Annotated in this window: 49 protein-coding genes and 1 pseudogene (1 of these 50 only partly in view); 33 read left to right on the forward strand and 17 right to left on the reverse strand. The window is 62.7% G+C overall.

Annotated features, from left to right (window positions below; all coding sequences use genetic code 11):
* Positions 1 to 502: the 5' portion of a long-chain-fatty-acid--CoA ligase gene (locus KMZ29_RS08845; RefSeq protein WP_215623339.1), read on the reverse strand. The gene continues 1,055 nt to the left of window position 1, outside the view; 502 of the gene's 1,557 nt are visible here — the first part of the coding sequence; it begins with the start codon at positions 500 to 502; its stop codon lies off the left edge, out of view.
* A 137-nt stretch (positions 503 to 639) separates the two neighbouring features.
* Here KMZ29_RS08845 and KMZ29_RS08850 point away from each other — a divergent pair, with 137 nt between their 5' ends.
* On the forward strand, positions 640 to 1,419 hold the full coding sequence (locus KMZ29_RS08850; RefSeq protein WP_249779863.1) for an enoyl-CoA hydratase/isomerase family protein: 780 nt from the start codon (positions 640 to 642) through the stop codon (positions 1,417 to 1,419).
* Here the strand turns inward: KMZ29_RS08850 and KMZ29_RS08855 are convergent.
* From KMZ29_RS08855 to KMZ29_RS08865, 3 genes are all read right to left on the reverse strand, one after another.
* Positions 1,416 to 3,056: a flavin-containing monooxygenase gene (locus tag KMZ29_RS08855; RefSeq protein ID WP_215623340.1), complete on the reverse strand. Its 1,641-nt coding sequence runs from the start codon at positions 3,054 to 3,056 to the stop codon at positions 1,416 to 1,418. The genes KMZ29_RS08850 and KMZ29_RS08855 overlap by 4 nt on opposite strands.
* Positions 3,057 to 3,192: 136 nt before the next feature.
* Positions 3,193 to 3,993: an SDR family NAD(P)-dependent oxidoreductase gene (locus KMZ29_RS08860; protein WP_215623341.1), complete on the reverse strand. Its 801-nt coding sequence runs from the start codon at positions 3,991 to 3,993 to the stop codon at positions 3,193 to 3,195.
* 6 nt (positions 3,994 to 3,999) lie between these two features.
* Positions 4,000 to 4,548 (reverse strand): carboxymuconolactone decarboxylase family protein, encoded by a 549-nt coding sequence (locus tag KMZ29_RS08865; protein ID WP_215623342.1) that lies wholly within the window; start codon positions 4,546 to 4,548, stop codon positions 4,000 to 4,002.
* Between the two features lie 309 nt (positions 4,549 to 4,857).
* Between KMZ29_RS08865 and KMZ29_RS08870 the strand changes: the two genes are divergently transcribed.
* The 7 genes from KMZ29_RS08870 to KMZ29_RS08900 are packed head-to-tail and all read left to right on the forward strand — an operon-like array spanning position 4,858 to position 16,139.
* Entirely contained in the window at positions 4,858 to 7,302 is a 2,445-nt protein-coding gene (locus KMZ29_RS08870; RefSeq protein ID WP_215623343.1) for a CaiB/BaiF CoA transferase family protein, read from the forward strand.
* Entirely contained in the window at positions 7,302 to 8,378 is a 1,077-nt protein-coding gene (locus KMZ29_RS08875; protein WP_215623344.1) for an ABC transporter ATP-binding protein, read from the forward strand. Before KMZ29_RS08870 ends, KMZ29_RS08875 begins: the two co-directional genes overlap by 1 nt.
* Positions 8,375 to 9,379, forward strand: a complete 1,005-nt coding sequence (locus KMZ29_RS08880; protein WP_215623345.1) for an ABC transporter ATP-binding protein — start codon at positions 8,375 to 8,377, stop codon at positions 9,377 to 9,379. The genes KMZ29_RS08875 and KMZ29_RS08880 overlap by 4 nt, the downstream gene beginning before the upstream one ends.
* A gap of 30 nt (positions 9,380 to 9,409) precedes the next feature.
* Complete coding sequence (locus KMZ29_RS08885) at positions 9,410 to 10,969, forward strand: ABC transporter substrate-binding protein (protein WP_249779865.1); 1,560 nt, start codon at positions 9,410 to 9,412, stop codon at positions 10,967 to 10,969.
* A gap of 4 nt (positions 10,970 to 10,973) precedes the next feature.
* The gene (locus tag KMZ29_RS08890; protein ID WP_215623346.1) at positions 10,974 to 11,930 is read left to right on the forward strand and encodes an ABC transporter permease; all 957 of its coding nucleotides are present in this window, start codon (positions 10,974 to 10,976) and stop codon (positions 11,928 to 11,930) included.
* Positions 11,927 to 12,811: an ABC transporter permease gene (locus tag KMZ29_RS08895; RefSeq protein WP_215623347.1), complete on the forward strand. Its 885-nt coding sequence runs from the start codon at positions 11,927 to 11,929 to the stop codon at positions 12,809 to 12,811. The genes KMZ29_RS08890 and KMZ29_RS08895 overlap by 4 nt, the downstream gene beginning before the upstream one ends.
* A 19-nt stretch (positions 12,812 to 12,830) precedes the next feature.
* Entirely contained in the window at positions 12,831 to 16,139 is a 3,309-nt protein-coding gene (locus KMZ29_RS08900) for a carboxyl transferase domain-containing protein (RefSeq protein ID WP_215623348.1), read from the forward strand.
* A 640-nt stretch (positions 16,140 to 16,779) separates the two neighbouring features.
* Here KMZ29_RS08900 and KMZ29_RS08905 read toward each other — a convergent pair.
* The 3 genes from KMZ29_RS08905 to KMZ29_RS26865 all read right to left on the reverse strand — a co-directional run bounded on the left by KMZ29_RS08905 (position 16,780) and on the right by KMZ29_RS26865 (position 20,487).
* Positions 16,780 to 17,910, reverse strand: a complete 1,131-nt coding sequence (locus KMZ29_RS08905; protein ID WP_215623349.1) for a helix-turn-helix transcriptional regulator — start codon at positions 17,908 to 17,910, stop codon at positions 16,780 to 16,782.
* Positions 17,911 to 18,690: 780 nt separating this feature from the next.
* A complete protein-coding gene (locus KMZ29_RS08910) occupies positions 18,691 to 20,226 on the reverse strand; it encodes a helix-turn-helix domain-containing protein (protein WP_215623350.1) in 1,536 nt (511 codons plus the stop codon).
* A gap of 129 nt (positions 20,227 to 20,355) precedes the next feature.
* Positions 20,356 to 20,487, reverse strand: coding sequence for a hypothetical protein (locus tag KMZ29_RS26865; protein ID WP_256442503.1), 132 nt, complete (start codon positions 20,485 to 20,487; stop codon positions 20,356 to 20,358).
* On the opposite strand from KMZ29_RS26865, the gene KMZ29_RS08915 reads away from it, so the two are divergent.
* Both KMZ29_RS08915 and KMZ29_RS08920 read left to right on the forward strand, forming a co-directional pair.
* Positions 20,486 to 21,328, forward strand: coding sequence for a class I SAM-dependent methyltransferase (locus KMZ29_RS08915; RefSeq protein WP_215623351.1), 843 nt, complete (start codon positions 20,486 to 20,488; stop codon positions 21,326 to 21,328). The two genes, KMZ29_RS26865 and KMZ29_RS08915, sit on opposite strands and share 2 nt — an antisense overlap.
* A 117-nt stretch (positions 21,329 to 21,445) precedes the next feature.
* Positions 21,446 to 22,285, forward strand: coding sequence for an alpha/beta fold hydrolase (locus tag KMZ29_RS08920; RefSeq protein ID WP_215623352.1), 840 nt, complete (start codon positions 21,446 to 21,448; stop codon positions 22,283 to 22,285).
* Positions 22,286 to 22,410: 125 nt separating this feature from the next.
* Here the strand turns inward: KMZ29_RS08920 and KMZ29_RS08925 are convergent.
* A pseudogene (locus KMZ29_RS08925) lies at positions 22,411 to 22,818 on the reverse strand (GFA family protein); the annotation flags it as partial.
* A 273-nt stretch (positions 22,819 to 23,091) separates the two neighbouring features.
* Here KMZ29_RS08925 and paaI point away from each other — a divergent pair.
* Complete coding sequence (gene paaI, locus KMZ29_RS08930) at positions 23,092 to 23,529, forward strand: hydroxyphenylacetyl-CoA thioesterase PaaI (RefSeq protein ID WP_215624201.1); 438 nt, start codon at positions 23,092 to 23,094, stop codon at positions 23,527 to 23,529.
* 3 nt (positions 23,530 to 23,532) lie between these two features.
* On the opposite strand, the gene KMZ29_RS08935 is transcribed toward paaI, so the two are convergent.
* On the reverse strand, positions 23,533 to 25,245 hold the full coding sequence (locus KMZ29_RS08935) for an FAD-dependent oxidoreductase (RefSeq protein ID WP_215624202.1): 1,713 nt from the start codon (positions 25,243 to 25,245) through the stop codon (positions 23,533 to 23,535).
* Positions 25,246 to 25,386: 141 nt separating this feature from the next.
* Here KMZ29_RS08935 and KMZ29_RS08940 point away from each other — a divergent pair, with 141 nt between their 5' ends.
* A complete protein-coding gene (locus tag KMZ29_RS08940; protein WP_215623353.1) occupies positions 25,387 to 26,985 on the forward strand; it encodes a GMC family oxidoreductase in 1,599 nt (532 codons plus the stop codon).
* 11 nt (positions 26,986 to 26,996) lie between these two features.
* Positions 26,997 to 27,443 carry a hypothetical protein gene (locus KMZ29_RS08945; RefSeq protein ID WP_215623354.1) on the forward strand — a complete coding sequence of 149 codons (447 nt, stop codon included), beginning with the start codon at positions 26,997 to 26,999 and terminating at the stop codon, positions 27,441 to 27,443.
* A gap of 98 nt (positions 27,444 to 27,541) precedes the next feature.
* Here KMZ29_RS08945 and KMZ29_RS08950 read toward each other — a convergent pair whose 3' ends face one another.
* Complete coding sequence (locus KMZ29_RS08950) at positions 27,542 to 28,060, reverse strand: winged helix-turn-helix transcriptional regulator (protein ID WP_215623355.1); 519 nt, start codon at positions 28,058 to 28,060, stop codon at positions 27,542 to 27,544.
* Positions 28,061 to 28,282: 222 nt separating this feature from the next.
* Here KMZ29_RS08950 and KMZ29_RS08955 point away from each other — a divergent pair, with 222 nt between their 5' ends.
* The 5 genes from KMZ29_RS08955 to KMZ29_RS08975 all read left to right on the forward strand — a co-directional run bounded on the left by KMZ29_RS08955 (position 28,283) and on the right by KMZ29_RS08975 (position 34,248).
* Complete coding sequence (locus KMZ29_RS08955) at positions 28,283 to 28,939, forward strand: 2-hydroxychromene-2-carboxylate isomerase (RefSeq protein ID WP_215623356.1); 657 nt, start codon at positions 28,283 to 28,285, stop codon at positions 28,937 to 28,939.
* 29 nt (positions 28,940 to 28,968) lie between these two features.
* The gene (locus tag KMZ29_RS08960; RefSeq protein WP_215623357.1) at positions 28,969 to 29,706 is read left to right on the forward strand and encodes an SDR family oxidoreductase; all 738 of its coding nucleotides are present in this window, start codon (positions 28,969 to 28,971) and stop codon (positions 29,704 to 29,706) included.
* A gap of 75 nt (positions 29,707 to 29,781) precedes the next feature.
* The gene (locus KMZ29_RS08965) at positions 29,782 to 30,789 is read left to right on the forward strand and encodes an NAD(P)H-dependent flavin oxidoreductase (RefSeq protein WP_215623358.1); all 1,008 of its coding nucleotides are present in this window, start codon (positions 29,782 to 29,784) and stop codon (positions 30,787 to 30,789) included.
* Positions 30,790 to 30,896: 107 nt separating this feature from the next.
* A complete protein-coding gene (locus KMZ29_RS08970) occupies positions 30,897 to 32,522 on the forward strand; it encodes an IS1182 family transposase (protein WP_215623359.1) in 1,626 nt (541 codons plus the stop codon).
* 175 nt (positions 32,523 to 32,697) lie between these two features.
* Positions 32,698 to 34,248 (forward strand): IS1182 family transposase, encoded by a 1,551-nt coding sequence (locus KMZ29_RS08975; RefSeq protein ID WP_249779866.1) that lies wholly within the window; start codon positions 32,698 to 32,700, stop codon positions 34,246 to 34,248.
* A 639-nt stretch (positions 34,249 to 34,887) separates the two neighbouring features.
* Here KMZ29_RS08975 and KMZ29_RS08980 read toward each other — a convergent pair.
* The gene (locus tag KMZ29_RS08980) at positions 34,888 to 35,790 is read right to left on the reverse strand and encodes an NAD(P)-dependent oxidoreductase (protein WP_215623361.1); all 903 of its coding nucleotides are present in this window, start codon (positions 35,788 to 35,790) and stop codon (positions 34,888 to 34,890) included.
* Between the two features lie 209 nt (positions 35,791 to 35,999).
* Here KMZ29_RS08980 and KMZ29_RS08985 point away from each other — a divergent pair, with 209 nt between their 5' ends.
* From KMZ29_RS08985 to KMZ29_RS08995, 3 genes are read left to right on the forward strand one after another with little or no spacing between them, the layout of a single operon-like run.
* Positions 36,000 to 37,202, forward strand: coding sequence for an acyl-CoA dehydrogenase family protein (locus KMZ29_RS08985; RefSeq protein ID WP_249779867.1), 1,203 nt, complete (start codon positions 36,000 to 36,002; stop codon positions 37,200 to 37,202).
* A 9-nt stretch (positions 37,203 to 37,211) separates the two neighbouring features.
* The gene (locus KMZ29_RS08990; protein ID WP_215623363.1) at positions 37,212 to 37,766 is read left to right on the forward strand and encodes a flavin reductase family protein; all 555 of its coding nucleotides are present in this window, start codon (positions 37,212 to 37,214) and stop codon (positions 37,764 to 37,766) included.
* Positions 37,763 to 38,464, forward strand: a complete 702-nt coding sequence (locus KMZ29_RS08995; protein WP_215623364.1) for a TetR/AcrR family transcriptional regulator — start codon at positions 37,763 to 37,765, stop codon at positions 38,462 to 38,464. Before KMZ29_RS08990 ends, KMZ29_RS08995 begins: the two co-directional genes overlap by 4 nt.
* A 25-nt stretch (positions 38,465 to 38,489) precedes the next feature.
* Here KMZ29_RS08995 and KMZ29_RS09000 read toward each other — a convergent pair whose 3' ends face one another.
* Together KMZ29_RS09000 and KMZ29_RS09005 are read right to left on the reverse strand one after the other, a co-directional pair.
* On the reverse strand, positions 38,490 to 39,365 hold the full coding sequence (locus KMZ29_RS09000) for a polysaccharide deacetylase family protein (protein WP_215623365.1): 876 nt from the start codon (positions 39,363 to 39,365) through the stop codon (positions 38,490 to 38,492).
* A gap of 23 nt (positions 39,366 to 39,388) precedes the next feature.
* Entirely contained in the window at positions 39,389 to 40,495 is a 1,107-nt protein-coding gene (locus KMZ29_RS09005) for an LLM class flavin-dependent oxidoreductase (protein WP_215623366.1), read from the reverse strand.
* A 187-nt stretch (positions 40,496 to 40,682) separates the two neighbouring features.
* Here KMZ29_RS09005 and KMZ29_RS09010 point away from each other — a divergent pair, with 187 nt between their 5' ends.
* The 9 genes from KMZ29_RS09010 to KMZ29_RS09050 all read left to right on the forward strand — a co-directional run bounded on the left by KMZ29_RS09010 (position 40,683) and on the right by KMZ29_RS09050 (position 51,244).
* A complete protein-coding gene (locus tag KMZ29_RS09010; protein ID WP_215623367.1) occupies positions 40,683 to 41,564 on the forward strand; it encodes an FAD binding domain-containing protein in 882 nt (293 codons plus the stop codon).
* Positions 41,561 to 42,046: a (2Fe-2S)-binding protein gene (locus KMZ29_RS09015; protein ID WP_215623368.1), complete on the forward strand. Its 486-nt coding sequence runs from the start codon at positions 41,561 to 41,563 to the stop codon at positions 42,044 to 42,046. The genes KMZ29_RS09010 and KMZ29_RS09015 overlap by 4 nt, the downstream gene beginning before the upstream one ends.
* On the forward strand, positions 42,043 to 44,436 hold the full coding sequence (locus KMZ29_RS09020) for a xanthine dehydrogenase family protein molybdopterin-binding subunit (protein WP_215623369.1): 2,394 nt from the start codon (positions 42,043 to 42,045) through the stop codon (positions 44,434 to 44,436). Before KMZ29_RS09015 ends, KMZ29_RS09020 begins: the two co-directional genes overlap by 4 nt.
* A 215-nt stretch (positions 44,437 to 44,651) precedes the next feature.
* Positions 44,652 to 45,896, forward strand: a complete 1,245-nt coding sequence (locus KMZ29_RS09025; protein WP_215623370.1) for an amino acid ABC transporter substrate-binding protein — start codon at positions 44,652 to 44,654, stop codon at positions 45,894 to 45,896.
* A 137-nt stretch (positions 45,897 to 46,033) separates the two neighbouring features.
* A complete protein-coding gene (locus KMZ29_RS09030; protein WP_215623371.1) occupies positions 46,034 to 46,915 on the forward strand; it encodes a branched-chain amino acid ABC transporter permease in 882 nt (293 codons plus the stop codon).
* On the forward strand, positions 46,912 to 47,871 hold the full coding sequence (locus KMZ29_RS09035; RefSeq protein WP_215623372.1) for a branched-chain amino acid ABC transporter permease: 960 nt from the start codon (positions 46,912 to 46,914) through the stop codon (positions 47,869 to 47,871). Before KMZ29_RS09030 ends, KMZ29_RS09035 begins: the two co-directional genes overlap by 4 nt.
* Positions 47,868 to 48,614, forward strand: a complete 747-nt coding sequence (locus KMZ29_RS09040) for an ABC transporter ATP-binding protein (RefSeq protein WP_215623373.1) — start codon at positions 47,868 to 47,870, stop codon at positions 48,612 to 48,614. The genes KMZ29_RS09035 and KMZ29_RS09040 overlap by 4 nt, the downstream gene beginning before the upstream one ends.
* Positions 48,604 to 49,341 carry an ABC transporter ATP-binding protein gene (locus KMZ29_RS09045; RefSeq protein ID WP_215623374.1) on the forward strand — a complete coding sequence of 246 codons (738 nt, stop codon included), beginning with the start codon at positions 48,604 to 48,606 and terminating at the stop codon, positions 49,339 to 49,341. The genes KMZ29_RS09040 and KMZ29_RS09045 overlap by 11 nt, the downstream gene beginning before the upstream one ends.
* A 310-nt stretch (positions 49,342 to 49,651) precedes the next feature.
* Positions 49,652 to 51,244, forward strand: coding sequence for an NAD-dependent malic enzyme (locus KMZ29_RS09050; protein WP_215623375.1), 1,593 nt, complete (start codon positions 49,652 to 49,654; stop codon positions 51,242 to 51,244).
* A 64-nt stretch (positions 51,245 to 51,308) separates the two neighbouring features.
* On the opposite strand, the gene KMZ29_RS09055 is transcribed toward KMZ29_RS09050, so the two are convergent.
* The 4 genes from KMZ29_RS09055 to KMZ29_RS09070 all read right to left on the reverse strand — a co-directional run bounded on the left by KMZ29_RS09055 (position 51,309) and on the right by KMZ29_RS09070 (position 54,431).
* Positions 51,309 to 52,463, reverse strand: a complete 1,155-nt coding sequence (locus KMZ29_RS09055) for a zinc-dependent alcohol dehydrogenase (RefSeq protein WP_215623376.1) — start codon at positions 52,461 to 52,463, stop codon at positions 51,309 to 51,311.
* Positions 52,464 to 52,938: 475 nt separating this feature from the next.
* Positions 52,939 to 53,133: a hypothetical protein gene (locus KMZ29_RS09060; RefSeq protein ID WP_215623377.1), complete on the reverse strand. Its 195-nt coding sequence runs from the start codon at positions 53,131 to 53,133 to the stop codon at positions 52,939 to 52,941.
* Between the two features lie 205 nt (positions 53,134 to 53,338).
* Complete coding sequence (locus KMZ29_RS09065) at positions 53,339 to 53,614, reverse strand: hypothetical protein (RefSeq protein ID WP_215623378.1); 276 nt, start codon at positions 53,612 to 53,614, stop codon at positions 53,339 to 53,341.
* A gap of 178 nt (positions 53,615 to 53,792) precedes the next feature.
* Entirely contained in the window at positions 53,793 to 54,431 is a 639-nt protein-coding gene (locus KMZ29_RS09070; RefSeq protein WP_215623379.1) for a S24 family peptidase, read from the reverse strand.
* Between the two features lie 223 nt (positions 54,432 to 54,654).
* Here KMZ29_RS09070 and KMZ29_RS09075 point away from each other — a divergent pair, with 223 nt between their 5' ends.
* The 3 genes from KMZ29_RS09075 to KMZ29_RS09085 all read left to right on the forward strand — a co-directional run bounded on the left by KMZ29_RS09075 (position 54,655) and on the right by KMZ29_RS09085 (position 57,450).
* A complete protein-coding gene (locus tag KMZ29_RS09075; protein ID WP_249779869.1) occupies positions 54,655 to 55,122 on the forward strand; it encodes a GcrA family cell cycle regulator in 468 nt (155 codons plus the stop codon).
* Between the two features lie 340 nt (positions 55,123 to 55,462).
* Positions 55,463 to 56,014 (forward strand): DUF6456 domain-containing protein, encoded by a 552-nt coding sequence (locus KMZ29_RS09080; RefSeq protein WP_215623381.1) that lies wholly within the window; start codon positions 55,463 to 55,465, stop codon positions 56,012 to 56,014.
* 170 nt (positions 56,015 to 56,184) lie between these two features.
* Positions 56,185 to 57,450, forward strand: coding sequence for a CaiB/BaiF CoA transferase family protein (locus KMZ29_RS09085; RefSeq protein ID WP_215623382.1), 1,266 nt, complete (start codon positions 56,185 to 56,187; stop codon positions 57,448 to 57,450).
* The last annotated feature ends 221 nt before the right edge of the window (positions 57,451 to 57,671 follow it).

Raw genomic sequence — 57,671 nt, forward strand, 5'->3', positions numbered from 1 at the left:
AGAACAGGCATGCAAGGTCGTTCTCCTTGCGCATCGCATCCGCGACTGGCTTCTCGCCGCTGAGAGCGTCCTCATAGCCAATGGACTTGACTGCCCGGTTGACGGCGGTGGCGTTGCCGGCGATCACCAGCGCTGCAATCGACGTTACATTTTTCGCCAGTTCCTCGCCCATTGCGACAAAGGCGTCGTCGACGATGAGCACCACGGGCTCGGCGTCGCGTGCCTGCTCGATCATTTCGGCGAGCGCAAAGCGCGAGTTGATCGGGACGATCACTCCGCCGCTCCACAGAACGCCGAAATAGAATTCGACATAGCGGTGGCCGTTGGCCGCCAGCATGGCCACCCGGTCGCCGTCCCGCATGCCAAGGTGCTGCAGTGCCGCGGCAAGCCGGGCCACGCGATCGACGAATTCGTGGCGGCTCAGCCGCGTTTCCTCGCTGACAAGCGCCTCCGCTCTGCCATCGAGTGCAAGCGACCGTCGCAATCCCATCGTCAAAGTCATCGAGACCAATCCTTTTTGAGTGCACATCTACGTCGAAGCAGGTCGTCTCGCCAGCGAGAAATTCGATTTCAATTCGCGGGGCACGACGATATCCTCGCGGCAAGCCGCGGGATGTACAGACAAGTCGGGAGCTCAATGTGGACGCCGTTATCGTCGAGATCAGGGATGACATTGCCGTGCTGCGGCTCAATCAGCCGCAAACGATGAATGCTCTCAGCGCGGTGATAAAACGCGGCCTTGAGACCGAGGTCCCGCGATTGCTGGCGGACCGCGCCGTCCGATGCATCGTCATCACCGGGACGGACAAGGCTTTCTGTGCCGGCGGCGACATCACCAACATGGCCGATCGCAGCGCACCATCGGTGCGCGAGCGTCTGCATCAAAGCCACGCCTGGGTCAAATTGCTGCTTGCCGGTGAAAAGCCGGTGGTTGCGGCCGTCAACGGCGCCGCTGCGGGGGCGGGCTTTTCCCTCGCCATGATGTGCGATTTCGTGGTGGCCGCCGACAACGCCTATTTCCAGGCCGGTTTCCCCGGACTTGGCGCCGCTCCCGATTTGGGTCTGGCGCTGACGCTGCCCCGCGCCGTTGGAATGCTCCGTGCCAAGGACCTTCTGATGACCAACCGGCGGGTCACCGCCGAGGAGGCGCTGACGTGGGGAATGGCGACGCGCGTCGTTCCCGCGGCGTCCCTGATTCCGGAAGCGCTCGCGCTGGCGCAATCGCTGGCCGCCGGACCCGCGACTTCGCTCGGCTTGACGAAATCCCTGCTCAACCAGGCCTACAATTCGATCCCGGACTTTCTCAACGAGGAGGCGATGACCCAGGCCATCGCCTTCGGCAGCGAGGAGTTCGATGAAGGCGTGGCGGCCTTTCTCGGCAAGCGGAAGCCGCAATTTCGACGCCGCGGTCCGGTCTAGGCAAGTACCAGTTCGTCATACCCTTTCGCCGCCACCTCGTCGCATCTGGCGCGGTAGGCGGGAGCACTGCCGCTATAGCGCGCGACGATGCGCGTCTGCTTGCCTTCCACATTGCTGTTGATTCCGGTCATCCAGGAGTTGACCTCGTTGGAGAGCAGCCCCACCCCGAGCGCCTTGACGTGATCGGTCCAGGTCGCGACGCCCGCTGGCGTGGCCTCGACCCGCGTCAGGCCGGACTGCCGGGCATAACCGATCAGGCCGGTCACCCAGTCGACATTGTATTCGATGCTGCGCGGAATGTTGCCGAGCGCGGTGTGCGGTCCCATCAGCATCATCATGTTGGGGAAGCCGTCGACCATGACGCCGAGAAAGGTCTGCGGGCCGCTCTTCCATTTGTCCTTCAGCCGCACGCCGTCCACGCCGCGCAAGTCGATCCTGTCGAAACTGCCGGTGATGGCGTCGAAGCCGGTCGCATAGATGATGATGTCGAAGTCGTATTCCTTGTCGCTGGTCTTGATACCCTTGGGCGTGATGCGCTCGATCGGCGTCTCCGTGATGTCGACCAATTCGACATTGTCCCGGTTGTAGGCCTCGTAATAGAAGGTCTCCAGCGGCAGCCGCCTGGTGCCGAAGCCGTGATTCCTGGGGATCAGCTTTTCCGCGGCCTTCGGGTCCTTCACCCGCTGGCGGATCTTGCGTGCCACGAAATCGCTGATCGTCGCGTTCGCCTTGCGGTCGATCAGGATGTCGCGGAAATTGCCCTGCCAGATGCCGAAGCCGCGCTCGCTATAGAGTTTCTCGTAGAAGGCTTCGCGCTCTTCGTCGGAAACCTCGAAAGCCGCGCGCGGGTCCGGATTATGCAGGAAGCAGGCAAAGGTCTCCTGGCAGCGCCTGAATATTTCGGGGTAGCCGGCCTTGATCTTCTTCTGCGTCTCGGCATCGATCTTGCCGTTGTGCAGTGGCGCGCACCAGTTCGGTGTGCGCTGGAACACGGTGAGGTGGCCGACACTTCCGGCGATGGTCTGGATGGTCTGCACGCCGGTGGCGCCGGTCCCGATCACCGCCACCCGTTTGCCGGCGAAGTCGACCGCCTCATGCGGCCATCGTGCAGTGTGGAAGGATTGGCCCTGAAAAACGTCCACCCCTTCGATCCGCGGCAAAGTGGGGGAGGAGAGCGGGCCGATCGCGGTGATCAGGAAGCGGGCGCGAAAGCGGCTGCCGTCCTGCAGCATGACGCTCCAGCTGCGCATGTCCTCCGACCAGGTTGCGGCCGCGACCCGGCTGCGGAACTGGATATCGCGGCGCAGGTCGAACTTGTCGGCGACATGATTGAGGTAACGCAGCGTTTCCGGCTGGCCGGCGAAATGCTCGGACCAGTCCCACTCCTCCAGCAGTTCCTGCGAAAAGGAATAGCCGTAGGAGTAGCTTTCGGAATCGAAGCGTGCGCCTGGATAGCGGTTCCAGTACCAGGTGCCGCCGACGCCGGTGCCGGCCTCGAACACGCGCACCCGCATCCCCAGTTCACGCAATCGGTGAAGCTGGTACATGCCCGACATGCCGGCCCCGATGACGATGGCATCGAAGTCGAGAGCCGGCGTCACCTCGGTTGAGGCGCTGGCTTCACGCGAACCGGCCATGTGTCGTTTGCTCCCTGCAGGCGGCGAGATCCGGCTTTCTTGAAGCGAAGCCTATGCCCGGCTGACGTCGGGAGAAGGTAACCAGCGCTTCGGGCGTCGTGCAACGGCCATTGCGCCAACGGGGCTATGCACAAAGCTAACCCCGCCGCACGCTCGCGCCGCCGTCCACCGGCAACGTCACGCCGGTGATGAAGCCGGCCTCATCCGAGGCCAGGAACAGGGCCGCGTTGGCGACGTCCCAGCCGGTGCCCATCTTCCTGCGCAACGGCACTTTTGCATCGCGCTCGGCTTCGACCTCGGCGCGGCTTTTCTTGAACTCGCGGGCGCGGGTATCGACCGCCATCGGCGTGTTCATCAGGCCGGGCAGGATGACGTTGGCGCGGATGCCATACTGGGCATTCTGGTAGGCGAGCTGTTCGGTGAAGGAGATCATCGCCGATTTGGTCGCCTTGTAGGCGACATAGGGATAGGTGGTGATGGCGGCCATCGAGGAAATGTTGATGATCGCGCCGCTCATCTGCTGGCGCATGATCGGGATGACGTGCTTGGCCGCGAAGATGCAGCTTTTGAGGTTGATGGCCACGCAGCGGTCGAGCGCCTCCTCGGTGATATCCAGCAGCTCGGCATCGCCGCCGGCGATGCTGACTCCCACATTGTTGTGCAGGATATCGACACGGCCCCAGCGGGCGACCGCGTCCGATACCATGGACTTGAGCTCGGCATTCCTGGTGACGTCGGCCTTGAAAGCTGCCGCCGTGCCTCCGTCGGCGCCGATCATGTCGACCGTCTCCTGCGCCGATTTGAGATTGTGATCCACGCACAGCACGCGAGCGCCTTCGCGCGCGAAGGTGAGGGCGGTGGCGCGGCCGTTGCCGATGCCTTCGCCGGGGCTCTGGCCGGCACCGACGACGATGGCGACGCGATCTTTCAGGCGCATGTCAGTTCACTCCGGAATCGGGTACTGTTGCAGTACCTCTTTGTAAGTTGGTTCATTATCTATCTTCATGGTAGCGAGCACGCGGACCACGGCGCAGTAGAAGGCGATGGTGAGCACAAGGTCGGTCATTTGCTCATCGCTGAGCTCGTTCTTGATTTCGGCGAAGGTGGCTTCGGACATCGCGAGTTCGCGCACCATCTCGCGGGCGCCTTTCAGGATCGCGCTGGCGAGCGGCTCGAGGGTTGAGGATTTGCCCTCGGTCTCGGCCATCAGGCCGGCGATATCCTGATCGGAAACGCCGAACTCCTTGCCGATCTTTACGTGATGGGTGAATTCATATTCCGATTTCTCCATCCAGCCGACTTGAAGGATCGCGAGTTCGCGCAACCGCGGGTCGAGCTTGCTGTTGAAGCGGATGTAGCCGCCGACTCCGTTGAAGGCGCGCGCCATATCGGGCGAATTGACCAGCAGCTTGTGCAGATTGGTGTTGCGCTTGAGCATGTCGCGATACTCGGGCGCGATCTGGTCGGCCTCGAGATAGGGCAGGCGAGCCATCTTGTTATTCCCAGTTTTATGGCGTGGCCGACATCGGCCCGGGGGGTGAGAAGAGGAATTTGCTCCGCTTCCTGTCGTTGCACAATCGGGATTCGAGAACGAGTTGGACGGCGCCTGCTCTTGCACGTTGTGGAATGCCGGTTCGCAGGTTTCCAGCGCGCGCCCGCACAGCAACGGGGCGTGTCAGCCAATTCCGTAACACGGAACAAAATTCCGCTTGCATCGGAAACCAACCAAGGTTTCATGTTCGGCAACAAGCAGCCGAACTGGACGCCATGCGCGCTGGTCAATCGGCAATGAGGAAGCGTGATGGGGGCGTTGTCGCATCTGCGAATTGTCGAGATTGGAAGTGCGGCGGCGGCGAGCTACTGTGCACGCCTGTTTGCGGACTTCGGCGCGACCGTTCACAAGATCGAACCGCCGCAGGGTGACCCGCTTCGCCGCACCGCGCCATTGACGCCGAAAGGGCAGAGCGCGTGGTTCGCGTTCCTGAACTTCAACAAGTCGAGCGTCGCGCTCGATCCGGCCGATGCGGGCGCCGTGGCGCGGCTGACTGTGCTGATCGAAAACTGCGACATCCTGATCGATGGCCGCGACGTGGACGCGGCGGACTGCCCGGTATTCGATCTTGCCGCGCTCAAGACGCGCAATCCCGGCCTCATTCATGTCGACGTCAGCTGGTTCGGCCCCGACGGTCCCTATGTGAAGTTCGAGGCAACCGACTCGACCATTCGCGCGCTGACGGGCCTGGTCAAGCTGGTCGGTCCGGTCGAGGGGCCGCCGGCGCACGCGCCCGATTTCCAGACCGGTATTTTCGCCGGCCTCTGGGGCTTTATCGCCGCGGCATCGTCCGTGCTCGGCCGCATGCGGGACGGACGCGGCCGCACCAGCGCGCTCAGCATCTTCGAGTCGAGCATCGCCGTCACCGAATACATCATGTTCGAGTCGTTTACGCGCGGCGACATCATGCGCCGCATCGGCGTCAACCGCTTCTGGCCGACTTTTCCCGTCGGCATCTATGAAACCAAACAGGGCTGGCTGGGCGTCACCACGGTGACCCCGGCACAGTGGCGCGCCTTCTGCGAGATGCTCGAACTATATGACCTGCGCGATGACGCAACGCTGTTCATGGGCGTTGACCGATTGCTGCGCATGGAAGAAATCGAAAGCAAGTTCATACCCAAGCTGAAGAGCCGCACCGCGCAGGAATGGTTCGCGGAAGGATTGAAGCGAAAGATTCCGATCGTGCCGGTGCCGGATATCGGCGACCTGATCGGCGACGACGAGAAGAAATCTAGCGGGGCCATCGTCCCGATCGCCATCGGCGACGAGACCGGGTTTACCGCGGGCTCCATGCAGCGGCTGACGGGCACGCCGCCGCGGCGCGGCGGCGCCGTTCCGGCGATCGGCGAGGGGCAGCGAGCCGCATCTCCGTCAAGTGACGGGGCCGTACGCGCTCCGGCGACCAAACCGGGCGATCCAAAGCGCTTGTCGCTCGAGGGCGTGCGCGTGATCGACTTCTCGATGGGCTGGGCGGGACCGATCTGCACGCGGACGCTGGCCGATCTCGGCGCCGACGTGATCAAGATCGAGGCAACTCAGTATCCCGACTGGTGGCGCGGCGTCGACCGGCGGCCAGCCTACGTGCTCGAACAGATGTACGAGAAGTCGGTGCGCTACTGCATCATGAACCGCAACAAGCGCGGCATCACGCTCGATCTGACCCAGCCGCAGGGCCTGCAGCTTGCCAAACGTCTGCTCGCCGACGCCGATCTCGTCGTCGACAATTACTCGGTCGAAGTGCTGCCGAAACTCGGGCTGGGCTACGAAGTGCTCAGCCAGCTCAATCCAAAGATCGTCATGATGTCGATGTCGGCGTTCGGCGCGGGCAGCATCTACCGCGACTGCCGCGCCTATGGCTCGACGCTGGAGCAGGGCTCGGGGCTGCCGAGCGTCGTCGGCGACGCCAATGGACCGCCGGTCATGAGCCACACCGCGTTCGGCGATGCCGTCGGCGGATTGAACGGGTGCGCGGCCGTACTCACGGCTCTGATCCACGCAAGGCTGACCGGCAAAGGCCAATTCATCGATCTCGCGCAGATCGAATGCATGATGCCGTTTGCCGCGCCCTGGATCGTCGCCCATTCGATCGACGGCAGGACACCCGTGAAACACGGCAATCGTCATCCGGACTTTGTGCCGCATGGTTGCTTCCCCTGCGCCGGCAGCGACAACTGGATCGTGGTCGCCGTTTCCAGCGGCGAGATGTGGCCACGGCTGTGCAGGGTGCTGGGCCGCGCCGACTGGGCCGCGGACGAAACGCTGGGCAGCGCTGCCAACCGACGAAGAATCGAGAGCGAGATCGAGGCCGCCATAGCGAACTGGACCTCCACGCGCCTGCCCGACGATGCGATGGGCGCATTGCAGGCCGCCGGCGTCGCAGCGGGCGTGGCGCGGCTGCCGATCGAACTGCTGAAGGACCCGCATCTACATGCGCGCGGATTCATTCAGGAGATTGATCGGGCCTTCATCGGCCGGCATCCGCAACCTTCGATGCCGTTCCGCGAGAACGGTGCGCCGTTCGAGATTCGCTCGGCGCCGCCGACGCTCGGCGAGCACAATCGTGAAATACTCGCCGGCATGCTCGGACTGTCCGACGCCGAGATCGATCAGCTGGCACGCGAGGGCATTATCGGTACCGAAATGCTGATGGAAGAGCAGCTCGTGAAAGAGAAGAAGCGGGCGGCAGGCTGATGGAAACGGGCCGCCCGGCAGAACGTATATCGGCAGCGGCTGCCACGGGCAGCCCGCTGATGTCGGTGCGCGGGCTCGGCATTCGCTTCAAGACCGCGCAGGGCGTGTGGCAGGCGACGCGCAAGATCGACTTCGACATCGCGCCGGGCGAGCGCGTCGGAATCGTCGGCGAAAGCGGTTGCGGCAAGACCATCACCGGCCTTTCGATCCTGCGCCTGCTGCCGAACAATCTCTCCGGCCTGGACGGCTCGATCCTGTTCGATGACGTCGATCTGGCCTCATGCAGCGCAAGGACGATGCGCTCGATTCGAGGGCGCCGGATCGGGATGATCTTTCAGGAGCCGATGAGCGCGCTCGACCCGGTGTTTACCGTCGGGCACCAGATCGCTGAGACCCTGCGTGTTCACACCGATATCGGCAAGGAGGAGGCGCGGGCGCGGACCATCGATATGCTTCGCCGGGTCGGCATCGCGTCGCCGGAACGCCGCATTGACGATTATCCGCATCAGCTTTCCGGTGGAATGCGCCAGCGCGTCATGATCGCGGCCGCGCTGATCTGCTGTCCTCAATTGCTGATCGCCGACGAGCCGACCACCGCCCTCGACGTCACCGTGCAGGCGCAGATCCTGGAACTGCTGCGAAGTCTGAGCGAAACCTCGAATACCGCGCTGATGCTCATCACCCATGATCTCGGCGTGGTCGCCGAAACCTGTACCCGCATGATCACCATGTATGCGGGCGAGGTGATCGAGGATGCCGGGGTCGACGCTGCGCTGGTTCGGCCGCTGCATCCCTATACCTCCGGCCTGTTGCGCTCGCTGCCGCACCTCAGTCCGCGCCTCGGAAAGTTGCCGTCGATTCCGGGCCGTGTTCCCTCGATTGCCGACATGCCTCGGGGGTGCCGATTCAAGGCCCGCTGCCCGCATGCCGCCGCGGGCTGCGAGGCCGAGCAGGAACTGCTCGACGCCGGCGAAGGCCGCAAGGTGCGTTGCTGGCGCTTCCGGGAGCTCGAATTGCCCGGCGCGTTGCAACACGCGGCCTCCGCGCCGATTGCGGCAAGGGTGGCGCGGCAATGATGTCCCCGGGCGCCGAAACCAAAGCGGATCCGATCGTCTCGGTGCGAGACCTCGAGGTGGGCTTTCAGACGATGGATCGCCGCGCGACGGTGAAGGCGGTCGACGGCGTCAGCTTCGACGTCCGCCGTGGCGAGACGTTCGGAATCATCGGCGAGTCAGGATCGGGCAAGACAACGATCGGCCGTGCGCTGGTGTTTCTCCTGAAGCCGACGGCGGGCGCCATTCTGCACAATGGGCGCGACCCGCAAGCGTTGCCGCGGAAGGCGTTCCAGAGCCATCGCCGCGACTACCAGATCATCTTTCAGGATCCGAATGCCGCGCTGAATCCGCGCATGACCATCATCTCGTCGGTGCTGGAGCCGCTCGAGCTGGCGCGTGCAGGCACCAGGACCGAGCGCGTCGCGCGGGCACGGGAGGCGATGGATCGGGTCGGCTTGCCCCAGGAGATTGGCGAGCGGTATCCGCACCAGCTTTCCGGCGGACAAAAACAGCGCGTCATCATTGCACGCGCGCTCACGCTGCGGCCGAAGCTGATCGTCTGCGACGAGGTGGTGGCGGCGCTCGACATGTCGATCCGCGGCGACGTGCTCAATTTGTTTGCCGAGCTGCAGCGCGACCTCGGCTTGACCTATGTGTTCATCACCCATGACCTGTCGGTGGTTTCGCACATCAGCAACCGGATCGCGGTGATGTATCTCGGCCGCTTTGTCGAGCTTGGCCCGGCCGAGAGCGTTTCGGGGCGGCCACTGCATCCCTATACGCAGGCACTGTTGTCGGCGGAGCCGTTGCCGCTGCCGTCGAACCTGCGCAGCGACCGTCGCATTATCCTGCAGGGCGAGATCCCGAGCCCGATCGATCCGCCTTCGGGGTGCCGTTTCCGCACCCGCTGCCAGTATGCGCAAGCGGTTTGCGCCGGGCAGACACCGGCCTGGCGCGAACTGGAGCCGGATCACTGGGTCGCCTGCCATTTCACCGATCGCCCGAATTTTTCGCCGAGCTAACGATCATCACCTTCGATGGAGGACAATGCCATGACCAGAGTAAAGATGTGGACGACACGACGCGAGGCGATGGCGTTGCTATCGGGCGCCGTGGCCGGCATCGCGCTCGGCGGCAACGCCCATGCACAGGGCACGCCGAAGCGCGGTGGCGTCCTGCGCATTTCGGCGCCGACCAACCCCTCGAGCCTCGATCCGGCCACCGGCGGCGCGGGCTCGGATCACGCGTTTCTGTTCACCATGTACGATACCTTGACCGAGTGGGACTTCGAGACCCTGAAGCCGAAGCCGGGTCTCGCCGAGAGCTGGAGCTTCACCGATCCAACCACCTTCGTCATCAACATCCGGCAGGGCGTGACCTTTCATGACGGCACGCCGCTCGATGCGGAGGCCGTCAAGTTCAACCTCGAGCGCAACAAGAGCGATCCCAAATCCAACATCAAGGCGGATCTTGCGACCATGGCGTCGGCGGCCGTCACCGGTCCGATGCAGGTGACCCTGAAACTGAATGCACCCGACGCCGCATTGCCCGGCATCCTCAGCGATCGCGCGGGCATGATGGTGTCGCCGACGGCGCTCAAGGCCAGCGCTGCCGGCAACGTCGCGCGCACGCCGGTCGGCGCCGGCGCCTACACCTTTGTCAGCTGGGCGGACGGCGAGCGCATCGTCGTCAAGCGCAATGAAAAATACTGGAAGGCGAACCGGCCTTATCCCGATGGCATCGAATTCGCGATCATTCCCGAGCTGACCACGGGCGTGCGCTCGGTCACCGCCGGACAGAACGATCTGATCTATCAACTGCCGCCGCGGCAGAAGGTGGTCGTGGAACGCTCGAACAACCTCAAGATATTCAACGGCCCGACGCTCTACGTCTTCCAGATCTTCCTGAACTGGGCAAAGCCGCCGTTCGACGACATCAGGGTGCGCAAGGCGTTCAATCTGGCCATCGATCGCGAATCCTTCGTCAAGGCGGCGCTCGCGGGCCTTGCTGAGCCGGCCTACATGAACCTGCCGAAATCGCATTGGGCCTACGACAAATCGGTCGCCGCGCTCACGCCTTACGATCCCGATCGGGCGCGCAAGCTGCTCGCCGAAGCGGGCTTCAAGGAAGGGACGATGATCGAATTCGTCGGCTATCCGGACCAGGACTCGGTTCAGCGCCAGGAAATCCTGATCGAGCAGTTGCGCAAAGTGGGCATCGGCGTGCGCTTCCTCAATGCACCGATCGCGGAAGCTTCGGCGGCGTTTTTTGGCGCCGAGAAACGGGGCTCCGGGCTGCTCGCGGCCTGGACCGGACGGCCGGATCCGAGCCTGACCTACTCGTTGATGTTCACCAAGGACGCCTATTACAACGGCGGCAGGGGGGCGGTGCCAGCGGAACTGGAAGCCGCAATCAAGGAGTCGCGCGCCTCCGAAGACATCCAGATCCGCAGCAAGGCATTCGCGACCGTGCAGCGGCTCGTGATGGAGAACGCCTTCGTCGTGCCGCTCGCCTTCCAGTTCGAACTGGTCGCGATGAACAAGAAGGTGCAAGGCTACAGGCCGAACCTGCTCGGCAAGCCGAAATACGACGACGTCTGGCTGGAGAGCTAGGAGGATGGCGCGACGAAGTCCGGCAAAGGTGATCGGCAGCCGCCTGTTGCAGGCGCTGCCGGTGATCCTGCTCGCGACTTTCATGGTGTTTTCGCTGCTCAAGCTGGTGCCCGGCGACATCGCGGTGACGCTGGCGGGCGACAACGCTTCCGACGTCCGCATCGCCGAGATCAGAAAGATATACGGTCTCGACCGGCCGTTCATGGTGCAGTACGGCTCGTGGCTCGGAAACGCCGTCCAGGGCGACCTCTCGCAATCGCTGCTGACGGGGGAGAAGGTTGCGGTTTCGATCTCCCGGGCCTTTCCCAACACGCTGCTGATCGTAGCTATCGCGCTATTGCTGGCGCTCCTGACCGGAATCCCGATGGGCATCGTGGCGGCGATCAAGCCCAACGGCTGGGTCGACAAGCTGGTCAGCATGGTCGCTTCGCTCGGTGTGGCGATCCCCGGCTTCTGGCTCGCCATGATCCTGGTTGCCGAAATCTCACTGAGACTGAACTGGCTGCCGGCCACGGGAGCGAAATCCTTCGCGGTATCGCCGTGGGAGGCGATCCGGCATGCACTGCTGCCCGGCATAGCCATCGCAGCTTACGGCATGGCGGAGGTGGCGCGGCAGTTGCGCGGCTCGCTGCTGGAGGTGTTGTCGTCGCAATATGTGCGGACGTTGCACGCCAAGGGACTCTCGATGGCCAGAATTCTCTGGCAGCACGGTCTCAAGAACGTCAGCGTCAATCTGTTCACCATCATCAGCCTGCTGGTCAATCGCATGCTGGCGGCGACCGTGGTCATCGAAGCCGTGTTCGCCATTCCCGGCCTGGGAAGTTTGATCGTCCGCGGCGCCATTCAGCGCGATTTCCCGATCGTGCAGGGCGTGGTGTTCACCATGGTGATCGTCGTCATTCTGGTCAACCTGATCGCCGATCTCCTGTGCGCGGCGGTCGACCCAAGGATCGAGCAATGAGCGACCTTGTGCTCCGAGGCCAGCCCCGCCCGGCGACAGTGACGCCCCTGCGCCGCTTCTTCAGCTGGCTGGCCTCGGATCTGCGGGCGGCGCTGGCGATCGTCGTCCTGCTCGGACTCGTCATCGTCGCGGTCGGCGCGCCGTGGATCGCGCCCTATTCGCCGACCGCGCAGGACATCAACAACATGCTGGCGGCACCCGGTCCAGGCCATCTGCTCGGCACCGACGATCTCGGCCGCGACATCTTCAGCCGGCTGATCTACGGCGCGCCGGCCACCGTGTATGCGAGCCTGCTCGCCGTCAGCGTCGCCGTCGCCATCGGGTTGCCGGTTGGATTGGCCGCTGGTTTCTTCGGCGGCTGGACCGATGATATCATCAGCCGCGTGATCGATACCTTTCTTTCGTTTCCCGCCATCGTGCTGGCGATCGCGGTGACCGGCGCGCTGGGCATCGGGCTCACCAATGGAATGATCGCTGTCGGCATCGTGATGTTTCCGGCGCTGGCGCGGATCGTACGGGCGCGCACGCTGATCGTGCGCCAGGAACTCTATGTCGATGCGTCGCGCTGCTTCGGCGCGCCGGCCTGGCACATCCTGTGGAAGCACGTGTTGCCGAATTCGCTGCAGCCGGTCATCGTCCAGGTGACCCTGCTGTTGGCCGCCGCACTGCTTGCGGAAGCAAGCCTCAGCTTCCTCGGTCTCGGCATCCAGCCGCCGAACCCGAGCTGGGGCGCCATGCTGGCCCGCGCCTATCAATACATGGAGATCGCCCCGGAGCAGATGTATGCGCCCGGATTGGCCATCCTCGTCATTTCGCTGGCGTTCAACGCGCTGGGCGAGTCCTTGCGCATCGTACTCGATCCCACCATGAAGGATCGCTGAGCTTCAACCGGAAACATTCATGCCCTTCCATAGACTTCTGATCGCCAATCGCGGCGAAATCGCCATTCGTATCGCCCGTGCCGCCGGTGAAACCGGCCTTGCCACCGTCGCCATCTACCCATCGGATGACGCGCTGTCGCTGCACGTCCGGGCCGCCGACGAAGCCCACGAAATTCCGGGGCGGGGCGCGCGCGCCTATCTCGATGTCGAAGCGGTGATCGCGGCTGCGAAGGCTGCGAATTGCGACGCGTTGCACCCCGGCTATGGTTTTCTCAGCGAGAATTCGTTGCTGGCGCGCCGTTGCGCAGAGCAGGGGATCGTTTTCGTCGGGCCTTCCCCCGAAGCGCTCGATTTGTTCGGCGACAAGATCGAGGCCAAGCGGCTCGCCAGGCGCTGCGGCCTGCCCGTGATCGAAGGCACCACCGGCCCGACCACGCTGGAGGAGGCCAAGGCTTTCTTCGCCTCGCTCGGGGCCGGTGCGGCGATCATGATCAAGGCGGTGGCCGGCGGCGGCGGCCGCGGCATGCGGTTCGTCGAGGACGCCGCAAAGCTGGAGGAGGCCTATGCGCGTTGCCAATCCGAGGCGAAGGCCGCCTTCGGAAATTCCAACGTCTATGTCGAGCGCCTGATCCGCAAGGCGCGCCACATCGAGGTGCAGATCATCGGCGATCACTACGGGGCGATAAGCCATTTGTGGGAACGTGAGTGCACGGTCCAGCGGCGGAACCAGAAGCTGATCGAGGTCGCACCGAGCCCCTCGCTGAGCGATGGCTTGCGTACCCGCATCATCGATGCGGCAAAGGCGCTTGCAGCCGCAGCGCATTACGACAATCTCGGCACCTTCGAATTCCTGGTTGATGGCGAGACAACCGTCGGCGATCCGGCGTTCGCCTTCATCGAGGCCAATCCGCGGCTCCAGGTCGAGCATACCGTGACCGAAGAGGTGCTGGGTGTCGATCTCGTGAAGTCGCAGCTCGCGGTCGCCGCCGGCGCTACCCTGGCCTCGCTCGGCCTGGCGCAATCGGCCGTTCCGGCGCCACGCGGCTTTGCCATGCAGCTCCGCATCAACATGGAAGTTATGGACGAGAAGGGTGCGACGAAGCCGACCGGCGGTACGCTGGCGGTGTTCGATCCGCCTTCCGGCCCGGGCGTGCGCGTCGATACTTTTGGGTATGCCGGGTACAAGACCAGTGCAGCCTTCGACTCTTTGCTGGCCAAGGTGATCGTTCATTCGCCGGCCGCAAGCTGGCCCGATGTGGTGCAGAAGGCAGCGCGCGCCTTGCGCGAATTCCGCATAGGAGGTGTCGCCACCAACATCCCGTTCATCCAGGCGGTGCTGGCGCATCCGGATTTCGCCGCCAACCGCATTGCCACCGACTTCATCGATACCCATGTCGCCGCGCTGGTCTCCGCCACAACGGAAATCGCACGGCCGCTGTTCTTCGCTGCCGGGGAAGCGGCTCCATCTCGCAAGGTCGAAGAGCCCGCCGCCGGTCCGGCCGGATCGGTGCCGGTGGCGGCGCCCCTGCAAGGCACCATCGTCGCCATCGAGGTCTCGGAAGGGGATCTGGTGCGCCCGGGGCAGCAGATCGCCATCCTCGAATCGATGAAGATGGAGCACCTGGTCGCGGCTCCGCACGGCGGCAAGGTCACGAAGATTGGCGCCGCAAGCGGCGCGACGCTGATGCACGGCGAGACCATCCTGTTTCTCGAGCCGGCCGAGATCGAGGGCGGCGAGGTTGAAGAAGAAGCCGCCATCGATCTCGATCATATCCGCCCCGATCTTGCCGATCTCATCGCCCGCCACGCGATCACGCTCGACGAGAACCGTCCAGCCGCAGTCGAGCGCCGGCGCAAGACCAATCAGCGCACCGCGCGGGAAAATATCTCGCAACTGGTCGATGAGGGCTCGTTCGTCGAATACGGATCGCTGGCGATCGCCGCCCAGCGCCGCCGGCGCAAGCTCGATGACCTCATCAGGAACACGCCGGCCGATGGCCTGATCGCGGGCGTTGCCACCGTGAACGCGGACAAGTTCGGCGTTCAAGGTGCCCGCTGCATGGTGATCTCCTACGACTATACCGTGCTGGCCGGTACCCAGGGCCACATGAACCACAAGAAGATCGACCGCATGCTCGGCCTGGTCGAGCAATGGCGGATGCCGCTGGTATTCTATGGCGAAGGCGGCGGCGGCCGCCCGGGCGACACCGACCGGCTTGGCATGACCGGCCTCGACGGGCCGTCATTCGTTCAGTTTGCGAAGCTCTCCGGCCTGGTGCCGGTCGTGGGCGTGGTGTCCGGCTATTGTTTCGCCGGCAACGCCGCGATGCTGGGCTGCTGCGACGTCATCATTGCGACGAAAAATGCGTCGATCGGCATGGGCGGCCCGGCGATGATCGAAGGTGGCGGTCTCGGCGTCTACCATCCTGCGGAAGTCGGGCCGGTGTCGTTTCAGGCGCCGAACGGCGTCATCGACATTCTCGTCGAGGACGAGGAGGAAGCCACCAGCGCCGCGCAGAAATACCTGTCTTACTTTCAGGGCTCAGTTGCCTCATGGAAGGCGCCGGATCAGCGCCTGCTGCGGCGCGCCATCCCCGAAAATCGCCTGCGGGTCTATGACATCCGTACGGTCATCGATCTCCTCGCGGATGAAGGATCGGTGCTCGAGATTCGCCGGGATTTCGGCGTCGGCATGATCACCGCCTTCATTCGTATCGAAGGCAAGCCGTTCGGACTGATCGCCAACAACCCGAAGCACCTCGGCGGCGCGATCGATGCGCCGGCAGGGGACAAGGCTGCGCGCTTCATGCAGCTCTGCGATGCCTTCGACATTCCGATCGTGTCGCTGTGCGATACGCCGGGCTTCATGGTGGGACCCGAGGCCGAGAAGACGGCGATCGTGCGCCACGTCGCCCGCATGTTCGTGACCGGGGCCAGTCTGACCGTGCCGCTGTTTGCCGTCGTGCTGCGCAAGGGCTATGGCCTGGGCGCGCAATCCATGATCGGCGGCGGTTTCCACGCCTCCTTCTTCACGGTGGCGTGGCCGACCGGCGAGTTCGGCGGCATGGGCCTGGAGGGCTATGTCCGGCTTGGCTTCCGCAAGGAAATGGAAGCGATCCCTGATCCCGTCGAGCGGGAGAAATACTACCAGGCCAAGGTTGCCGAGCTCTACGCCAACGGCAAGGCGACCTCGATCGCGTCCGTCCTCGAGATCGACGAAGTCATCGATCCCGCCGAGACCCGCCGCTGGATCATGGCCGGCCTCAATTCCGTGCCGAAGCCCGAACCGCGCGGCCACCGCAAGCGGCCCTGCATCGACGCCTGGTAGCATAGCGAGCCTCTTCAGGCTTGCTGTGCCGATGAAGTCTGTCGTGAGGGCAGATTTCCGTCAGGACTGCCAGCATCGCTGCAGACGCGTCCGTTCGCGTGCGATCTCGAAAATTGCGTCGTCGATCTGACATCGGCGGATGGTCATTTCGCGCAGTCAGGGGCGGATGTCGTCATTTCAGATGGAACCAGTATCATCGCGACGTTGCAGAACGTCTCGCTTGCCGCCCTTCATGCCAACGACTTCATGTTTTCGTGATCCGTGGCCCGAAAAGGCTTCGCTGCCGCCTCAAGGGGCGGCAGCTTTTTTCTGGGTGCTGAGATTGTTTTGGCTTCACCAGTAGGCCGCCCTGCGGGATTGCGAGGCCATCACCTGATTTGCGTCAGTTGAGCGGACGCCAGTATCAATTTTATACAATACGACGCCATGTGCCAGGGCAATGCCGGCGATGGCGCATATCAGTAAGATTCGATTCAACACGATTCGCTCCTCTGGAATAGCGGAGCCACAGATAGGTTTCGATCGGCTCGTCGTCCTCCCCCATTCGAACGAAATCCGATTACAATATTTTGATCCGCGGGCGAGGTTGACACGGCGGCCGCCTGCCGCCGTGTCAAGCAAGTATCCGGAAGGAGAGGGGTCAGTTCGCCAGCGGCGTGGAGAAGCCTGCAACGAGCTTGACCAGATCGGCCTGGCGGCCGACGCCGGTCTTTTCGAACAACCGGCTGAGGTGGGTCTTGACGGTGGTGGCTGCAACGCCGAAAGACGCGGCCACCTCGGGAACGCCGCCGATGTCGACGATGGCAAGCAGGACGCGCAGCTCGGTAGGCGTCAGCTTGTACATCTCGCCGATGACCTCGGCAGGCGAGGACTCGAGAGCGGCCTTTCGGACGAACAATGCGGCGACCGCATTGTAGGCAAGGCTGGCGCCGCGCCGCGCACCGGAGGTCAGCGGCAACACATGGGCGATGTAGCGTTCGCCATTATGCGCGGTCAACGGCAGCGCTGTCCCCTTGACGCCGAGAACGGTGTCACCCGCGCTCGCGGCGACGAGGATATCGCGCAAGGCTGCGTTGGTCGCCGCGTCGCCGGCGACAAGCTGTCCGCAGGCGGTTTTGCGGAGGAAATCGGTGGCCTCAAGAAGGGCGCCGCCGGCGGAGTTGGCATGGACAATGCGGCCGCTGGCGTCGACCAGGACCATGCCGGCACTCAGCCCATCGAAGATATCCGTAAAGCATATCGCCTCGGCTTCCTTGTGATGGATGGTCTTGCCGATCAGCAGCGCACGACGCACGTGGGGAATGACGAGCGCCATGCGATGGCGCATTTGGTCATCGACCAAGCCGCTCGTCTCCTGCCGCGCAACGCTGAGGAACGTGCAGCTCGTCGCCGACTTATCGATCACCGCGCTCGCAATGTCGCCCCAGCCATGCGGCCGCGCCCACTCGCGATAGAAGCGGCCGCGGCGAAATTCATCATAGGGCACGAGATCTTCCGCGCTTACGATCTGATCGATGCCGGCGGACATCGGATCCGCCGTCGAATCGAGCTTCGGATAGCTCTCCGAATAGGCCTGCAGGGTCTCGGGATCATTCCCGATGTAACAGTAGAGATTCTCGGAATCGTTCAGGGCATGTTTCGATAGGAGGCTGCCCGAATGGCCACCGGTAAAGCCGGCAATTCTGTCGAGAACATCGGTTCGTAGGTCGGGGTCGAATACGGCGTCATAGATATCGCCGATCAGTGCGGAAAGCTGCTTTCTATCATCCATTATTAGTTGTCCCAGGGAAAATGACGTGGAAGGAAATAACGGTCGCGTCCCGTCGCCGAGACATTACGATTCAGTGGCATTTCCGTGGCAGGTCAAGCCGGGCACGTCATTGCGTGGCGCAAAACGGCTAGGCGACGCTTCAAATTAACGTGTCGGTGTGGGAGCTGGATTCTCCAGACGCGACGGCATCCTCCAATCGGAGGAGGCGGAGATCCGTTCAAGAAATCGTAATCGCTTGTCGTCTGACCGAATGACGACCGGGAGCCGGCTGGACTCTATGTTCGAGGGATACGCAACATAGCAAGCGAGGCAGGCCGATGCACGCATACAGCAACGAAGCTACGCGGTCATCCGAGCCGATGGTGGTCGCAACGCGACGGAGCGGGCGGAAGCGGCGAATCCTTTCCCGGCTGCGCAGTTTCGGACGCTTCGCTGGATCACGCATGAGCGGGATATGGACAGGTCTGATCAGGGCGCTTCATGACTCGCGACGCCGGTCGGCGGTGGGCATAATGGCGCAGTACCGGCATCTCATCCAGGACGATAGTTGTGCCGATTGCAAGGGGCCTCAGACCCGGTCGTCCGATTTTGCAGAGCGATAACGCGATGCCGTGGCGACCTTGTTTCGTGCTGGCGGCCCTGATGGTCATCTTCGCATTCGCGCATATACTGACGCTGCAAAGACTAAATGCAATGCAGAATGAGAACCCGACTGCGGTCGGCAGGCTGGCTGACTAAATCCCGCCGGGTGCACACCGCCCGCTGCGCCCGGAATCCTGCCTAGAGGGGCAATCCGACGCTGTGCAGCGCATCGAAAACCCGGTCGCAATAGGATTGCGGCAGCGGTGGCAGACCTTGTTGCACGTCAGTGATGGTCAGCTCCGGGTAGTCCTCCCGCAGCGCAGTTACGCTGCGGCGGGCTTCGGATTCATCCCCGATCAGTACATAAGCGGGACACATGGTGCGGTGGATCCAGGTCGCCGACGGATGCTCGGTTAGCGCGCGTTGCTGCCAATGGGCGGCTTCCGAATAGCGCCCGGACTCGAAATGGGCGCAGCCGATCCCAACCATGCTGTTGAAGGCGAGACTGTCATGGGGCGCGAGGTCGAGCGCTATCTTGAACCGCTCGATCCCCGAGTCCGCGTCGCCGTTGTAAACGTCGATCCATCCGCTGCGGCTCCAGGCCCAGGCGGAACCGCCGTCGATCGAGAGCGCCTTGCGGATGATCAGATTCGCGGCATCGAGGTCGTGCAGGAAGGTGAGGGCGTTGCCCAGCACGGCAAGCACGGTGGCGTCCCCGCCAAGACTTTGCGCCTTCCGTGCCAGTTCAGCGCTTCGCGCGCGGTCTTCGGTCGGAGTCGTGGCGAAGTGATAGACCACGCGCTGCCCATATGCCCATGCCGCGAGCGCGGTCGCCAGTGCATGACCGGGGTCGCGTTTCATCGCCCGTTCGAGCAAGTCCAGCGCGTACGCGTTGCCTTCGGCATTGAGCGAAAGAACGAAGGGCATCGCCCGCAGCGCCAGGTCGTGCGGACTCAGATCGGCGTCCGGCTTGCGGCCGGCGCGATCGATTTCCGCCAGGCGCAGGCATGGTTGCATCGCCGCCACGATTTTGGTGGCGAGATGCTCGTCGAGGGTGGTGTCATCTCCTGGCGGGCCATCGGACCGATGCGCGGTCAGGTGACGGCCGGTTTCGGCATCGATTAGCCGGAGGGTCAGGTGTGTTTGTCGATCCGATCCGTTGATCGTGCCCACGAGATGGTAGCGCGCCGCGCCGGGTTGACGGGTAACGATGGCGCCGGCCCGGTTCAGCGCAGTGGTGAGCTCATCGGCGATACTGCGCGCGATGCCGCCGTGTTCCGGGGCGGCGTCGATCGGGCCGAGCGCGACCATGGGCTGGTCGCGGCTGGAGACGAAAGAGGCAGGCATCGCCGAGAGCGCATCGTTGAAGACGGCCTGCCGCTTCAAGGTCTGCGACGGCGTTTCGCCGAACTGGCGGCGATAGTCGACGGAAAACCGCCCGAAATGCGGGAAGCCGCAACGCAGGGCGACATCCATCACCTTGGCGTCGGGCAGGCCCTGCAGCAGTTCGCGGCGCGCGCTCTCGAACCGGACGTCGCGGAGGGCGGCGCGGGGCGTCTTGCCGAGAAACAGCCGGAATTGCCGCTGCAGCGTACGGCTGGACAAGCCCGCCGCCCCGGCCAGTTCGGTCACGCTCCAGTCGCGCCCGGGATTGCCGCGCATGGCATCAAGCGCGCGGCGGACGCCGCGCGGCAGCGGCGCCGAGTTCGAAGTTCCGTGGGCGCATGCATTCATGGAGACACTCCGGCGATATGACTGTGAACACCGATGGCGGTGAAAAATTTCATATTCGGGATAGCCCTGTCGCGAACTGGATAGAGACGGGATGCCTCTTGGACTAGGTCTGCGGAACCGGGATTAGGTTCAGCTCAGGAGCAATTTTAGCGACAAGGGTCTGATCCCGATCTGCGGAACATTGAGCATTGCGGGCAGCGCCGATTGCGGCGAGCCAAAAGCACCAGCATCACCATCAAACTTGAACGGAGAAACAGTCATGGTTGCATCCACGGCAGTGCAGGACACCCAGCCCAGCCCAGTCGATCTGGGGGCTCTCAAAACACGCCAGCAAGGCGCCTGGTCTTCCGGCGATTATGCGGTGGTCGGAACCACGCTTCAGATCGTCGGCGAGGAACTGTGCGAAGCCCTCGATCTTCACGCCGGGCAGAAGGTTCTCGATGTCGCCGCCGGTAACGGCAACGTCACGCTCGCCGCGGCCCGCCGCTGGTGCGACGTGGTATCGACGGACTATGTGCCGAGCCTGCTCGAACGCGGCCGGCTCCGCGCCACGGCCGACGGTTTGTCGATCGAGTTCAAGGAAGCCGACGCGGAGGCGCTGCCTTTTGCCGATGGCAGCTTCGATGCGGTGGTCTCGACCTTCGGCGTCATGTTCACGCCCGACCAGGACAAGGCGGCGGCGGAATTGCTCAGGGTATGCAGGAGCAAGGGCAAGATCGGCCTCGCCAACTGGACGCCCGAAGGCTTCATCGGGCAGCTGTTCAAGACGCTTGGCAAGTACTTGCCACCGCCGGCCGGTGCGAAGTCGCCCGCGTTGTGGGGGACCCGGGCACGGATTGCGGAAATGTTCGGACCTTCAGCCCTCGTCATCGAGGCCGAGCCACGCAACTTCGTGTTCCGCTACCGGTCGCCGGAGCACTTCATGGAGATCTTCAAGAGCTATTACGGCCCGATACTCAAGGCCTTCGCCGCACTCGATGCCGCCGGCCAGCAGGGGCTGCGAAACGACCTGCTCGCGCTGATCGGGCGGATGAACCGCGCCGAGGACGGCACGATGGTCGTTCCGAGCGAATACCTCGAAATCGTGATCGCCAGGCGCTGATCCGGCTTTCTCCTGGCGAGGAAGTTCGCGCAGGCCGGCCGCCGGGCATCCGGCGGCCTTGCCTCGGCGCAATGCCATCCGCAGAGCTTGTCCGTTCTTGAAGGAATTGCTCGGACCATGATCGAAGATTCGCACGGATGCATCGACTACGACGAATCCGGAGAGGGCCGGACCGTCGTGCTGGTGCCGGGATCATGCAACACCGGCGCCGCCTGGCGGCCGGTGATAGCGCAGTGGGAGAACAGCTATCGCTGCGTCACCACGAGCCTGCTTGGATATGGCGGCACGCTGGAACGGCGCAGCGCTGACGACACCGATATTGCCCATGAGGCGGTAGTGCTGGAAGCGGTGATCCGGCGCGTGGGGTGCCCGGTGCACCTCGTCGGCCACTCCTTTGGCGGCCTGACGGCACTCGCCGTCGCGCTTCGGGCGCGTGTGCCACTGTTAAGCCTGACCATCGCCGAGGCGCCGGCGCTGGAGATCCTGCGGCACATGGGGGAATATCGGCACTATCTGGCGTTCCGGAAGATGTCCGAATCCTACTCCAAGGCCCATCAGGCCGGCGAGACGACGGCGATCGAACAGATGATCGATTTCTATGGCGGTGCGGGGACTTTCGCAGCGTGGCCGCAGCGCGTTCGCGATTACGCATCGCAGACCACCGCGGTCAATCTCCTGGACTGGGCCAGCGCCTACGGTTTCGAGCTGACGTCGGGGTTGCTCGCGACCGTCAAAATTCCGACGCTTGTGTTGTGGGGCGAGGCCAGTCACCCCGCCGCCAAGCGCGCGAACCAGCTTTTGGGCCAGTGCATACCGGACGCCGCCGTCGCCACCATCGCAGGCGCGGCGCATTTCATGATTTTGACCCATGCCAGGGAGGTGGCGGGCATGATCGAGCGACACATGGCACGGGCGGAAGGCAGGGTGGCGGCGGCTGCGGCGGTGCCGGCCAACTGAATTTGAGTTCGTCGTCGGCGACAAAGGGGACCCGAACCGTCGGATCCCCCGGATTGCAGATTGGATATTGGCGATTTCGCCGATCGACCGCGGTCGGATGAAGCGACCGCTATTCCGCGACGGGCCTCGCCCGAGCCGCCAAATTCCTTCGGAAAATCCTTCAGCTTCGGCAGGCCGTCCCGCATCGGCAGCACCGTTTCGGCATAATTGACGTGAACGCCGGGAGCGAAAGCAAGCGTCGGGATCGTCGCGGCGAATACGTCGACGAGTCCCAATGGCGGGTGATTGGTCATCAGATGCCCGCCGCACTTCGCACAGTATTGGCGCTGGCTGAGCGGGGTCTTCTGGAACGTCGCCACATGTCCGGCTCCCGATGTTATGCGCACGGCTTCCGGCTTCCAGAGGCTGAAGGCATTCACGGGTCCACCGGACCACGAACGGCAGGAACTGCAGTGGCAATAACCCATGGCCTCCGGCGAGCCGGTGACCTCCAGTTTGACAGCGCCGCAGAAGCAGCTTCCAACATGAGCCATGGCTCTTCCTTTCGAGTTGGGATGTTGCCTGTCCACCACCAAGCGGCCGGGGACAACTGGCTCTGCGTTAGCAGGCCGGCTGCCGCGCCGCGTCCGTCGATTGGATGATGGAGCGACATCAATTCGTGATCTCTCGTGATCCATTGCAGTTTGCTTGCGCGTCATCGCAAACATCCTCCGACCGCACGACGCAATGCATCGCGTGCAGCGTTACGGTGTGGCCGAATCTCGCTTCATGCGAGATCATCGATCGAGGAGGTTTCAGTGGGAAATATGGTCGCCATTTCGTCGAGCAAGCTGGCGCTGGCCTGTGCGGATTTCCTGTGGCGGCAGGATGCAGCCCTGCGAAGCCTCGGCCTGGAGCGGTTATCGATCGACGCGGGCCAGGCCACGGTCGCCATGACCGTGCTGCCGGGCATGGTCAACGGCATTGGCATCACGCACGGTGGTACGATTTTCAAACTCGCCGACTCGGCATTTTCACTGGCCAGCAACGCCTACAATGAACGGACGGTCTCCGCGCATTGCAGCATTTCGTTCCTGCGGCCGACCAAGCTCGGCGACCGTCTCGTGGCGAGAGCGACGGAGGTCGTGCGTTCCGGGCGCTCCGGAATCTATGACGTTCGCGTGACTTTCGAAGATGAAGTGGTGGCAGAATTCCGCGCACATTCGCGCGTCATCGGCGGCACCCTGCTGTCGACTGCGCTCTGATCTTCACGGTTTCGATGCACCCGCAATATGCCGGCCCGCGATATAGCCGAAGGTCAGCGCGGGCCCGAGCGTGATGCCGGCGCCGGGATAGTTGCCGCCCATGATACTCGCCATGTCATTGCCGGCGGCATAGAGCCCTTCGACGACGCGGCCATTGCCGTCCAGCGCGCGGGCGCTCGCGTCGGTTCTGATCCCGGCATAGGTGCCGAGATCGCCGATCACCATCCTGATCGCGTAGAAAGGTCCGTTTTCGATCGGGGCGACGCAGGGGTTCGGTCCGTGCAGCGCATCGCCCTGAAAGCGGTTATACGCGCGCGATCCCTTGCCGAAGGCCGTATCCTGTCCGCTCGCCGCCGATGCATTGAACTGCGTCACCGTCGCCTCGAGCCCTCGGGCGTCGATGCCGGCGTTGGCCGCCAGTTCCGCGAGCGTAGCGCCGCGCATGAGGTAGCCGGTGCTGAGGTGGCGGCCGATCGGCATCGGAAACGGCGGCACGCATCCCAGGCCATATTTGCGCAGGGTTTTGTGATCGCAGATGAGGAAGGCGGCGATCTCTTCGCCGGGCTTGGCGGCCTTCATCATGTCCTGGACGAAGTCGTGATAGGAGTTGCCCTCGTTCGCAAAGCGCACGCCGTCGCGCATCACAGCGATCACGCCGGGTTTGGCGCGATCGATGAAATGCGGCATCACGCCGCTGGTGCCATCCTTCCGTTTGGTGACCGATACCGGCACCCATGCCGCGGCATTCGGCAGTGTGTCCTCGACGCGTCCACCGACCGCTTCCGCCATGCGCAGGCCGTCGCCGGTGTTGCCGGTTGGGCCGGGTGAATAATGCTGGGTACCATCGGGCGCATGCGGGAACATCGCCTTGCGCCTGGCAACGTCATGCGGGAAGCCGCCGCAGGCCAGCACCACGCCGCGTCTGGCATGGACGCGGACGAGGCGTCCTTCCCGCTCGACCACGGCGCCGCGCACCGCGCCGTTTTCGACGATCAATTCGCGGACGGGGGATGACAGCCACAGGGGTATGTTGAGGTCGAAGGCGGATTTCGCCAGCCGTCCGGCAAGCGCGTTACCGTTGGTGAGCGTCATGCCGCGGCCGTAGCGCATCACGTCCATGAGATGGCGGGACAGCCGTTTGGCGACATAAACCGCCGATGTCAGCGATTTGGTCGCGCGCATGAAGTGGATGATCTCCTTGCCCGACCCCAGCATCATGCCGAACACGGTCAATTCCGGCAGCGGCGCACCGAGATCCTTGACATGCGGGCCGAGCTCGCGTCCGTCGAACGGCCGCGTCACCATCGAGCGGCCGCCCTGCGTTCCGCCGGGTGCTTCGGCATGATAGTCGGGAAACACCAGCGGCATGTCGAAACGAAGTGCGGTTTGCGAGGTGAAGAAATCGACCGCTTCCGGTCCGGCGGTCAGAAAGGCATCGACCCGCGCCGCGTCGAAGCTGTTGCCGGCTTCATGCCGCAGATAGGTTCGTGCTTCATTCGGGCTCTCCTTGATGCCCCAGGCGTGCGCCAGCGACGTTCCGGGAATCCAGAGCCAGCCGCCGGAGCGCGCGGTGGTGCCGCCGAAATGCGGCTCCTTCTCGACAATGAGGACATTGAGGCCGTTGTGACCCGCCGTGACGGCTGCGGACATGCCGGCGGCGCCGGAGCCGACCACGAGTGCGTCGCATTCATAGGTAGTGTCAGCGCCATCGCGCATGCCGTCCGTCACGCCGCCCCTCCCGGTTTTTCGAAGCAAAGCTGCTTTTGCCTGAAACTGCAATAGCATCACCTATGCTGTGGCGCATGCTGACAGGCTGAAACGAACTGGCTATCAATGAATGCTGGGAGGAAAAAATCGATGCTTGAAAAAGTCGATGTCCTGATCGTCGGTTCCGGCGCATCGGGCGCCGCGGTGGCGTGGAGCCTTGCCGACACCAGGATGCGGATCGTCTGCCTCGAGCAGGGTGATTGGGTGAAGCCGGCGGACTATCCCAGCAACGGAAGGGACTGGGAGGCGCGCTTGTTCAGCGATTTCGCCATCAACCCCAACCGCCGCGCGCGGCCGACCGATTACCCGATCAACGATGCCAATTCGCCGATCAAGGTGGTCAACTTCAACGGCGTCGGCGGCAGCACCATCGTGTACACGGCGCATTTTCCGCGTATGCACCCATCCGATTTCAAGGTGCGCACGCTCGACGGGGTCGCCGACGACTGGCCGATCGATTATGCGACGCTGGAGCCGTACTTCGCCGAGAACGACCGCATGATGGGCGTCTCGGGGCTCGCGGGCGATCCCGCCTATCCGCCAAAGCAGCCGCCGATGCCGCCGCTGCCGCTCGGCAAATCCGGCGCCCGGTTCGGCAAGGCGATGAACCAGCTCGGCTGGCACTGGTGGCCGTCCGACTCGACCATCGCCACCACCGACTACGAGGGCCGCGCGCGCTGCATCAATCTCGGCCACTGTACGCCCGGCTGCGCGCAGGGCGCCAAGGCCTCTACCGATATTACCTATTGGCCGCATGCGATCCGCGCCGGCGTCGAATTACGCACCATGTGCCGGGTTCGCGAAGTCACGGTCGATGAGCACGGCATGGCGTCCGGCGTCATCTATTACGACGCCGAGGGCAAAGAGCAATTCCAGCCCGCCGAAGTCGTCATCCTCGCCTGCAACGGCGTCGGTACGCCGCGGCTGATGCTGAATTCGGTGTCGGCGAAATTCCCCAACGGCATTGCCAATTCCTCAGGGCTGGTCGGCAAGAACCTGATGTTTCACCCCTACGCCCTGACCTACGGCTATGTCGACGAACCGCTCGACGGCAACCACGGCCCGCCGCTCTGCCTGTGGAGCCAGGAATTCTACGAGACCGACCCTGGCCGCGATTTCGTGCGCGGCTATACCTTCCAGTTCGGCCGCGGCGTCGGCGCCATCATGGAGGCGATCGTGAGTTCCGCCGCCGGGCGATTGCCCTGGGGCGACGACCATCACGCCGCCTACCGGAAACTGGTGAATCGCCGAATCGGGCTTTCGGCGATCTGCGAGGACCTGCCCGAGGAGCACAATCGGGTGACGCTCGATCCCGTGCTGAAGGATTCCAGCGGCATCCCCGCGCCGAAGCTCGACTACACCATCAGCGCCAACAGCATGAAGATGATGAACCACGGCATCGCGCGGGCGAAAGAGATTCTCACCGCCGCCGGCGCCAGCAATATTGCCGTCGAGAGTCCGATCCTGAACGGCGGCTGGCATCTGCTCGGTACCGCGCGCATGGGCAGCGACCCGGAGCGTTCGGTCGTGAACGAATGGGGCCGCTGCCACGACGTGAGGAACCTGTTCATCGTCGACGGCAGCATCTGGGTAACATCAGGCGGCGTGAACCCGACCTCGACCATCCAGGCGCTGGCGCTCTATATCGCCGACAGCATCAAGCAGCGCCTCGCCAATTTGTTCGACTGAGAATGAAAGCCATGGCAGCCGATAACCTTAGCGCCGAACAAGTCCGCGACCTTCGCGCGCTGGCCGGCACGATTATCCCGCCGAGCGCGGTCTACGACGTGCCGGGAGCCGACGACGAGAAGATCTTCAAGGACATCTTGAGGAGCCTCGAGCGCGACCGCGACGATGTCCGTCGCGCGCTGGCGCAGCTCGCTACGCTTGCAGGGAGCGCCTTTGTGGAGCTCGGACCGGAGCGCCGTGCCGAAGTGGCTAACGCGTTTCGTGAAACCGGCGGCGCACCGCTGGCCGCCCTGGTTCGCGTGGTGCTGCTTTGCTATTACCGCGATGACCGCGTGATGCAATCTCTCGGCCTGGAACCGCGCCCGCCCTTTCCCAAGGGACATGTCGTCGAGCAGGGCGACTGGTCGCTGCTCGACCCGGTCCGCGCGCGACCGCCAATGTACCGCAGGGTGGATTGATCGGGGACCGGCGTCGATACTTGCAGAGGCCGGACAAAGCGCGCCCACCGCGGGATCCGGCCAACTTATCGAGGCTCTAGCGGACGCCCCGCGCGAACTCAGACCGCGCGGCTGCGGGGCCTGGTCTTCACGCTTTTCGGCAGTTCTGCGGCCGCAGCAACCGGCTGCCGCTTGCCTGGTCCGGGATGGACATGGACGCCCTTGGCCGTGACGGGCTCGCCGCATTCCGAGCAGACTAGCACCGGATCGAACATCTTGCCGCAGCTCTTGTGCTCATGGAGCAGGGGCCTGCCGCGCTCGTCGACCATGTGGGTATCGCCCCAATGCACGATCGCCATGATGATCGGGTAAAGGTCGAGGCCCTTCTGGGTCAGGATGTATTCATGCCGTTTCGGCGATTCCTGGTACGGAATCCGGCGCAGGACGCCGAGGCGAACCAGTTTCTTCAGGCGCTCTGCGAGCAGGTGCCGGGTAATGCCCAATGCCGACTGGAAGCCCTCGAACCGCCGGGTCCGCAGAAAGCATTCGCGCAGGATCAGCAGGGTCCAGCGATCGCCGATCACCCCGACCGTCCGGGCCAACGAGCATGGCTCCTCTTCGAGTTCATCCCACTTCATCGCATTCTCCGGCCGGTCCCGTCCAAATCGGTTCAATTTTAGATCGTTCTAATTAGGAACTAAGTTTGGAACAACCATCGAATTATGGCGCATAACATACATCATAGCTGGAAAATTGCATCCGGCTTGACAGTTCAATTATAGAACTTTAGTGCTTGATCCTCGCCCGGCGGCCGGATCGCCGCCGCGGGGCAGAGTGAGTGACTCCAGGAGGAGAGTTCGTTGGCAGGTCCCCTGAAGGTTGAATTTCAGTTCGATTTCGGTAGCCCGAATGCCTATCTGGCGGAGAAGGCGTTGCCCGGCATCGAGCGGCGCACCGGGGTGAAGTTCGAATATGTGCCGGTGCTGCTCGGCGGCATCTTCAAGGCCACCAACAACATGTCGCCGTTCGAGTCGCTCCGCGGCATCAAGAACAAGCCCGAATATAATGCGCTGGAGACCCAGCGCTTCATCCGGCGCCACAACATCACGACATTCAGGCCGAACTCCTTTTTCCCGGTCAACACGCTGATGCTGATGAGGGGCGCCGTCGCCGCCCAGTCCGATGGCATGTTCGAACCCTATTTCCGTGCTGCCTACCATCACATGTGGGAGGAGCCGAAGAAAATGGACGACCTCGAGGTTTTCCGGAATGCGTTCATTTCGTCCGGTATCGATATCGACCGGCTGATTGCCCGCGCGCAGCAGGACGAGGTCAAGAAGAGGCTGATCGAAGCGACGAACGATGCCGTTGCCCGCGGCGCCTTCGGTTCGCCGACCTTCTTCGTCGGAAAGGAAATGTTCTTCGGCAAGGACCAGCTTCGCGACGTCGAGGAATCGATTGTCGAGCAGACCAGCCGCAACGACGGCCCGACACCGTCGACGCAGACTGGAAAGTGACAGAATTATACCTGACCGGGAGAATACCCTTGCAGAAGAGAAACGCGACCGTGGCCGTGATCGGCGCCGGTGATTTCATCGGCAGCGAAATCGCCAGGAAGTTTGCCTCTGAGGGCTTCACGGTATTCGCCGGACGCCGCAACGGCGCCAAGCTCGAACCGCTGGTGAAGGAGATCGAGGCGGCGGGCGGCGAGATCCACGCCCGGTCGCTCGATGCGCGCAACGAAGAGGAAGTCGTCTCCTTCCTGGAGGATGCCGACAAGCACGCGCCGCTCGAGGTCTGCATCTTCAACGTCGGCGCCAACGTCAATTTCCGGATTCTCGATACGACCGAGCGCGTGTTCCGCAAGGTCTGGGAAATGGCCTGCTATTCCGGCTTTCTCGCGGGCCGCGAGGCAGCGCGCCTGATGTTGCCCCGGGGTAAGGGCAATATCTTCTTCACCGGCGCGACCGCGAGCCTGCGCGGTGGATCGGGCTATGCCGCCTTCGCCAGCGCCAAGTTCGGCCTGCGCGCCGTCGCTCAGTCGATGGCGCGCGAACTCGGACCAAAGAATATCCATGTCGCCCACCTCATCATCGATTCCGGCGTCGATACCGAATGGGTGCGCCAGCGGCGGCTCGAGGCGCTGGGAACGGGTGCGCTCGATAACCCCGATCTACTGATGCCGCCATCGTCGGTCGCGGAATCCTATTGGCTGCTTTATCGGCAGCCGCGCAGCGCCTGGACATTCGAGCTGGAAATACGCCCCTTCGGCGAGAAGTGGTGAAGGAAGCGTCGTTTTCGGGCTTCGAAGCATGATATAGCCTTGCCAGGCTACTGCCGTAAAGAACCGGAGGAATTCGTGAAGACAGCAATCACTGAAATGTTCGGCATCGAGCATCCCATCATTCAGGGCGGCATGCATTATGTCGGCTTTGCGGAGCTTGCATCCGCTGTCTCGAACGCCGGCGGCCTCGGCATCATCACCGGTCTGACGCAGCGGACGCCCGAATTGCTGGCCAAGGAGATTGCGCGCTGTCACGACATGACGGACAAGCCGTTCGGCGTAAACCTGACATTCCTGCCGGCATTCACCGCGCCGCCCTATCCGGAATACATCGCCGCCATCAGGGAAGGCGGCATCAAGGTTGTCGAAACCGCAGGACGCAGCCCGGAGCAATACATGCCGGCGCTCAAGGCGGCGGGCATCAAGGTCATCCACAAATGCACTTCGGTCCGCCATTCACTGAAAGCCGAGCAGATCGGCTGCGACGCGGTCAGCGTCGACGGCTTCGAATGCGGCGGGCATCCCGGCGAAGACGACATGCCGAACATGATCCTGCTGCCGCGCGCCGCCGAGGAATTGAAGATTCCGTTCGTGGCGTCGGGAGGAATGGCGGATGCGCGCAGCCTGGTGGCGGCGCTGGCGATGGGCGCGGCCGGCATGAACATGGGCACGCGCTTCATTGCGACCAAGGAAGCGCCGGTGCATGACAACGTCAAGAAGGCACTGGTCGCCGCGTCCGAGCTCGACACCCGGCTTGTGATGCGCGCGCTCAGGAATACCGAGCGGGTGCTGAAGAACAAGGCCGTCGACCGCCTGATGGAAATCGAACGCGAGAAGGGCGCCGGCCTGAAGATCGCCGATATCCATGATCAGGTCGCCGGCGCCTATCCCAAGGTCATGATCGACGGCGATTTGGACGCGGGGGCCTGGAGCTGCGGGATGGTGGTCGGATTGATCAAGGACGTGCCGACCGTGAAGGAACTGATCGACCGCATCATGGCGGACGCCGAGCGCATCATCCGCGAGCGTCTGATCGGATTCCTCGACGGCACCGGTCCTGCACAGCCGGCGAAGGTCGCCTGAAGGCAAACCCAGGTCCCTCTCGACCTCATGGTGCGGCTGCGACAAATCAACCCGACGAGGCTGGGCAAGAACTCGGCATTTTCGAGAGTTGATGTACGATTCGTTTTATGACGAATCGTACATTCAAGAGCGGCGAGAGCCGCGAGCAACCCAGTCTCCTTCCTCCCCGGATTGAGGACTATGTGGGGCCGGACAATCCGGTGCGGGCGATTGAGGGCTTTGTTTGCGCGCTCGATCTTGCAAAGCTCGGTTTCCGCCATGCGGATCGCGGCGTGGAGGTAGGGCAGCCGCCCTATGATCCGGCCGATCTTTTGAAGCTGTACCTGTACGGCTACATCAACCAGGTCAGGTCGTCGCGCCGGCTGGAGCGGGAAGCTGGCCGCAATCTGGAACTGATCTGGCTGTTGAAGAGCCTGCGACCGGGGTACCGGACGATCGCGAACTTTCGCAAGGAGAACTGGAAGGCCTTGAAGGCGGCGAACCGCAGTTTCGTGCTGCTGATTCGTGAGCTTGGCCTTGTCGGCGGAACCATTGTTGCGATCGACGGCTCGTTCTTCCACGGCGACGCCAGCAAGGCGAGCATCTTCACACGCAAGCGGCTCGCCGAGCAGATCGCCGGCCTGGATCGAGAGATCGAGGCTTACGGCAAGTCCCTTGAGGACAATGATGCGGCGGAAGCCAAGGAGCCAAGGAAGGATCGAGCGGCCGGTGATGGCGGCGGAGGAGACAGCGGCGATATTGGCACGAAGGTCGCGACGCTGATGGCCAAGCGCTCACGCGCCCAGGCCGACCTTGCTCGGCTGGAAGAGAGCGGCGAGACGCAGCTATCCCTGACCGATCCGGACGCCCGGCTTCTGGTCAAGAACGGTCAGGGCGTCGCAGGCTACAATGTGCAGACCGCCGTCGACGACAAGCACAAGCTCATTATCGCAAGCGAGGTGGTGAACGACAGCAGCGATGTCGGTCAGCTCCACGCGATGGCAAGGACGGCAAAAGACGCCCTCGAAGCCGAGGCTCTGCAGGCGCTGGCCGATGAGGGCTATTACAGCAGTCTCGAACTGAAGGCGTGCGAAGATGACGGCATCGTCGCCTATGTGCCGGTGCCGGAGGGCAACGGGCAACTCGAGAAGAAGGGCCGCTTCAGCCTCAAGAACTTCCGCTATGACGCCACAGCCGATGCCTACACTTGTCCCGCCGGCGAACTGCTGCGTCCGATGGAAGGGCGCTGGAAGAACACCAGTGGCCGGACCGAGATCCGCTATGCGAGCAGCACGAAGACCTGCAGGACGTGCCTGTTAAGGGCACGTTGTCTGAGCCCGAAGGCATCTCGGCGGACCATCGGTCGCTGGGAGCACGAAGATGTTCTCGACCGTCATCGCGCGCGGATGCAAGGCGCAGGCGAGCTGATGCGCCGTCGTTCCGGGATTGTCGAGCATCCCTTCGGCACCATCAAATGCCGTGCGGGCTATCGGCACTTTCTGGTCCGAGGCTTCAACAAGGTCCGCGGCGAATGGAGCCTGATGGCGCTCTGCTACAACTTCACCCGCGTGCTCAATATCCTCGGTTTCGAAGAATTTGTGGCTCAAATCGCAGCAAAGGTGCAGGCGCTCGCTGTTCTCGAATGCGCTCTCGAACCCCTCCTACGCTGCATTCAGCGCGTCATGGTGCCGTTCTGGACCCATATCACGCTACAATTCAAAATCCGCTGGCTCCTACCCACTCCAGCCGCCTGAACCATATTTCTTGCCCAGCCTCGACGGGCAAATTTCCGCTTAACCCGTCGAGGCTGGGCAAGAACTCGGCATTTTCGAGAGTTGATGTACGATTCGTTTTATGACGAATCGTACATTCAAGAGCGGCGAGAGCCGCGAGCAACCCAGTCTCCTTCCTTCCCGGATTGAGGACTATGTGGGGCCGGACAATCCGGTGCGGGCGATTGAGAGCTTTGTTTGCGCGCTCGATCTTGCAAAGCTCGGTTTCCGCCATGCGGATCGCGGCGTGGAGGTAGGGCAGCCGCCCTATGATCCGGCCGATCTTTTGAAGCTGTACCTGTACGGCTACATCAACCAGGTCAGGTCGTCGCGCCGGCTGGAGCGGGAAGCTGGCCGCAATCTGGAACTGATCTGGCTGTTGAAGAGCCTGCGACCGGGGTACCGGACGATCGCGAACTTTCGCAAGGAGAACTGGAAGGCCTTGAAGGCGGCGAACCGCAGTTTCGTGCTGCTGGTTCGTGAGCTTGGCCTTGTCGGCGGAACCATTGTTGCGATCGACGGCTCGTTCTTCCACGGCGACGCCAGCAAGGCGAGCATCTTCACACGCAAGCGGCTTGCCGAGCAGATCGTCGGCCTGGATCGAGAGATCGAGGCTTACGGCAAGTCCCTTGAGGACAATGATGCGGCGGAAGCCAAGGAGCCAAGGAAGGATCGAGCGGCCGGTGATGGCGGCGGAGGAGACAGCGGCGATATTGGCACGAAGGTCGCGACGCTGATGGCCAAGCGCTCACGCGCCCAGGCCGACCTTGCTCGGCTGGAAGAGAGCGGCGAGACGCAGCTATCCCTGACCGATCCGGACGCCCGGCTTCTGGTCAAGAACGGTCAGGGCGTCGCAGGCTACAATGTGCAGACCGCCGTCGACGACAAGCACAAGCTCATTATCGCAAGCGAGGTGGTGAACGACAGCAGCGATGTCGGTCAGCTCCACGCGATGGCAAGGACGGCAAAAGACGCCCTCGAAGCCGAGGCTCTGCAGGCGCTGGCCGATGAGGGCTATTACAGCAGTCTCGAACTGAAGGCGTGCGAAGATGACGGCATCGTCGCCTATGTGCCGGTGCCGGAGGGCAACGGGCAACTCGAGAAGAAGGGCCGCTTCAGCCTCAAGAACTTCCGCTATGACGCCACAGCCGATGCCTACACTTGTCCCGCCGGCGAACTGCTGCGTCCGATGGAAGGGCGCTGGAAGAACACCAGTGGCCGGACCGAGATCCGCTATGCGAGCAGCACGAAGACCTGCAGGACGTGCCTGTTAAGGGCACGTTGTCTGAGCCCGAAGGCATCTCGGCGGACCATCGGTCGCTGGGAGCACGAAGATGTTCTCGACCGTCATCGCGCGCGGATGCAAGGCGCAGGCGAGCTGATGCGCCGTCGTTCCGGGATTGTCGAGCATCCCTTCGGCACCATCAAATGCCGTGCGGGCTATCGGCACTTTCTGGTCCGAGGCTTCAACAAGGTCCGCGGCGAATGGAGCCTGATGGCGCTCTGCTACAACTTCACCCGCGTGCTCAATATCCTCGGTTTCGAAGAATTTGTGGCTCAAATCGCAGCAAAGGTGCAGGCGCTCGCTGTTCTCGAATGCGCTCTCGAACCCCTCCTACGCTGCATTCAGCGCGTCATGGTGCCGTTCTGGACCCATATCACGCTACAATTCAAAATCCGCTGGCTCCTACCCACTCCAGCCGCCTGAACCATATTTCTTGCCCAGCCTCGACGGGCAAATCACAACTATAGCTCCGCGCGTCTCACCCGATGAGAGGGGCGGATCGCGATCGTCACGAACGTGCGGTGGGATGCGGTGGACGCGGGAGTTGCGACTGACGAGCGTGACTCAAGCGGACGGCGAAGCCGTGTGGTCCTGACGCCTCGAGGTTGGCGTTCAAGTTCGCGGGAAGCAAAACTTCCGCGGACGACGGTGACAAGCAAATCCTGATCGCCGGGGAGAGCTCGGAGTAAGCCGTAACCCACTGCGCAGGGAAGGCCGGATTGCCTCCGCTGAACCTGTATGCTCGTGTGCGTTTCTTGATGCACACCGTTGCACACGAGACCGCGGGTGCAGCGCGCACCCGGCTTTCCCTGCGCCCTTGTTCTTATCGAGGGTGACAATCGACGCAAAGCTCGGGCGCCTCGCGCCGCGAGAATGCGGACGCATATCTGCTGTTTTGAAATTCGAAACAAATTCCCACATCGTCATTGCGAGGAGCGTAAGCGACGAAGCAATCCAGCTCGGTTTCAGCGAAGCTGGATTGCTTCGCTTCGCTCGCAATGACATTGATAGGCCCGAAGTCCCGTAGCCCGGATGGAGCTCTTGCGAAATCCGGGGCCACAGTCATCGCTGCGGGCCCGCGCCGGCCTTGGGATCGGTGACGATGGTCTGTTTCAGCACCTCGAACACCGACGCGGTGTCCTGATCGCCGAGGCCCATGGCCATCGCCTGCACATAGACCGGCTGCGTCAGCGTAAACAGCGGGGTCGCACAGCCGACGTCATCGGCGAATCCGGCGATGATGGCCATGTCTTTTTGCCAGGTAGAGACCTTCATGGTCGCGGGTTCATAGACACCCTCGACCATCATCGGCGCGCGCATCTGGAACATTCGCGAGCCGCCGGCGCCGGGGCCGATCATGTCGACCACCTTCTTCGGATCGAGTCCGGCGCGCTGTGCCAGGACCATCGCCTCGGCGGCGGCGACATTGTGAATGGCGACCAGGTGATTGGCGATGAACTTCATTCGGCTGCCATTGCCGTAGGCGCCGAGATCGGCGCTTTGTTTGGCAAAATCGGCGAACAGATCGGAACACTGGGCAATGGCAGCGCTGTCGCCGCTGGCGTAGACCACAAGGTCGCGATTTCTGGCTTGCGCGCCGGTTCCGCTCAGCGGGCAATCCAGTGCGATGTGGCCAGCATGGTTCAGGATGGCTTCGAAACGAAGCTTGTCGGTGATGCTGAGTGTGGAGAGCTCGACCACGATCCGCGGCGGCGCACCGGTATTGGCGATGGTAGTTGCTACATCCTCGACCGCCTCGGGACTGGAAAGGCTGGTCATGATGATTGGGGCGTCGCGCGCGACCTGTCCGGCGTTATCGGCGATAATGATGTTGTCGCGCGCGAGTTCGGCGCATCGTGCGGCGTCGATGTCAAAGCCGACGACGCGCCACCCGCGCTCGACCAGATTGCGGGCGATCGCGCCTCCCATGATACCAAGCCCAACGATCCCAACGGTCTTGTCCATGCGAGTACGCTCCTTGCCAGCCGAATTTGCGAGCGGCGCCGGCCGCGCCTTGAATAATTAGTGATCAGGCGATAAACAATCATCGGATAGTTTCGACCGGTCAAGTACGGTTCGTAAGTGGCTTGCTGCATATCTCGACCGATCGTGTCCCAAGGCCGCAACGACCGGCGAGATTGCAGGGAAACGCTGAAATGGGAGGTGTTGGCGACATGCCAGATGCAAGTCCGCCCGCGGACGACCCCGCCTACGCCGCCATGATCGACCGCGCCAGAGCGCTCGTTCCGCGCTTGCGTGAACGCGCGTCCAGAACCGAAGAATTGCGGCGTTTGCCGCCGGAGACCGAGCGCGACCTGCATGATGCCGGCTTGTTCAGGATCATGCAGCCGAAGCGGGTAGGCGGTTCCGAGCTGGACTATGTCGCGCTGGTGGATTGCTCCGATGTGCTCGCGCAAGGCGATGCGTCGGTGGCCTGGAATTTCGCCAATCTCGCGAGCCACCACTGGATGCTGGGCATGTTCGATCGGCGCGCTCAGGACCTGATCTGGAGTAGCAACGCCGACACCCTGATCGCATCTTCCTTCATTTTTCCCTCCGGCCGGGCCAGGAAAGTCGACGGCGGATATCTGCTGCAGGGGCACTGGCCGTTCTCGTCGGGAGTGGGGTCGAGCGAATGGAATATGCTCGGCGGCGTCGTTGCCTCGGACGATGAAGCCGATGGTATCGAATACCGGATATTCCTGCTTCATAAGAAAGACTACAAGGTCACCGACACCTGGAATGCGAGCGGATTGAGGGGAACGGGATCGAACGATGTCGAGGTCGCCGAAATCTTCGTCGCGGAACCGATGACGGTTGCGGTGGGCGATCTCGCAGGCGGTTCGACCCCTGGCAGCGCTGCCAATCCAAATCCACTCTATGCGCTTCCGGTCTTCTCGTTATTCCCCTATGTGCTTTCCGGCGCGGGCTTGGGTAACGCACAGGCCTGCCTGGACGACTATATCGACATCACCCGCCATCGCGCATCGACCTATAATCGCGCCAAGCTCGGTGACTTCCAGAGCACGCAGATCAAGATTGCCGAGGCGTCGGCGAAGATCGACGCTGCCCGCCTGATCATGCGCTCGCGATGCCTGGAGGCGATGGCCGATGCAAGGTCCGGCCATGTTCCGGATATGGCTGAAAAGACCAGATTGCGGCGTGACGGCGCCTATTCCGTCAATCTATGTACCGAAGCGGTCTCGCTGTTGTCCTCGGCAAGCGGTGCGCGCGGCTTGTTCACGACAGGCGCCTTGCAGCGGCAGTTCCGCGACGCCCACGCCATCAATTCGCACCTTGCGTTCAATTTCGACGCGGCCGGCACCAACTTCGGCCGCGTGGCCCTTGGCCTGCCGTCCGAAAACCTGACGCTCTGAGGCCAGCGCATGACCGACGCGCCCAAGCACCCGATCAATCCGGACCCGGCCAATGAGTTGGCCAGCGACAGTTCGTTGATCGACCCCCGGGACTTTCGCAACGCGCTGGGCACCTACGCCACCGGCGTCACCATCATCACGGCGGTCGCCGCCGACGGAAAACCTTATGGGCTGACCTGCAATTCGTTCGCCTCGGTATCGCTGAACCCGCCGCTGGTGCTGTGGAGTCTGGGGATGTTTTCGCAGGGCCTGAGCATCTTCCAGAACGCCAGCCATTTCGCGGTCAATGTTCTCGGCGCATCGCAGCAGGCGCTTGCCAACAAATTCGCCAAGTCCTCGGAAGACAAGTTCGCCGGGGTCGAATGGACGCCGGGCCTCGGCAATGCGCCGATTCTCGCCGATAGTGTTGCGAATTTTCAATGCCGCGCAGCCAACCGATACTATGGCGGCGACCACGTGATCTTCCTGGGCGCCGTCGAGGCTTATGCCTACAACCGGCAAGAGCCGCTGTTGTTCGCCCGCGGCAGCTATGGCCGGTTTCTCAAGCCCGACGCCCCGCCATGAGCACGAAAGCGTCACCCAAGCGTGCACGCGTCAAGCAGAAGCGGCTGTCGCCGGACGACCGCCGCCGGGAGTTCGTGGCCAAGGCCACCGAGTTCTTCTCGGAGGAGGGATTTGACGGCGGGACACGCGATCTGGCGCGGCGGCTCGGCGTGACGCAGCCACTGCTGTACCGCTACTTTCCAAGTAAAGACGACCTGATCAAGGAAGTCTACCGCACCGTCTACCTCGAGCCGTTCGATCCCGGCTGGGAGAAGCTGCTGACCGATCGCTCCCGGCCGATCCGCGACCGGCTACAGGAATTCTACAACGCCTACACCGATGTAATCTTCACCCGCAAATGGCTTCGCATCTATTTCTACGCGGGCCTGAAGGGGCTCGACATCAACCGATGGTACATCGGCGTGGTGGAGGACAAGATTCTGTCACGCATTGTCAATGAATGCCGTCATGAAGCGGGGCTTCCGGAGCAGAGTAAGCCGACCGCTTCCGAGCTGGAGATGGCGTGGGTGCTGCAAAGCGGAATCTTCTACTACGGGGTTCGCAAATACATCTTCGAGTCTCCGGTGCTGGAAGACAAGAGCCAGGTGATCAGCGGCGCGCTGGACGTTTTTCTGACCGGCTTTGCGCGGTTTTTTGCGTCAGCCGGTGGATCCATACGCGCAACGGAGAAGACGGTCGGAAGAGCTGCCTTGGCATGACCTCTTCGACCCCGTCCGGTCCGGATCAGGATTTCGACATTTCGGCCCGGTACCAGTCGCCGATCTCGCTTGCGGTCATCAGCGCGACGCCGTCATGGCCGATGACGTAATCGAGCAGCGCTTCGAGATATTTGATCCGATGCGGGACACCGGTGATGTAGGGGTGGATCGAGATCGCCATGACCCGCGCATTGGTGGCGCCCTCGAGATACAACCGGTCGAACTGGTCGGTGCAGCGCTGCAGAAATTGCTCGGAAGACAGATGCTGCAGCGCGTGAATGACGATGTCGTTGGTTTCGACCGAATACGGAATGGTCGTGATGGTGCCATGAGACGTCGCGATATCCTGCGGAAGATCGTCGATCACCCAGTCCGCGACATATTCGATGCCGTTGAGGCGCAGCAGATCGAGGGTTTCGTCGGTCTCCGTCAGGCCCGGACTTTCCCACGATCGCGGCGGTTTGCCGGTGAATTTTGCGATGGTCTCGACCGCCCGTTTGATCGCATCGGCCTGGTTGTCCAGTTTGTGCATCGGACCCTGAACGAAGCCATGACCCATGAATTCAAAGCCAGCCTCGAGTGCCGCTGACGCGACGCGGGGGTACGCGCGACAGACGTTGGCGTTCAGCGCCAGCGTTACCGGAATGTGGCGGTCCGTCAGCGCCTTGAACTGGCGCCAGAAGCCGGCGCGCATGCCGTATTCGTGCCAGGACCAGTTCGGCACATCCGGTAGCAATGGCTGTCCCATCGGCGGGCTCAGCACGGTTCGCGGCATCGCGTTCTCGATCCGCCATTCCTCGACGTTGAGGATGACCCATACCGCGAGCTTCTTACCATCAGGCAGCCGGAGTTTCGGCCGGTCGACTTGCGCCTGATAGGGGATGCGATCGGTCAGAGCCACGGCGCGCCCTCCTCAATTACGGATTATTCCGCGGCCTTGGATCGGCTCGTAGTGCCGGCATTGATGCGCGGCATCACCTTCTCGGCCATCAGGATCATGGATCGGCGTCCAAGCTCGCGGTCCTTCCAGTCCTTGCCGGCATAGAGCAGCGTGCCGAATTGGCCGACTTCGTCCTGGAAGGCCAGCAGTTGATCCGCGACGCTATCAGGCGTTCCGTAAATGATCAGCCTGTCGCAGATCGTCTCGAGCGTCACTTCATCGTCGGGCTGGTCGCGGCGCGTCTTGAACAGCTCGATGCGGCCGTTCTTCTTCAGTTTGGTGAACAGCGAACGGTAATAATAGACGTAGGGCCCATTCGGATCGGTCGCATAGGCCTTGGCGGTGGCGGCATCCTCGGCGACAAAGACGCTCTTTGCGACGCGCCAGTTTGCCGGCTCGGCCGCGCGGCCACCGCGTTCGCAGCCCTCGGCGTATTTCGGCCAGTGGCTCTTCACCCAGGCCGGCATCAGGAAGTTGGCCGAGATCGGATCCCAGCCGCGGGCGGCGGCCTCGGTGACGCCCTTCGAGAACGGCGCAACGGCGGTCACGACGATGGGCGGATGCGGCCGCTGCAGGGGGCGGGCGATGATTCCCTGGCCGATGTCCCTGATCAGGGTCTTTCGCGTCGTGATGTTCCAGTATCTTCCCTGAAGATCGTATGGCGCTTCGCCGGCCCAGATCTCCAGCACCTGATTGATCGATTCAAGAAACATCGCGTTGCGATCGGCGTCCAGATTGCCGAATAACTCCGCATCCGACAGCAGGCCGCCGGGGCTGATTCCGAAGATCAGCCGGCCGTCGAGCATGTGGTCGAGCATCGCCATGGTGGCGGCGACGGTGCCGGGATGGGTGTTCGGCATGTTGATCGTGCCGGTGCCGAGCCTGATCTTTTTGGTCGCGGCTGCGATCCAGGCAATGAACGCGATGCAGGAAGTGATGTTCTCGGCCCGATCGGTGACGTGTTCGCCGACATAGGCTTCGGTAAACCCCAGTTCGTCGGCGAGCAAAAAGGCCTCGCGGTCTTCCTGCAGGGACAGCCGCCAGTCCTTGTCGAGAGGATGAATCGGCATTGTGAAGAATCCCAGATTCACTGCCTCTCCTTCCTGGCTTCCCCGGGTTCGACGCGAACCGGGGCGATTTGTCGTTGCTACCATTATGACAAGTCCGAAAGTCGAGTCATCAGAAATAATCGCTCGATAAACAAACTTGACCTTTAGAGGTCGCCGCCGTCTAATCCAAAGAAAATCCGCCAAACGGCCCCGGGGGAGGTCACGCCAGATGAAAGCTGCGGCTTTCGCTTACGCACGCGCAACCAGCGTCGTGAACGCGCTGGATTTGCTTGAAGCGCATGGGGGCAGGGCAAAGGTGCTGTCGGGCGGCCAGAGCCTGATGCCCGCGATGAATCTGCGACTGATCTCGCCCGAATTTGTCGTCGATATCGGCGAGATTGCTGAACTGCGCGGTATTGCCGTGACCGGAGATAGTGTCAGGATAGGCGCGCTGACCCGCCATGTCGAACTTCAGAGTTCGCCGGTAATTGCCGCGCACACGCCGCTGTTGACTGAAGCGATCGCGCATGTTGCGCATCCCGCAATCCGCAACCGCGGCACCATCGGCGGCAGCCTCGCCCATGCCGATCCCGCATCGGAACTGCCGGCCTGCATGGTAGCGTTGAATGCGACGATTATCATCCGCGGCAAGGCGGGCGAGCGGCGCGTGGAGGCGAAGGATTTCTTCACGGGCATTTATGAGACGGTTCTATCTCCGCAGGAATTATTGGTCGCCGTTGAACTGCCGACTGGGCGAAGAAAATCGGCGCATTTCTTCCACGAATTCGCCCGGCGGCATGGCGACTACGCCATCGCCGGCCTTGCGGCGCAGGCGGTCGTGGAAGGCGATCTCTTCGCCGATCTCCGGCTTGCCTTCTTCGCCGTCGGCGATCGGCCTGTACTGGCCAAGGTCGCGACCAAGCTGACCAACATGGCTATCACGCCCGCGGATTTGTCGGCGGCTCTGTCGGTCCTCAGCCAGGAGCTCGACCCCCAGTCTGACCAGCAGGCATCCGCCTCCATGCGGCGGCATCTCGCAAGGGTGTTGCTGGCACGATGCGTCGGCACGCTGCTTGGCCGTCCCGATCTTGGCGCCGGGGGATCTGCGTGACCGCTCCCGTATCGATCTCGCTCGATGTCAACGGCGAGCGCGTCGATGCGCTGGTTCTGCCGCGCCTCAATCTGGCGGATTTTCTGCGAGAACAGCTGCAATTGACGGGGACCCATGTAGGCTGCGAACATGGAGTCTGCGGCGCCTGCACCGTGCGGGTAAACGGCGAGATCGTTCGTTCCTGCCTGATGTTGGCGGTGCAAGCGCACGGCACAGCGGTCGAGACCATCGAAGGGTTGTCCGACAGCGGCGAAGTCGCCGACCTGCAGGCCGCCTTTCGCGATCGCAACGCCCTACAGTGCGGATTTTGCACCCCGGGCATGCTGATGGCGGCGCAGGATCTGCTGAAGCAGGAGGCTAGGCCGGACCGCGATCGGATCCGTGAGCATCTTTCCGGTAATTACTGCCGCTGTACCGGCTACCAGGCCATTATCGATGCGGTCGAGACCACGGCGCGGGTGCGTGGAGGACGCAGGGTATGACGATCGCCTCGGCTAATCCCGAAATCCTCTCCGAGCTCGACCGGCCGAATTCCTATATCGGCAAGACAATGCCGCGGCCGAATCTCGAGCGGCTGATGCAGGGGCGTGGGCTCTATGTGAGCGACATGGAGGCGCCGCGCATGGGGCAGGTGGTGTTCCTGCGTTCGCCCCATGCCCATGCGAAGATCATCGGTATTGATGCCGCCGCAGCCAGGCGCGTGCCCGGCGTCATCGCCGTGGTGACGGGTAAGGAGCTTGCTGAAGTCATCACGCCGTGGGTAGGCGTGCTCTCGCATCTGAAGGGTCTCAAGTCCGCTCCGCAGCACGCCATCGCCATCGATCGCGTCTGCTGGCAGGGCGAAGCCGTCGCCGCCATCGTGGCGACCAGCCGCGCCGTGGCTGAAGACGCCGCGGAGGTCGTCAGGGTTGAATACGAGGAACTGGAGGCGGTGACGGACATGCGCACCGCGCTCGATCCGGCAACCCCGGTGATTCATCCCGCGTTGGGCGACAACCTCGCCTTCGAGCGCAACCATGATGCGGGCGAGGTCGATGCGGCGTTCGCCGGCTCCGACGAGGTGATGGAAGCCGATTTCATCTTTGGACGGCACACCGGCGTGACGCTGGAGCCGCGTTCGGTCGTGGCCGACTGGAACGCCGCTGAGGAGCGGCTGACGATCTACCAGGGCACGCAGGCGCCGCACATGGTGCAGAATATTGCGGCGCTGCACCTTGGACTACAGGAGCAGCAGGTCCGCGTGGTCTGCAAGGACGTCGGCGGTTCCTTCGGCATCAAGGTCCACATCTACGCCGACGAAATGGCCACCTATGCGCTGTCGAAGCTGTTGCGCCGTCCGGTCAAGTTCGTGGCCGACCGGGTCGAAAGCTTCAACACCGATATTCACGCCCGCGACCATCGTTGCAAGGGACGGATCGGCGTCAAACGCGACGGGACCATCACGGCATTCGAGATCGACGATCTCACCGGCATCGGGCCCTATTCGATGTATCCGCGCACCAGCGCCATTGAGGCCAATCAGGTCGTCAATCTCGTCGGCGGCCCCTATGTGACGAAGAATTATCGCGCCCGCGCCCGCGTCGTGTTCCAGAACAAGAATGTCATGTGCCAGTATCGCGCGGTCGGTCATCCGATCGCCTGCTCGGTGACGGAAGGCCTGGTCGATCTCGCGGCGGCGAAGATCGGGATGGATCCGGTCGAGATCCGCCGCCGCAATCTCATTGCCGATGACGGTTATCCCTGCGCTTCGCCGTCGGGCCTGCGGTTTGAGCTACTGTCACATCACGCCGCCATGAACAAGCTGATGGCGATGATGGATTATGATGCGCTACGCGCCGAGCAGGCGGCGTTGCGGGCCAAGAAGGTCCATCGCGGCATCGGCATCGCCAGTTTCATCGAAGTCACCAATCCCAGCGCGGCGTTCTACGGTGTCGGCGGCGCTCGCATCTCGTCGCAGGACGGCGTAGCGGTGCGGCTGGACGCCCAGGGGTCGGTGATCTGCCAGACCAGCATCACCGAACAGGGGCAGGGCTCGGAATCCCTCACCGCCCAAATCGTCGGCAGCGTGCTCGGCGTCTCGATGGAGCGGGTACGGGTCATATCAGGCGATACCGACAACACGCCCTATGGCGGCGGCACCTGGGCATCGCGCGGCGCCGGCATCGGCGGCGAGGCCGCGCTGCAGGCGGCGAAGATCTTGCGCAGGAACATCCTGAATGTTGCAGCTGCCGTCCTGCAATCCTCGCCGGCCGAACTCGACATCGCCGGCAATGCGATCGTGAACGCCAGCGACGGTGCGCCGCGCATGGAGCTGCGCGAGCTCGCACGGATCATCTATTTTCGTCCCGATACGCTGCCACCGGGCATTCGGCCCGAACTGATGGCGACGCGCCACTTCGTGCCGCGCGAATATCCGTTTGCCTTCACCAATGGGGTTCAGGCCTCCTGGCTGGAAGTCGACACCGACACCGGTTTCGTCAAGCTGCTCCGGCATTGGGTGGTCGAGGATTGCGGCACCCTCATCAATCCGCAGCTGGTCGACGAACAGATTCGGGGTGGCGTGGTGCAAGGCCTCGGTGCTGCACTGTTCGAGAAGTGCATCTACGATGAACGCGGCCAGCTGACCAACGCGAACATGGCCGATTACCTGGTTCCGATGTCCGGCGAGATGCCCGACATCGATGTCGGCCACGTGGTGTCGCCGACCTCGGAGACGGAGTTGGGTGCAAAGGGCGCGGGGGAGGCCGGTACGGCGGGAGCTGCCGCGGCGGTGGCGAATGCAGTGAACGACGCGCTCAGGCCGTTCGGCGCCGTTATCACCGAGATTCCCTTGACGCCGCAGGTGATCCTGACCGCGCTGGGACGAATTTGAACGAGGACGAGCCGGGAAAACCGCATATGGTGCAGCCAACAATATGAAACGCAGAGGAGGAAGCGCGCGGGCCAGCTCGCGGTCGCCCAATATTCAACGATCCGGCGGGTGCTTGTCCGCTTCGGGTCAAAAGCGGACATGATCCTTTTTCATTGTGATGTCCGCTGTGTTCATCCAATATACCACCAAAACAAGAGACATATGGGGAGGATCAAATGAAACGCAGGACACTTCTCGGCGGAACGATCGCGGTCGTCATGCTTGGGCTGACCTCGGGCGCAGTCGCACAGCAGCCGCCGATCAAGATCGGCATGAGCATGCCGCAAACCGGCGGTCTCGCCGGCGGCGGCAAGGCTTCGTTGCTCGGCATCGAGATCTGGCGGGACGACGTCAACGCCAAGGGAGGCCTGCTCGGCCGCAAGGTCGAACTTGTGGTCTATGACGACAAGTCGAGCGCTTCGGAGACCCCGGCAATCTATTCGAAGCTGATCGATGTCGATAAGGTCGATCTCCTGTTTGCGCCCTATGCGACCGTGCCGACGGCACCGATCATGCCGATGGTCAAGCAGCGCGGTCTCCTGCTGATCGGCAACTTCTCTTTCCAGGTGAACAGCAAGGTCGGCCACGACATGTGGTTCAACAATGCGCCGTGGGGACCGCCAGATAGCTGGGCGGCTTCGTTCCTCGATCTCGGCCAGAAGGCCGGCGGCAAGACCATTGCGCTGCTCGCGGCGGACCAGGAATTCGCCCAGAATCTGGCAAAGACCGCAAGGGAGGTCGCGACCAAGCGCAACATGCAGGTCGTGTTCGACCAGGCCTATCCGCCCAACACGGTGGAATTCTCCAGCATCATCCGTGCGCTCAAGGCCGCCAAACCGGACATCGTCTATGTCGCGTCCTATCCGCCGGACTCGGCCGGGATCTTGCGCGCCGTGAACGAGATCGGGATTGGCGACAACGTCAAGATTTTCGGCGGCGGCATGGTCGGCCTGCAATTCGGCGCCGTCATGGAAAATCTGGGCTCGTTGCTCAATGGCGTCGTCAACTACAACTCATGGCTCCCGGAAAAGAGCATGTATTTCGACGGGACCAAGACGTTCTTCGAGACTTATGCGAAGCGCGCCGTGGCAGCCAAGGTCGATCCGCTCGGCTACTATCTTGCGCCGTTCGGCTATGCCAGCGGTCAACTGGTCGAGCAGGCCATCAAGGCGGTGGGGTCACTCGACCAGAAGGCCATCGCAAAATATCTGCGCGAGAACGAGCACAAGACCATCGTCGGCCCGATCGCATTTTCGGCGGACGGCGAGCGCAAGGAAACCGCGGTGCTGCAGGCCCAGTTCCGCGGCGTCGTGGACAAGAACATCGAGCAGTTCCGCACTTCGGGCAAGCAGGTGATCCTGTTCCCGGAGAAACTGAAATCGGGCGATCTCATCAGTCCCTTTGAGGCTGCCCGGAAGTAAACCTCGCGGCGTTTTTTCCGAACCATGGTGCGCTGCCAGGGGGCAGCGCGCCTGCGTCTTCGACAACTGGGATGGGATAAACGGCGTGCGCGAACCGGGGCAGCGGCGGCTCAAGAGCGGGCCAAGGGGGACGTTACGTGTTTTCATTTGAACTGCTGCTCGATGCGGTGGTGATCGGGGTGCTGCTCGGCTGCTTCTATGCGGCGGTCAGTCTTGGATTATCCGTCTCGTTCGGCCTGCTCGACGTTCCCCACGTCGCGCATCCGGCCTTCCTGGTGCTGGCGTCCTACGCGGTATTCTTCCTCAACGAGCATTACGGAGTCGATCCGCTGCTGGCAGGGCTGATGATCACGCCGTTTTTCTTCCTGTTCGGTCTCGCCGCCTACCGCCTGTACTACGAAACATTTGAAAAGCGCGGCAGCGACGCCGGCGTGCGCGGCATCGCGTTTTTCTTCGGCATCGCCTTCATCATCGAAGTACTGATCATCCTGCAATTCGGTGTGGACCAGCGCTCGGTCACCGCGACTTATGTCGGCAAGGCCTGGCGGATAGGCGATATGCGGATTCCGTTCCGGCTGGTAGTCGCGTTCGGGGTCGCCGCAGCGCTGACGATCCTGCTGACGCTGTACCTGTCGCGAACGTACATGGGACGCGCGATCCGCGCGGTCGCGCAGGACCAGGAGGCGCTACGGCTGATGGGCGCCAACCCGATCCGGATCAAGCAATGGGCGTTCGGCATCGCAACGGCCGTGCTCGGAATCGCCGGCGCCTTGCTCATTATCGTCGCGCCCGTCGAGCCGACGCTCGACCGCACTTATATCGGGCGGACATTCTGCGTCGTGGTCATGGCCGGGCTCGGCAGCATGAGCGGCACGCTGGTCGCCGCCATCATCCTCGGCGTCGCCGAAACGATCGTCCTGACCCTGTTCGGCGCCTCCTGGGCGCCGGCTATTTCCTTCGCGATGCTGCTCGGCGTTCTTGCCGTCCGGCCGCAGGGCCTGTTCGGCAGGCTGTCATGAAGCGAAACGGCATCTTTTTCTGGGTCGGAGCGGCCCTGTTTCTCGGCGGCGCGCTGCTGATGACTCAGGTCATCGGTAATCAATATCCCTTCTTTGCCGGCTACGTGATCCTGCAGTTCATCGTCCTCGCCGTCGCATGGAGCATCCTCGGCGGCTATGCCGGTTACGTGAATTTCGGCACCAGTGCGTTTTTCGGCATGGGCGTCTACACCGCCGTATTCCTGGTCAAGTCGGTTGGCGCGCCGCTTGCCGTGCAGATCGCGGCCGCAGCCGTCGTCGGTGCCCTGATGGGCTTCGCCCTGGGCCTCCTGACCTTGCGCATGAAGGGCATCTTCTTCTCGATCGCGACCATTGCGCTGACGATCGTCATCGAGACCTCGATAACGAACTGGCGATATGTCGGCGGCGCGGCCGGCATCCAGATGCAGCGGCCGGCGGTGATGGCGCCGTTCGAAAATTATGTGCAGATGCTGTTTTTCGTTCAGGCGCTCCTTGTGGTGCTGGCGGTTGCGATCTCGCGCTACATTCAAAAATCATGGATGGGCCACGGCCTGCAGGCGCTCAAGGACGACGAGCTCGCTGCGGAATGCACGGGGGTGCCGACCCTGCGGCTAAAGCTGCTGGCTTGCGTCATCTCCGGGGCGCTGATGTGCGCGGCCGGCGCCCCCGCCGCGATGTACCTGCAATACGCGGACCCCACGTCCGCGTTCAATCTCAACTACTCCGTCTCGGTGCTTGCGATGTCGCTGATCGGCGGCACCGCGCATTGGGCGGGCCCGGTCGTCGGCGCGATCCTGCTGGGCACGACGCAACAATTGCTGACCGTCACCATCTCGTCGGAAGTGAACGTGCTGGTGCTCGGCGTGATGCTGGTGCTGTTCGTAGTGGCCGCGCCAGAGGGCATCATTGGCCTGATCCGAAAGGTTCGCCGCAATCGCAACGAGGGCGAAGGATGATGCCCCCCGAAACCCAGGCACCCCTGCTGCGGATATCAGCGCTTACCAGACGTTTCGGCGGTTTCACCGCGCTCGACAATGTCAGTGTCGACATTCGTCCGGGAGAGCGCTTCGGCCTTATCGGCCCGAACGGCTCGGGGAAGACGACGCTGATCAACTGTATTTCCGGCGCGTTCCGTACCGAGGCCGGCACAGTGGTGTTCCGTGACGAGGACATTACGCGGTTGCAGCCGCATATGCGCACACGCCGCGGCATTGCGCGCAGCTTCCAGATCCCGCGTCCGTTCAAGAGCATGACGGTTGCCGAAAACCTCATGGTCGCGCTCGACTTCGCGGCGGTCACCGGCGAGATCGTCTCGGCTGCGCAACGGCGCGACACCATGATGTCGATCCTGACGCGGATGGGTCTCGCGTCGAAGGCGAACGTGTCGGCAACGAAGCTGAGCCAGGTGGAATTGCGCAAGATGGAGCTCGCCCGGGCGATGGCGACGCACCCCAAACTCCTGATTTCCGACGAGGCCATGGCCGGCCTTTCCAGCTCGGAAGTCGATGAGGTGCTTGATCTGCTCATGAGCCTTGCGGGGCAGGACATCACCATCATCATGATTGAGCACATCATGCAGGCGGTGATGCGTTTTTCGGACCGCGTGATGTGTCTCGACGCCGGCAGGATCATCGCGATCGGCACGCCGAACGAAGTCATGGCCAACCAGCGCGTGCAGGAGGCCTACCTTGGCACTTAGCCTTGCCATCAAGGACCTCGATGCGGGGTACGGCGCCGTGAAGGCGCTGCGCGGCGTCAGTCTCCGTGTCGAGGCCGGCGAGACCGTCGCCTTGCTCGGCACCAACGGCAACGGCAAGAGCACGCTGATGAAGTGCGTCGCAGGCCTGGTTCGGCCGGAGCGCGGAAGCGTGTTGCTGACGATCGACGGAACGACGCACGATCTGGCCAGGCTGTCGACCGAGGCCATTGTCGATCTCGGCGTCGCGCTGGTTCCCGAGGGACGGCGGCTGTTTCCCAAGCTGACCGTGCTGGAAAATCTGATGCTCGGCGCCTTCCGCAAGGCCGCCCGGCAAAACATCGACCGCAACCTTGCGCTCGCCTTCGAGACATTTCCGGCGCTCAAGGGGCTGCAGGGCCAGCTCGCCGGCACCATGTCAGGCGGGCAGCAGCAGATGCTGGCCATCGCGCGCGCGCTAATGTCGTCGCCGCGCCTGTTGTTGATCGATGAGCCTTCGGTAGGCCTGTCACCGCTCCTGGTCTCGCAGACCATCGCCAAGATCGGCGAGCTCAATCAGCATCTCGGCCTGACGGTGCTCATGGCGGAGCAAAACTTCAACCAAGCGATCCGGATCGCCGATCGCGGTTATATCATTGTCCATGGCGAGATCGTCGTCGCGGCCGATTCGGTGGACGAATTGAGAGGCAACGACATCGTCAAGCGGCTCTATCTAGGCGGCGTCGCATGATTGCCCGCTAGGAGCCGCGGCGGAAAGACGGCCGACGACGAAGCGACGAGTTCCAGTCCGTCCCGGCTTCGCGGGGATTGAGCTCATCGTTGCGCACGACCAGTTCCATCTTCGTCGCATTGCAACGCGTCGGACAGAACGACGGGCGCTGGAGCCGGAATGCACCCTTCCGGTCTTGATTTTTATGAACGCTTCCTGCTTCAATTGGGTAGATGCTACAATTACTAAATTAAGCGGCCCTTGGGGGAATATGATGAGTGTGCCAGTCCGAGCGAAGCGCAGTTCAGCGCCTTCCGATTCGCCGCACGGCTTGGCGCTGTTGCGCGATCCGCTGCTCAACAAGGGCACGGCCTTCACGGAAGCGGAGCGCGATGCGCTGGGATTGCGCGGTTTCCTGCCCGCCCACGTGCTCTCGATGAAAGATCAGGTCGAGCGTGTGCTGACCAATCTGCGCAGCCTGCCCACCGATCTGGAAAAGTACATCGCACTCAACTCGCTGCACGACCGCAACGAGGCGTTGTTCTTCCGCGTCGTGTGCGACAACATCGATGAAATCCAGCCGCTGATCTATACCCCGACAGTGGGGCTGGCCTGCCAGCGGTTCGGTCTCATCTTCCAGCGGCCGCGCGGCATGTTTATTAGCGCCAACGACCGCGGGCGTATCGCGGAACTGCTGGCCAACTGGCCTTATCCCGCGAAGCTTATCGTCGTCACGGACGGAGAGCGTATCCTCGGCCTCGGCGATCTCGGCGCCCATGGCATGGGCATTCCAGTCGGCAAGCTCTCGCTTTATTCAGCCTGCGCCGGCATCCGTCCGGAATACTGCCTGCCGGTCATGCTGGACGTCGGCACCAACAACGAAGAGTTCCTGAACGATCCCTATTATATCGGCCTGCGCCAGAAGCGCCTGAGCGGCGCGGCGTACGACGAACTGGTTGACGAGTTCATCACCGCCGCCCGCGAGACCTTCCCCGGCGTGCTGATCCAGTTCGAGGATTTCGCCAATCACTCGGCGTTCCGGCTGCTGCACAAATATCGTGATAAGATAAATGTTTTTAACGACGACATCCAGGGAACGGCCGCGGTGGCGCTTGCTGGCCTGTTCTCCGCGTTGCGTGTGAACGGTGGAAAACTTGCCGACCAGAAGGTGCTTTTCCTCGGTGCTGGCGAGGCTGCGACCGGCATCGCCGACCTCGTGGTCTCGGCCATGATGGCGGAGGGCGTATCGGAAGTCGAGGCGCTCAGGCGCACATGGCTCGTGGACTCGCGTGGCCTTGTTGTGAAGAACAGGGCCGGCGTCACCGACCACAAACTTCGCTACGCGCACGATCATGCGCCAATCGGCGACTTTCTGACCGCAATCGAAACGCTCAAGCCCACAGCTATCATCGGCGTTGCGGCGGTCGGCGGCGCCTTCACGCCCGAGGTGCTGCAGGCAATGGCGCGGATCAACGATCGGCCGATCGTGTTTGCGCTCTCCAATCCGACCTCGAAAGCGGAATGCTCCGCCGAGGAAGCTTATCGCCATACCGGCGGCCGCGCGCTGTTCGCGTGCGGCAGTCCCTACGATCCGGTGAAGCTCGACGGCAAGACGTTCGTACCGCGCCAGGGCAACAATTCCTACATCTTCCCCGGCGTCGGTCTTGGCGCGATCGCGAGCGGATCAAGACTGGTGACCGACGAGATGTTCATGGCCGCCGCGCACACGCTGGCGTATCTCGTCAACGACGCCGACATCCGGCAGGGCAGTCTCTACCCGGCGCTGCCGCGGATCCGGGAAGTCTCGGCACATATTGCTGTGGCGGTTGCCGAGGTCGCTTACCGGCGCGGTCTTGCCACTACGCCGGTGCCGAACGATCTGATGGCGTTCGTTCAGTCGCAAATGTACGACCCCCACTATTGAAGTGAGCTGATCCGGTATTCTCAGGACCACGGGCGAAGCTGCAGCTTCGCGCTTGGCAGTTGCCTCACTCTGCCGCCACGCCCTTCAGCATGCTCTCTGCCCGCGTTGTGACCACGACCTTGATGGCGTCCTCGACCCGATCGCGCGCGTATCGGAGCGCGGTAGGGAGATCGGCGAGCGCAAATGTATGGGTATGAATTTTCGTCGCGTCGAAGCGTTTCTCCGCCATCAGGGCCATCGCCCGGCGCGTGGCGCTACGGCCCTCGCCGCGAATGCCGTAGACGTAGATATTATTCTTCACCAGATGCGGCAGGTCGGTCGTCACCGGATGGTGCGGAAATGCCGCCAGGCAGATCTTTCCGCCGCGGTTGGCCATGTGGATGGCTTGGTTGACCGTGGCCTCGGTGCCGGCGCATTCGATCACATAGTCCGCGCCGATGCCGCCGGTGAGCTGCCTGACGACATCGACGGCATTCTCATCGGAGATGTTGACGACGCGATCCGCTCCCAATTCCCTGCCAATCTCCAGGCGCTTGTTGCGGGTTCTCGTCAGGATGACCGGGCTTGCCCCCAGCGCCTTTGCGACGGCCACAGCGAGCAACCCGATGGGGCCGGGGCCGATCACCACGACGCTTTCACCGGCGACCAGCCCGCCAAGTTCGGTGAGACCGTACATCGAAGTGCCGGCGGTGACGACGAGCGTGGCTTCGGCGTCGCTCATGGTGTCGGGCACCCGCGCCAGCGTATTGATGTGATTGACCGCGTATTCGGCAAAACCGCCATCGGTCGTGAAGCCGTTGGCGCGTTGACCCTTGTCGGGCTTTCCATAGTTGAGGCACGAAGTGTACATGCCTTGGCGGCAGCGCTTGCATTGGCCGCAGCCGGCATGGATTTCCACGCTAACTCGTTCGCCGATGGCGAACTCGTCAACATCAGGCCCGAGGGCGGCGACCGTGCCCATATATTCATGGCCGGGGGTGAAGTTCTTGTTGAAGGGCAGGCCGCCCAGAATGCTCGCGGGCGACCCGCCATGGATGATTTCAAGGTCGGTTGCGCAGATCGCGACGGCGTCGATCCGGACCAGAACCTCCGCGCGTCCAGGGACCGGCGTGGGCTTGTCGCGCAGGAAAAGCTCGTCCGGGTCGCCCAGAACCCAGGCTTTCATCTGAGCAGGGATGGAGAATTCGGGCGACATCGTAACGCCGGCAGGGTCGTACATTGGAGCAGTCCTCATTCTTGCCGAAACCCTACGGGAAAGGGGCGGAGAAGATTAGACGACAAACCTGTCTCATTTGCAGGAAAACGTAAGGCGGGAAAACGGAAAGACTATCGATCCCGGCTCTGCTAGCATTATAGAAGGGATCGGCTCTCATCGAAATTCGCAACCAGGAATTTCTGTGTCGGGAGCGCGCGTTACTGGATTCCGAGCGCAAGATCTTCTGGCTGGCGAGGCGGAAGAATGGGAACGGTGCGCGCTTGATGAAATTGCGTTCCATTTCCGGGAATGCGACCTCGATGTCGCCCATTCACAGCCGGTTGCCCATTAGCGCGCGGACGCTGCTGGAGCTGAGCCCGGTGGCGGCGTGAAGCGTCGGCTGTCTTGTGCGCAACGGGCACGGCTCGCCAACGAATTTTTATGCGGGGCGCGCCCTTCGAGGCGCGCCGAGCTGTCCTATGGGGGCGACGTCGATCCCTTAGTGTCGCCGTTCCGGCTTCGTCACGGTCTGCCTGACTTCGGCGCCGCAGTCGGAGCACTCATAGATGAAGTCGATCCTTGCCATGCTCCAGTGGGGCTCAACGTCTCTGACGTACATCGGCAGTTGTCCAACACAGCCGGGGCAGATGATTGGCGCGATCTCACCTTCGTGATGCTGGATGTAGGCTGGCATGTCGGCTCTCCTTCACAGCGGAAGCACGGTAATTTCAACCCCGAGCTAACTTACCGCGAAGGCCGGATGCTCATCATCAACTCTTGCGAACGTACAAGGAACGGCAGCACAATCCTGGCGCGTGTGGCTTTGTGGTAACATCCCAGAGCCCGCAACGGATATCCTGCGGATTAGTCTCTGCGATCCCGAATCGGGCCCTGTGTGATCACACCGGCTCGTGCTTCCTCAGATCGCGGGCGTGATCGAGGCGGCTTGTCTGCAGATCGGTTTCAGCCGCCGGGATTTCGGGAACGGCTGCCTCGGCCAGAATTTCCGCCGTGATGTCGTCGACCGACGAATCGGCGATTTCGTGAATGAAGCTGATGTTCTTGTATTCGCCCGACGCCACCCGCGAGATGACTTCGCGCCGCGTAATCTCGGGGTCGACGATGGCCTCGCGCCCGCGCCGCCCATAGTCGATCATCACGACGAAATACTGCATGGCCCTCTCATGGGGCGCCCGTCGGAATGTCCACGGGCGAGATTTCAGTATTTCTGAAAATCAGAAACTAGTCAAGTTGATAATTCTGAAAAACAGAAGAGCGAGCCCTTAGCCCCAATATGACTCCGCCGCGGGCGAGAATCGTACGGCGCCGTCTTCGGGTTTTGGAGAGTCCCTCCTATCTCTCGTGCGCGCGCCCGGCATGGGATTTTGCCGCCTTGCGCGCCCGGGCGGCGGCCTTGGCCCGCAGGCGCTCGATCTGGCCCCTCGGCAGGGTGACGCAGATTTCCCCAATCCATTCCAGCTTCACCCCCCTGATCGGCTTGGCGTTGAAGCTGGTGAGGTTGACCATGGCGCCGGATTTTCCCCGCTCGATGGTCTTGAGGTAGCGCTCCCCGGTCTTCAGGCGGACCGCGGCCTCTTCGCCATAGAAGCTCTCCAGCGGGTGACGTTGTTCCTTGTAGACTACGATAATGTCGCCATTCTCGTACTTCGGCAGCATGGAATCGCCAGCCACCTCGAAGGCGATGGTCTCCTCCGATATCGGGAAGGGCAATTCGACCTCGCCGAGGCCTTCCGGCGGCACCTGCTCGTATTCCGGCTCGATCGTAGCGCCTGCGCCGACGCGACCCATGATGGGCACCGAATTCAGCTCGAGATAATCGATGATATCGGCAATCTCCGACGCCTTGATCAGGCGCAGACCGGACAGGATTTCCGAGACGGCCCCAGGGCGAACGCCCATCGCCGTCGCCAGACCTCCCTTGGTCTTGCCCGGTTTCTCCAGTCCCCGCTCGATCAGCTTGATATCCAGCATGGCGGTATCTCTTCCGAATTTCAGAAATAATAGCAATTCCGATTATCGGAAATCAAGCTTGACTTCTAATTCGGAATATCCGAAACTGATGATCGGTTGTCCGTGGCGACGGTTCGTCCGGGGTGGCCCTCATCATGACTGGAAGCGCAGGGGAGAATAGCTATTGCAGACAGACTGGGCACCCGCGCATTCCGATGCGCTACGCGAATATCTTGCGAAGGGCATGTCCTTTGCCGAAATCGCTCATGCGATCAATGCGAAGTTCGACACCGCCTATTCCCGCAATGCCACGATCGGCCGCGCCAAACGAATGGGGCTCGCTGGTTCTGACCGGCGTGCCGAGCCGAACGGTTGGCCGCAGCAGCTCAGCGCGCCGCGGCTTTGTAAACTTCGTGAGCGCCAGGCCGCCGAATCGAAACGGCTCCTGCCGGTTTCCGAGCGCGCGGAAAGGATCAATCTCCGCTGCGTCCAGATCCTGCCACGGCATTTGTCGCTGATAGACCTTGAAGCCGGCGACTGCCGGTATCCTTATGGCGGCGACGACGAGGGCGAACCCATCACCTTCTGCGGCCATCCGCAGCGCGAGGGATCGAGCTATTGTGCCGGACATTTTCACCTGACCCACGGCCCCGGCACGGCCTCGGAGCGAGCCGCCGTCCCGGTCTCCCTGCGGCTCGTGGAGGCAGCATGAAAGGCGGACCGGCCATGGTCATGAGGATGACGCGGCTGCCGCGTCGCCATCGCATCGCGCATCTTCGCGCACTGATCCGGCAGCAACCGGTGCGCTCGATCCGGCGCAGGGAGTTGGTGACGTTGTTGCGCGCTGAAGTAACAGCGCAGCTCTGCATAGCGGTTCGGGCAGAGTGAACCGACCCCTACGGGGGAACACGGCTGACGGGATCTTGCTGCGCTTTGGCCGGAAGTGACTGCGGAAGACCCTCTGTCACCGTGAACCGAAACTCCTGGCGTTGCCGGCCAGGCGATTGACGCGCCGGCGAGTCGGATTTCATCATCTTACGGAGAAGCAAGAAGTGGCACGAGCAAGACGCAAGAAACCGCATAATCCGGCAAAGGCGCATGACCGTCGATCCCGCGACTTGCCGCGCAATGCGGAAGTGGCGGCGATTGAAGTGGACGATCCCCTTGGCCTGGAGCCGGGGGATAAGATTGTCACCCTGCGTTCGATCCGCAACGATCCCTTGGGGCGGTTGCACTCGCACCGCCACATTGATGAAGCGCAGTACCAGGGTGGGCGCGCTTTTCAGGCGGATTGGGAAAAAGCCGAACGCGGACCGCGGGCCGTCGACCCGCGCAGGGAATATGTCGATGGCGGCGAGATGCGGGAGCCGATTACCGAAGGCCAGCGCAAGGCCGCGCTGCGGCTGAACCGCGCCGAGCGCGAACTCGGCGCCGACGGCTCGGCACTGGTGCATGATGTCCTCGTTCAGGGAATGACCATGGAGCAGATCGGACAGCGGCGAGGCTTGCGCGGCCAGCGCTGGATCGACTATTTCGCGCGCAGGTTCAAGGAATGTCTCGATCGGCTGGCGTTGATGTACGGATTCTCGACGGAGAAACGATAGCGGGGCATCCATGCGTCAGCGTTGATTGCGCATCCATGCGCGCTCGGGCATATTTTGGGCGTCGGAATGCGCGGTATCTATCATCGTTCGCATTTGCGAGAAACGGTCTCACACGCCGGCGCAAGGTTCTCATGCGCCGGCCTGCCAAGAATCATCAGGACAGTCCGATCATGACCACCAGACCGCAATTGCCGGAGCGCGTGCCACGAGCAGAGGGCGAACCGACCGCTCTCGATGGTCTGCTGGTCGTCGATTTCACCCGTGTCGTCGCCGGTCCCGCCTGCACGCAGACGCTTGCCGATTTCGGCGCCGAGGTCATCAAGATCGAGAACCCTGATGGCGGCGACGATACGCGGAGCTATGAACACGCCGATCTCGCCGGCGAAAGCGCCGCCTATGTCAGCTTGAATCGCAACAAGCGCGGCATCGTTCTGGATTTCACCAATCCGGCGGCTTGCGACGTCGCTCGCGAATTGATCGCGCGGGCCGATGTGGTGGTGGAAAACTTCTCCGCCGGCGTGATGAGGAAGTATGGCCTCGACTACCCGTCGGTCGCGCCATCCAATCCCCGGCTGGTCTATTGCTCGATCTCGGCTTACGGCCGCCAAGGGCCGTTTGCATCGCGTCCTGGCTTCGATCCGATCACGCAGGCCGAAAGCGGATTCATGTCGCTCAACGGTTTTCCGGACGGGCCGCCGGTGCGGACCGGGCCGCCTGCGATCGACATGGTGACGGGCATGTCGGCCTGCAACGCCATCTTGCTGGCGTTGTTCGCCCGCGACCGGCTCGGCCGCGGCCAGCATGTCGAGGTGGCGCTGTTCGATGTGGCGTTGGGGATGACGGGATTTTACGGCATGGCCCATTTGATGACCGGTGAGAATTTCAGCCGCCAGGGCAACTCGCCAAATGGCTCTCCATCGGTCGGCCTCTACGAAGCCGCCGACGCGCCGTTTTATATTGCCTGCGCCAATGACCGGCTGTACCGGCGCCTCGTCATCGAGGTGCTCGGCCGGCCCGATCTCGCCAGCGGAGAATTCGCCGACCGGCGTTTACGAACCGCCAACAAGGACAGACTGCGCGCGATCCTTACCGGTATTTTTGTGCAAGACCTTCGCGAAAACTGGGTGACGAGGATGAAGGCGGCCAACATTCCGGTCGGCTATCTTCGTACCGTCGAGGAAGCCTTCAACTCGCCGGAAGTGCGCGAGCGCCATCGCGTCAGCCAGATCCCGCACCCGACCGCCGGCACGGTCCCCAATGTCGAGCAGCCGATCCGTCTCAGTCTGACGCCGGTCGCCGACCCCCTAGCCGCGCCCTTGCTCGGCGAGCACACAATGGAAGTCCTGCGCAAGACGCTCGGTTACGACGATGCGCGGATCGCGGCACTTGCCGAGGCGGGAGCTTTCGGGATGGTGGCAACGGTCGAGGTCAGCTGACGTCGCGCCGGACCGGATGTGAGGCATCGGATATTGGACCGAGGCATTGAGAATGCCGATGCCAGACGGAGCATGAGGCCGGACGCAAGGTCATCAACGTCATGCCTCGACTCGCGCCGGAAAGCAGCTTTCAGGACCTGCGGGGATGGCAGGAAAACCTTGAGCTGCATCAAGCATTGCGCGAGAGAAGATACTTATTCTGCCCTTTCAACTCATTCACG

It is taken from the genome of Bradyrhizobium sediminis (assembly GCF_018736085.1).
Lineage (GTDB): Bacteria > Pseudomonadota > Alphaproteobacteria > Rhizobiales > Xanthobacteraceae > Bradyrhizobium > Bradyrhizobium sediminis.

Bases quoted from the DNA above. Each gene is read 5' to 3' on its own strand.
- KMZ29_RS08855 (WP_215623340.1), bottom strand. From the start codon at position 3,056: ATGGCCGGTTCGCGTGAAGCCAGCGCCTCAACCGAGGTGACGCCGGCT.
- KMZ29_RS09010 (WP_215623367.1), top strand. From the start codon at position 40,683: ATGAAAGCTGCGGCTTTCGCTTACGCACGCGCAACCAGCGTCGTGAAC.
- KMZ29_RS08875 (WP_215623344.1), top strand. From the start codon at position 7,302: ATGGAAACGGGCCGCCCGGCAGAACGTATATCGGCAGCGGCTGCCACG.
- KMZ29_RS08905 (WP_215623349.1), bottom strand. From the start codon at position 17,910: ATGGATGATAGAAAGCAGCTTTCCGCACTGATCGGCGATATCTATGAC.
- KMZ29_RS08870 (WP_215623343.1), top strand. From the start codon at position 4,858: ATGGGGGCGTTGTCGCATCTGCGAATTGTCGAGATTGGAAGTGCGGCG.
- KMZ29_RS09060 (WP_215623377.1), bottom strand. From the start codon at position 53,133: ATGCCAGCCTACATCCAGCATCACGAAGGTGAGATCGCGCCAATCATC.
- KMZ29_RS09085 (WP_215623382.1), top strand. From the start codon at position 56,185: ATGACCACCAGACCGCAATTGCCGGAGCGCGTGCCACGAGCAGAGGGC.
- KMZ29_RS08890 (WP_215623346.1), top strand. From the start codon at position 10,974: ATGGCGCGACGAAGTCCGGCAAAGGTGATCGGCAGCCGCCTGTTGCAG.
- KMZ29_RS08900 (WP_215623348.1), top strand. From the start codon at position 12,831: ATGCCCTTCCATAGACTTCTGATCGCCAATCGCGGCGAAATCGCCATT.
- KMZ29_RS08940 (WP_215623353.1), top strand. From the start codon at position 25,387: ATGCTTGAAAAAGTCGATGTCCTGATCGTCGGTTCCGGCGCATCGGGC.
- KMZ29_RS08995 (WP_215623364.1), top strand. From the start codon at position 37,763: ATGAGCACGAAAGCGTCACCCAAGCGTGCACGCGTCAAGCAGAAGCGG.
- KMZ29_RS26865 (WP_256442503.1), bottom strand. From the start codon at position 20,487: ATGACTGTTTCTCCGTTCAAGTTTGATGGTGATGCTGGTGCTTTTGGC.
- paaI (WP_215624201.1), top strand. From the start codon at position 23,092: ATGGTCGCCATTTCGTCGAGCAAGCTGGCGCTGGCCTGTGCGGATTTC.
- KMZ29_RS09025 (WP_215623370.1), top strand. From the start codon at position 44,652: ATGAAACGCAGGACACTTCTCGGCGGAACGATCGCGGTCGTCATGCTT.
- KMZ29_RS08980 (WP_215623361.1), bottom strand. From the start codon at position 35,790: ATGGACAAGACCGTTGGGATCGTTGGGCTTGGTATCATGGGAGGCGCG.
- KMZ29_RS08970 (WP_215623359.1), top strand. From the start codon at position 30,897: ATGACGAATCGTACATTCAAGAGCGGCGAGAGCCGCGAGCAACCCAGT.
- KMZ29_RS08935 (WP_215624202.1), bottom strand. From the start codon at position 25,245: ATGCGCGATGGCGCTGACACTACCTATGAATGCGACGCACTCGTGGTC.
- KMZ29_RS08985 (WP_249779867.1), top strand. From the start codon at position 36,000: ATGCCAGATGCAAGTCCGCCCGCGGACGACCCCGCCTACGCCGCCATG.
- KMZ29_RS09070 (WP_215623379.1), bottom strand. From the start codon at position 54,431: ATGCTGGATATCAAGCTGATCGAGCGGGGACTGGAGAAACCGGGCAAG.
- KMZ29_RS09065 (WP_215623378.1), bottom strand. From the start codon at position 53,614: ATGCAGTATTTCGTCGTGATGATCGACTATGGGCGGCGCGGGCGCGAG.
- KMZ29_RS09020 (WP_215623369.1), top strand. From the start codon at position 42,043: ATGACGATCGCCTCGGCTAATCCCGAAATCCTCTCCGAGCTCGACCGG.
- KMZ29_RS08885 (WP_249779865.1), top strand. From the start codon at position 9,410: ATGACCAGAGTAAAGATGTGGACGACACGACGCGAGGCGATGGCGTTG.
- KMZ29_RS08880 (WP_215623345.1), top strand. From the start codon at position 8,375: ATGATGTCCCCGGGCGCCGAAACCAAAGCGGATCCGATCGTCTCGGTG.
- KMZ29_RS08865 (WP_215623342.1), bottom strand. From the start codon at position 4,548: ATGGCTCGCCTGCCCTATCTCGAGGCCGACCAGATCGCGCCCGAGTAT.
- KMZ29_RS08915 (WP_215623351.1), top strand. From the start codon at position 20,486: ATGGTTGCATCCACGGCAGTGCAGGACACCCAGCCCAGCCCAGTCGAT.
- KMZ29_RS09035 (WP_215623372.1), top strand. From the start codon at position 46,912: ATGAAGCGAAACGGCATCTTTTTCTGGGTCGGAGCGGCCCTGTTTCTC.
- KMZ29_RS08990 (WP_215623363.1), top strand. From the start codon at position 37,212: ATGACCGACGCGCCCAAGCACCCGATCAATCCGGACCCGGCCAATGAG.
- KMZ29_RS08910 (WP_215623350.1), bottom strand. From the start codon at position 20,226: ATGAATGCATGCGCCCACGGAACTTCGAACTCGGCGCCGCTGCCGCGC.
- KMZ29_RS09055 (WP_215623376.1), bottom strand. From the start codon at position 52,463: ATGTACGACCCTGCCGGCGTTACGATGTCGCCCGAATTCTCCATCCCT.
- KMZ29_RS08920 (WP_215623352.1), top strand. From the start codon at position 21,446: ATGATCGAAGATTCGCACGGATGCATCGACTACGACGAATCCGGAGAG.
- KMZ29_RS09075 (WP_249779869.1), top strand. From the start codon at position 54,655: ATGTCCTTTGCCGAAATCGCTCATGCGATCAATGCGAAGTTCGACACC.
- KMZ29_RS08945 (WP_215623354.1), top strand. From the start codon at position 26,997: ATGGCAGCCGATAACCTTAGCGCCGAACAAGTCCGCGACCTTCGCGCG.
- KMZ29_RS08895 (WP_215623347.1), top strand. From the start codon at position 11,927: ATGAGCGACCTTGTGCTCCGAGGCCAGCCCCGCCCGGCGACAGTGACG.
- KMZ29_RS09040 (WP_215623373.1), top strand. From the start codon at position 47,868: ATGATGCCCCCCGAAACCCAGGCACCCCTGCTGCGGATATCAGCGCTT.
- KMZ29_RS08950 (WP_215623355.1), bottom strand. From the start codon at position 28,060: ATGAAGTGGGATGAACTCGAAGAGGAGCCATGCTCGTTGGCCCGGACG.
- KMZ29_RS08860 (WP_215623341.1), bottom strand. From the start codon at position 3,993: ATGCGCCTGAAAGATCGCGTCGCCATCGTCGTCGGTGCCGGCCAGAGC.